Origin of the sequence: Burkholderia sp. BCC1638, assembly GCF_902833195.1 — a bacterium.
In the GTDB taxonomy this organism is placed as follows: domain Bacteria; phylum Pseudomonadota; class Gammaproteobacteria; order Burkholderiales; family Burkholderiaceae; genus Burkholderia; species Burkholderia diffusa.
This window is the reverse complement of the sequence record NZ_CADFEC010000002.1, coordinates 56,656-112,766: the sequence shown is the minus strand read 5'-3', so window position 1 is coordinate 112,766 and position 56,111 is coordinate 56,656. Positions and strand designations below refer to the sequence as shown.

At 67.8% G+C, this 56,111-nt stretch carries 54 protein-coding genes (2 of these 54 only partly in view); 43 read left to right on the top strand and 11 right to left on the bottom strand.

The annotated features are described in order from the left end of the window. From HWX22_RS02335 to HWX22_RS02295, 9 genes are all read left to right on the top strand, one after another. Positions 1-2,094: the 3' portion of a 3-hydroxyacyl-CoA dehydrogenase NAD-binding domain-containing protein gene (locus HWX22_RS02335; protein WP_175914984.1), read on the top strand. The gene continues 48 nt to the left of window position 1, outside the view; 2,094 of the gene's 2,142 nt are visible here — the last part of the coding sequence; its start codon lies off the left edge, out of view; it ends in the stop codon at positions 2,092-2,094. Between the two features lie 29 nt (positions 2,095-2,123). Next, positions 2,124-3,320 carry an acyl-CoA dehydrogenase family protein gene (locus HWX22_RS02330; RefSeq protein ID WP_175909276.1) on the top strand — a complete coding sequence of 399 codons (1,197 nt, stop codon included), beginning with the start codon at positions 2,124-2,126 and terminating at the stop codon, positions 3,318-3,320. 14 nt (positions 3,321-3,334) lie between these two features. Continuing rightward, complete coding sequence (locus HWX22_RS02325) at positions 3,335-4,480, top strand: acyl-CoA dehydrogenase family protein (protein ID WP_175914983.1); 1,146 nt, start codon at positions 3,335-3,337, stop codon at positions 4,478-4,480. Positions 4,481-4,510: 30 nt separating this feature from the next. Next, on the top strand, positions 4,511-5,716 hold the full coding sequence (locus HWX22_RS02320) for a CaiB/BaiF CoA-transferase family protein (RefSeq protein WP_175914982.1): 1,206 nt from the start codon (positions 4,511-4,513) through the stop codon (positions 5,714-5,716). A gap of 102 nt (positions 5,717-5,818) precedes the next feature. Further along, on the top strand, positions 5,819-6,124 hold the full coding sequence (locus HWX22_RS02315; RefSeq protein WP_175909282.1) for a DUF485 domain-containing protein: 306 nt from the start codon (positions 5,819-5,821) through the stop codon (positions 6,122-6,124). An 11-nt stretch (positions 6,125-6,135) separates the two neighbouring features. After that, a complete protein-coding gene (actP, locus tag HWX22_RS02310) occupies positions 6,136-7,827 on the top strand; it encodes a cation/acetate symporter ActP (RefSeq protein ID WP_175914981.1) in 1,692 nt (563 codons plus the stop codon). A 353-nt stretch (positions 7,828-8,180) separates the two neighbouring features. Next, positions 8,181-9,470: a dicarboxylate/amino acid:cation symporter gene (locus tag HWX22_RS02305; RefSeq protein ID WP_059526276.1), complete on the top strand. Its 1,290-nt coding sequence runs from the start codon at positions 8,181-8,183 to the stop codon at positions 9,468-9,470. 4 nt (positions 9,471-9,474) lie between these two features. Continuing rightward, entirely contained in the window at positions 9,475-11,484 is a 2,010-nt protein-coding gene (locus tag HWX22_RS02300) for an ATP-binding protein (RefSeq protein ID WP_175914980.1), read from the top strand. 68 nt (positions 11,485-11,552) lie between these two features. Further along, positions 11,553-12,908: a sigma-54 dependent transcriptional regulator gene (locus HWX22_RS02295; RefSeq protein WP_059465914.1), complete on the top strand. Its 1,356-nt coding sequence runs from the start codon at positions 11,553-11,555 to the stop codon at positions 12,906-12,908. Positions 12,909-13,005: 97 nt separating this feature from the next. Here the strand turns inward: HWX22_RS02295 and HWX22_RS02290 are convergent, their stop codons facing one another. Beyond that, positions 13,006-13,542, bottom strand: coding sequence for a TlpA disulfide reductase family protein (locus HWX22_RS02290; RefSeq protein WP_059819835.1), 537 nt, complete (start codon positions 13,540-13,542; stop codon positions 13,006-13,008). A gap of 164 nt (positions 13,543-13,706) precedes the next feature. Between HWX22_RS02290 and HWX22_RS02285 the strand changes: the two genes are divergently transcribed. Then, a complete protein-coding gene (locus HWX22_RS02285; RefSeq protein WP_175914979.1) occupies positions 13,707-14,279 on the top strand; it encodes a hypothetical protein in 573 nt (190 codons plus the stop codon). 333 nt (positions 14,280-14,612) lie between these two features. Here the strand turns inward: HWX22_RS02285 and HWX22_RS02280 are convergent, their stop codons facing one another. Continuing rightward, complete coding sequence (locus HWX22_RS02280) at positions 14,613-16,247, bottom strand: YifB family Mg chelatase-like AAA ATPase (protein WP_175914978.1); 1,635 nt, start codon at positions 16,245-16,247, stop codon at positions 14,613-14,615. A 239-nt stretch (positions 16,248-16,486) separates the two neighbouring features. Further along, positions 16,487-16,738, bottom strand: a complete 252-nt coding sequence (locus tag HWX22_RS02275; RefSeq protein WP_059526259.1) for an accessory factor UbiK family protein — start codon at positions 16,736-16,738, stop codon at positions 16,487-16,489. A gap of 354 nt (positions 16,739-17,092) precedes the next feature. Here HWX22_RS02275 and HWX22_RS02270 point away from each other — a divergent pair, with 354 nt between their 5' ends. The 7 genes from HWX22_RS02270 (at position 17,093) to ptsP (ending at position 24,516) form a co-directional block, all read left to right on the top strand. Further along, positions 17,093-17,431 (top strand): P-II family nitrogen regulator, encoded by a 339-nt coding sequence (locus tag HWX22_RS02270; protein WP_006398175.1) that lies wholly within the window; start codon positions 17,093-17,095, stop codon positions 17,429-17,431. Positions 17,432-17,464: 33 nt separating this feature from the next. Then, complete coding sequence (locus HWX22_RS02265; RefSeq protein WP_175914977.1) at positions 17,465-18,982, top strand: ammonium transporter; 1,518 nt, start codon at positions 17,465-17,467, stop codon at positions 18,980-18,982. Between the two features lie 242 nt (positions 18,983-19,224). Further along, positions 19,225-20,514 (top strand): glutamate--cysteine ligase, encoded by a 1,290-nt coding sequence (gshA, locus tag HWX22_RS02260; protein ID WP_059451518.1) that lies wholly within the window; start codon positions 19,225-19,227, stop codon positions 20,512-20,514. 25 nt (positions 20,515-20,539) lie between these two features. Beyond that, complete coding sequence (gene gshB / locus HWX22_RS02255) at positions 20,540-21,496, top strand: glutathione synthase (protein WP_175909295.1); 957 nt, start codon at positions 20,540-20,542, stop codon at positions 21,494-21,496. Between the two features lie 231 nt (positions 21,497-21,727). Beyond that, positions 21,728-22,198, top strand: a complete 471-nt coding sequence (locus HWX22_RS02250; RefSeq protein ID WP_059526247.1) for a PTS fructose transporter subunit IIA — start codon at positions 21,728-21,730, stop codon at positions 22,196-22,198. Positions 22,199-22,272: 74 nt separating this feature from the next. Beyond that, complete coding sequence (locus HWX22_RS02245; protein WP_006477716.1) at positions 22,273-22,542, top strand: HPr family phosphocarrier protein; 270 nt, start codon at positions 22,273-22,275, stop codon at positions 22,540-22,542. Between the two features lie 201 nt (positions 22,543-22,743). Beyond that, complete coding sequence (ptsP, locus tag HWX22_RS02240; protein ID WP_059526298.1) at positions 22,744-24,516, top strand: phosphoenolpyruvate--protein phosphotransferase; 1,773 nt, start codon at positions 22,744-22,746, stop codon at positions 24,514-24,516. Positions 24,517-24,599: 83 nt separating this feature from the next. Here ptsP and moeB read toward each other — a convergent pair whose 3' ends face one another. From moeB to gpmA, 3 genes are all read right to left on the bottom strand, one after another. Continuing rightward, positions 24,600-25,352, bottom strand: coding sequence for a molybdopterin-synthase adenylyltransferase MoeB (gene moeB / locus HWX22_RS02235; protein WP_175914976.1), 753 nt, complete (start codon positions 25,350-25,352; stop codon positions 24,600-24,602). Positions 25,353-25,464: 112 nt separating this feature from the next. After that, positions 25,465-27,006, bottom strand: coding sequence for a S41 family peptidase (locus tag HWX22_RS02230; protein WP_059526241.1), 1,542 nt, complete (start codon positions 27,004-27,006; stop codon positions 25,465-25,467). Positions 27,007-27,256: 250 nt separating this feature from the next. Then, entirely contained in the window at positions 27,257-28,003 is a 747-nt protein-coding gene (gene gpmA / locus HWX22_RS02225) for a 2,3-diphosphoglycerate-dependent phosphoglycerate mutase (protein ID WP_059526237.1), read from the bottom strand. A gap of 136 nt (positions 28,004-28,139) precedes the next feature. Between gpmA and HWX22_RS02220 the strand changes: the two genes are divergently transcribed. The 5 genes from HWX22_RS02220 to HWX22_RS02200 all read left to right on the top strand — a co-directional run bounded on the left by HWX22_RS02220 (position 28,140) and on the right by HWX22_RS02200 (position 31,061). Continuing rightward, positions 28,140-28,562, top strand: coding sequence for a rhodanese-like domain-containing protein (locus tag HWX22_RS02220; protein ID WP_050014781.1), 423 nt, complete (start codon positions 28,140-28,142; stop codon positions 28,560-28,562). Continuing rightward, the gene (grxC, locus tag HWX22_RS02215) at positions 28,559-28,819 is read left to right on the top strand and encodes a glutaredoxin 3 (RefSeq protein WP_011658009.1); all 261 of its coding nucleotides are present in this window, start codon (positions 28,559-28,561) and stop codon (positions 28,817-28,819) included. Before HWX22_RS02220 ends, grxC begins: the two co-directional genes overlap by 4 nt. A 107-nt stretch (positions 28,820-28,926) precedes the next feature. After that, complete coding sequence (gene secB / locus HWX22_RS02210) at positions 28,927-29,406, top strand: protein-export chaperone SecB (protein WP_034179115.1); 480 nt, start codon at positions 28,927-28,929, stop codon at positions 29,404-29,406. 26 nt (positions 29,407-29,432) lie between these two features. Beyond that, complete coding sequence (locus HWX22_RS02205) at positions 29,433-30,431, top strand: NAD(P)H-dependent glycerol-3-phosphate dehydrogenase (RefSeq protein ID WP_059526231.1); 999 nt, start codon at positions 29,433-29,435, stop codon at positions 30,429-30,431. Positions 30,432-30,536: 105 nt separating this feature from the next. Next, positions 30,537-31,061, top strand: a complete 525-nt coding sequence (locus HWX22_RS02200; protein ID WP_175909299.1) for an O-acetyl-ADP-ribose deacetylase — start codon at positions 30,537-30,539, stop codon at positions 31,059-31,061. Between the two features lie 32 nt (positions 31,062-31,093). On the opposite strand, the gene trmL is transcribed toward HWX22_RS02200, so the two are convergent. Continuing rightward, complete coding sequence (trmL, locus tag HWX22_RS02195; protein WP_059691434.1) at positions 31,094-31,564, bottom strand: tRNA (uridine(34)/cytosine(34)/5-carboxymethylaminomethyluridine(34)-2'-O)-methyltransferase TrmL; 471 nt, start codon at positions 31,562-31,564, stop codon at positions 31,094-31,096. A 107-nt stretch (positions 31,565-31,671) separates the two neighbouring features. After that, on the bottom strand, positions 31,672-32,484 hold the full coding sequence (locus HWX22_RS02190; RefSeq protein ID WP_175909301.1) for a phosphoribosyltransferase family protein: 813 nt from the start codon (positions 32,482-32,484) through the stop codon (positions 31,672-31,674). 83 nt (positions 32,485-32,567) lie between these two features. Between HWX22_RS02190 and HWX22_RS02185 the strand changes: the two genes are divergently transcribed. The 8 genes from HWX22_RS02185 to HWX22_RS02150 all read left to right on the top strand — a co-directional run bounded on the left by HWX22_RS02185 (position 32,568) and on the right by HWX22_RS02150 (position 39,612). Further along, the gene (locus tag HWX22_RS02185) at positions 32,568-33,533 is read left to right on the top strand and encodes a methyltransferase domain-containing protein (protein ID WP_059526219.1); all 966 of its coding nucleotides are present in this window, start codon (positions 32,568-32,570) and stop codon (positions 33,531-33,533) included. A gap of 195 nt (positions 33,534-33,728) precedes the next feature. Then, positions 33,729-34,253, top strand: coding sequence for a DUF2244 domain-containing protein (locus HWX22_RS02180; RefSeq protein ID WP_059599867.1), 525 nt, complete (start codon positions 33,729-33,731; stop codon positions 34,251-34,253). A 56-nt stretch (positions 34,254-34,309) separates the two neighbouring features. Further along, complete coding sequence (coxB, locus tag HWX22_RS02175; protein WP_059819827.1) at positions 34,310-35,893, top strand: cytochrome c oxidase subunit II; 1,584 nt, start codon at positions 34,310-34,312, stop codon at positions 35,891-35,893. 43 nt (positions 35,894-35,936) lie between these two features. Next, positions 35,937-37,544, top strand: coding sequence for a cytochrome c oxidase subunit I (gene ctaD / locus HWX22_RS02170; RefSeq protein WP_175909304.1), 1,608 nt, complete (start codon positions 35,937-35,939; stop codon positions 37,542-37,544). 69 nt (positions 37,545-37,613) lie between these two features. Continuing rightward, positions 37,614-37,754, top strand: a complete 141-nt coding sequence (locus HWX22_RS02165) for a cytochrome oxidase small assembly protein (protein ID WP_006752059.1) — start codon at positions 37,614-37,616, stop codon at positions 37,752-37,754. 35 nt (positions 37,755-37,789) lie between these two features. After that, positions 37,790-38,398, top strand: coding sequence for a cytochrome c oxidase assembly protein (locus tag HWX22_RS02160; RefSeq protein WP_059507798.1), 609 nt, complete (start codon positions 37,790-37,792; stop codon positions 38,396-38,398). A gap of 16 nt (positions 38,399-38,414) precedes the next feature. Beyond that, positions 38,415-38,615, top strand: coding sequence for a DUF2970 domain-containing protein (locus tag HWX22_RS02155; protein WP_175914975.1), 201 nt, complete (start codon positions 38,415-38,417; stop codon positions 38,613-38,615). A gap of 139 nt (positions 38,616-38,754) precedes the next feature. After that, positions 38,755-39,612, top strand: a complete 858-nt coding sequence (locus HWX22_RS02150) for a cytochrome c oxidase subunit 3 (RefSeq protein ID WP_059819826.1) — start codon at positions 38,755-38,757, stop codon at positions 39,610-39,612. A gap of 199 nt (positions 39,613-39,811) precedes the next feature. Here HWX22_RS02150 and HWX22_RS02145 read toward each other — a convergent pair whose 3' ends face one another. Then, positions 39,812-40,021 carry a twin transmembrane helix small protein gene (locus HWX22_RS02145; RefSeq protein WP_044848213.1) on the bottom strand — a complete coding sequence of 70 codons (210 nt, stop codon included), beginning with the start codon at positions 40,019-40,021 and terminating at the stop codon, positions 39,812-39,814. 84 nt (positions 40,022-40,105) lie between these two features. Here HWX22_RS02145 and HWX22_RS02140 point away from each other — a divergent pair, with 84 nt between their 5' ends. The 5 genes from HWX22_RS02140 to HWX22_RS02120 are packed head-to-tail and all read left to right on the top strand — an operon-like array spanning position 40,106 to position 44,188. Further along, entirely contained in the window at positions 40,106-40,816 is a 711-nt protein-coding gene (locus HWX22_RS02140) for an SURF1 family protein (RefSeq protein ID WP_244135181.1), read from the top strand. Between the two features lie 60 nt (positions 40,817-40,876). Then, positions 40,877-41,503: a cytochrome C oxidase subunit I gene (locus HWX22_RS02135; RefSeq protein WP_175914973.1), complete on the top strand. Its 627-nt coding sequence runs from the start codon at positions 40,877-40,879 to the stop codon at positions 41,501-41,503. Positions 41,504-41,528: 25 nt separating this feature from the next. Beyond that, a complete protein-coding gene (locus tag HWX22_RS02130) occupies positions 41,529-42,641 on the top strand; it encodes a COX15/CtaA family protein (protein ID WP_059703318.1) in 1,113 nt (370 codons plus the stop codon). Between the two features lie 8 nt (positions 42,642-42,649). Beyond that, on the top strand, positions 42,650-43,552 hold the full coding sequence (gene cyoE / locus HWX22_RS02125) for a heme o synthase (protein ID WP_006477738.1): 903 nt from the start codon (positions 42,650-42,652) through the stop codon (positions 43,550-43,552). Positions 43,553-43,570: 18 nt separating this feature from the next. Further along, complete coding sequence (locus HWX22_RS02120; RefSeq protein ID WP_059599875.1) at positions 43,571-44,188, top strand: SCO family protein; 618 nt, start codon at positions 43,571-43,573, stop codon at positions 44,186-44,188. A 151-nt stretch (positions 44,189-44,339) separates the two neighbouring features. On the opposite strand, the gene HWX22_RS02115 is transcribed toward HWX22_RS02120, so the two are convergent. Then, the gene (locus tag HWX22_RS02115; RefSeq protein ID WP_044848209.1) at positions 44,340-44,630 is read right to left on the bottom strand and encodes a YciI family protein; all 291 of its coding nucleotides are present in this window, start codon (positions 44,628-44,630) and stop codon (positions 44,340-44,342) included. A 199-nt stretch (positions 44,631-44,829) separates the two neighbouring features. Between HWX22_RS02115 and HWX22_RS02110 the strand changes: the two genes are divergently transcribed. Further along, the gene (locus HWX22_RS02110) at positions 44,830-46,398 is read left to right on the top strand and encodes a methyl-accepting chemotaxis protein (protein ID WP_175909310.1); all 1,569 of its coding nucleotides are present in this window, start codon (positions 44,830-44,832) and stop codon (positions 46,396-46,398) included. A 174-nt stretch (positions 46,399-46,572) separates the two neighbouring features. Continuing rightward, positions 46,573-47,388 carry a MetQ/NlpA family ABC transporter substrate-binding protein gene (locus tag HWX22_RS02105; protein ID WP_059691441.1) on the top strand — a complete coding sequence of 272 codons (816 nt, stop codon included), beginning with the start codon at positions 46,573-46,575 and terminating at the stop codon, positions 47,386-47,388. A 110-nt stretch (positions 47,389-47,498) separates the two neighbouring features. Here HWX22_RS02105 and HWX22_RS02100 read toward each other — a convergent pair whose 3' ends face one another. Beyond that, positions 47,499-47,807 (bottom strand): VF_A0006 family four-cysteine protein, encoded by a 309-nt coding sequence (locus HWX22_RS02100; protein WP_059526188.1) that lies wholly within the window; start codon positions 47,805-47,807, stop codon positions 47,499-47,501. Positions 47,808-48,154: 347 nt separating this feature from the next. On the opposite strand from HWX22_RS02100, the gene HWX22_RS02095 reads away from it, so the two are divergent. The 6 genes from HWX22_RS02095 to HWX22_RS02070 form a co-directional block, all read left to right on the top strand. Then, positions 48,155-49,120 carry an ABC transporter substrate-binding protein gene (locus HWX22_RS02095; RefSeq protein WP_175914972.1) on the top strand — a complete coding sequence of 322 codons (966 nt, stop codon included), beginning with the start codon at positions 48,155-48,157 and terminating at the stop codon, positions 49,118-49,120. A 139-nt stretch (positions 49,121-49,259) separates the two neighbouring features. Then, positions 49,260-50,156: an ABC transporter permease gene (locus HWX22_RS02090; protein WP_059526182.1), complete on the top strand. Its 897-nt coding sequence runs from the start codon at positions 49,260-49,262 to the stop codon at positions 50,154-50,156. Between the two features lies 1 nt (position 50,157). Continuing rightward, a complete protein-coding gene (locus HWX22_RS02085) occupies positions 50,158-50,952 on the top strand; it encodes an ABC transporter ATP-binding protein (protein ID WP_059526179.1) in 795 nt (264 codons plus the stop codon). Between the two features lie 245 nt (positions 50,953-51,197). Beyond that, entirely contained in the window at positions 51,198-51,905 is a 708-nt protein-coding gene (gene imuA, locus HWX22_RS02080) for a translesion DNA synthesis-associated protein ImuA (RefSeq protein WP_175909315.1), read from the top strand. Next, a complete protein-coding gene (locus HWX22_RS02075; protein WP_175909317.1) occupies positions 51,838-53,334 on the top strand; it encodes a DNA polymerase Y family protein in 1,497 nt (498 codons plus the stop codon). The genes imuA and HWX22_RS02075 overlap by 68 nt, the downstream gene beginning before the upstream one ends. 6 nt (positions 53,335-53,340) lie before the next feature. Further along, positions 53,341-56,111, top strand: partial view of an error-prone DNA polymerase gene (locus tag HWX22_RS02070; protein ID WP_175914971.1) — the 5' portion only. 445 nt of this gene lie beyond the right edge of the window; 2,771 of the gene's 3,216 nt are visible here — the first part of the coding sequence; it begins with the start codon at positions 53,341-53,343; the stop codon falls past the right edge of the window.

Below are 56,111 nucleotides of genomic sequence, written 5' to 3'. Positions count from 1 at the left end.
GTCACGCGCGAACGGCGCGACAAGGTGCTCGTCGTCACGATCGACCATCCGCCCGTCAACGCGCTGTCCGCCGACGTGCGGCGCGGTCTCGCCGACGCGCTCGACGCCGCGCAGGCCGACGACGCGATTCGCGCGGTGCTGATCGTCGGCGCCGGCCGCAACTTCATCGCGGGCGCCGACATCCGCGAGTTCGGCAAGCCGCCGGTGCCGCCGTCGCTGCCGGACGTATGCGAGCGGATCGAATCGAGCGCGAAGCCGGTCGTGGTCGCGCTGCACGGCGCGACGCTCGGCGGCGGCCTCGAGGTCGCGCTCGCCGCGCATTACCGGCTCGCCGTGCCCGGCGCGAAGCTCGGCCTGCCCGAAGTCACGCTCGGCCTGCTGCCCGGCGCGGGCGGCACGCAGCGCACGCCGCGCCTGATCGGCGCGAAGGCCGCGCTCGACCTGATGCTGACGGGGCGTCACGCCAGCGCCGACGAAGCGCTCGCGCTCGGCCTCGTCGATCGCGTCGCGCACAGCGACGACACGCTCGCCGAAGGTCTCGCCTATGCGCAGGAACTCGTGTCGCTCGGCGCGCCGGCGCGGCGCACGCGCGATGCGCAGGGGCTCGCCGATCGCGCGGCCGCGCAGGCCGCGATCGACGCGGCGCGCGCCGAGCTGCCGAAGCAGTCGCGCGGCCTGTTCTCGCCGGCGAAGATCGTCGATGCGGTCGAGGCCGCGCTCACGCAGTCGTTCGACGCGGGGATGAAGCTCGAACGCAGCCTGTTCCTGCAATGCATCGACAGCCCGCAGCGCGCGGGCCTTGTGCACGCGTTCTTCGCGGAACGCGAGGCCGCGAAGGCACCCGAGGCGCGGCGCGCGAGCGCGCGTCCGGTCGAGCGGATCGGCGTGGTCGGCGGCGGCACGATGGGCGCGGGCATCGCGGTCGCGGCGCTCGACGCCGGACTGCCCGTGACGATGATCGAACGCGACGAAGCGTCGCTCGCGCGCGGCCGCGCGCATGTCGAGAAGGTGTACGACGGCCTCGTCGCGAAGGGGCGGATGACGCCGGCCGCGCACGCGGCGCGGCTCGCGCGCTTCAAGGGCAGCACGTCGTACGACGCGCTCGCGCAGGCCGACGTGGTGATCGAGGCCGTGTTCGAGGACATGGGCGTGAAGAAGGCGGTGTTCGCCGAACTCGCGCGCGTGTGCAAGCCGGGCGCGGTGCTCGCGACCAACACGTCGTATCTCGACATCGACGAGCTGGCTGCCAGCATCGACCGTTCGGCCGACGTGATCGGCCTGCATTTCTTCTCGCCGGCCAACGTGATGAAGCTGCTCGAGATCGTCGTGCCGGCGCGCGTGAGCGCGGACGTCGTCGCGACCGCGTTCGCGCTGGCGAAACAGATGAAGAAGACGCCGGTGCGCGCCGGCGTGTGCGACGGCTTCATCGGCAACCGGATCCTCGCGGTCTATCGCACCGCCGCCGACTACCTGATGGAAGACGGCGCATCGCCTTACCAGATCGACCGCGCGGTGCGCGAATTCGGTTTTCCGATGGGGCCGTTCCAGGTCGTCGACCTTGCGGGCGGCGACATCGGCTGGGCGACCCGCAAGCGCCGCGCGGCGACGCGCGACCCGCGCGCCCGCTACGTGGAAATTTCCGACCGGCTGTGCGAGCGCGGCTGGTTCGGGCAGAAGACCGCGCGCGGCTATTACCTGTATCCGGACGGCGCGCGCGTCGGCACGCCGGACCCGGAAGTCGAGGCGATCGTCGCCGACGAGCGCGCGAAGAAGGGCATCGCGCCGCGCACGTTCACCGACGACGAGATCATGCGCCGCTACCTCGCCGCGATGATCAACGAAGGCGCGAACGTCGTGCACGAGAGGATCGCGCTGCGCCCGCTCGACGTCGACGCGGTGTTCCTGTACGGCTACGGCTTCCCGCGCTATCGCGGCGGCCCGATGCACTACGCGGACACGGTCGGCCTCGCGAACGTGCTTGCCGACATCCGCGCGTTCGCGAAGGAGGATCCGCTGTTCTGGAAGCCTTCGCCGCTGATCGTCGAGCTGGTCGAGCGCGGCGCGGATTTCGCGAGCCTGAACCATATCGACTGAACGCCCACCGCATTCGCAACGGACTCACGATGGACCTCAATTTCACGCCCGAAGAGGAAGCGTTCCGCACCGAAGTGCAGCGCTTTCTCGCCGCCGAACTGCCCGCGCGCACCGCGCGCAAGGTGAAGAGCGGCCTGCATTTGACGCGCGACGACATGCGCGAATGGCACGCAATCCTGAATGCCCGCGGCTGGCTCGCGAGCCACTGGCCGCGCGAGTATGGCGGCCCCGGCTGGAGCGTCGCGCAGAAATTCCTGTTCGACAACGAATGCGCGCTCGCCGGCGCGCCGCGCATCGTCCCGTTCGGCGTCAACATGCTCGGGCCCGTGCTGATCAGGTACGGCGACGAAGCGCAGAAGCGCCACTGGCTGCCGCGCATTCTCGACGGCACCGACTGGTGGTGCCAGGGCTATTCGGAGCCGGGCGCCGGTTCCGATCTCGCGGCGGTGAAGACGAGCGCGGTGCGCGACGGCAATCACTACGTCGTGAACGGCCAGAAGACGTGGACCACGCTCGGCCACTACGCGAACATGATCTTCTGCCTCGTGCGCACCGCGACCGACGTGCGCAAGCAGGAGGGCATCAGCTTCCTGCTGATCGACATGGCCACGCCGGGTGTCGAAGTGCGCCCGATCATCACGCTCGACGGCGAGCACGAGGTGAACGAAGTGTTCTTCACCGACGTGCGCGTGCCCGTGGAGAACCTGGTCGGCGAAGAGAACCGCGGCTGGACCTACGCGAAATACCTGCTCACGTACGAGCGCACCAACATCGCCGGAATCGGCTTCTCGACGGCCGCGCTCGACCGGCTGCGCGCGGTCGCCGCGAAGGTGACGAAGAATGGCCGGCCGCTCGCGGACGATCCGTTCTTCGCGGCGCGCATCGCGCGCGTCGAGATCGAGCTCGAGAACATGCGCACGACCAACCTGCGCGTGCTGGCTGCGGTCGCGGGCGGCGGCGTGCCGGGCGCGGAAAGCTCGATGCTGAAGATCCGCGGCACGCAGATCCGCCAGGAAATCACCGCGCTGATGCGCCGCGCGATGGGGCCGTACGCGCAGCCGTTCGTCGAGGAGGCGCTCGACGCCGATCACGACGGCGAGCCGGTCGGCCCAGACGGGGCCGCGAGCGCCGCGCAGCAATACTTCAACAACCGCAAGCTGTCGATCTTCGGCGGCTCGAACGAGATCCAGAAGAACATCATCGCGAAGATGATGCTCGGGCTGTAACGAGGGACGCGACGATGGATTTCCAGCACACAGAAGACCGCCGGATGCTGGCGGACACGTTGAACCGCTTCATCGCCGAACAGTATGCGTTCCCGGTGCGCGACCGCATCGCGCAGTCGACCGACGGATTCGATCGCGCGATGTGGCGGCGCTTCGCCGAACTCGGAGCGGTCGGCGCGCTGTTTCCCGAAGCCGACGGCGGCTTCGGCGGCGCGGGTTTCGATATCGCCGTGGTGTTCGAATGCCTCGGGCGCGGGCTCGTCGTCGAGCCGTTCCTCGGCGCGCTGCTCGCGGGCCGCGCGCTGTCGCTCGCCGGCGGCGACGCGCATCGCGAACGGCTTGCCGCGCTGATCGACGGCAGCGCGAGCGCCGCGTTCGCGCACGACGAGCCGGGCTCGCACTACGAACTGACGACCGTGCGCACGCGCGCCGAGCGCGACGGCGACGGCTGGGTGCTGACGGGCGCGAAGGGCGTCGTCGACCAGGCCGCGCAGGCGGCATTCTTCGTCGTCAGCGCGCGCGTGTCCGGTCATGACGACGACGCGGCCGGCATCGGCCTGTTCGTCGTGCCGGCCGACGCGCCGGGCGTGTCGCTGCGCGACTACAGGAAGATCGACGGCGGCCGCGCGGCCGAAGTGCGTTTCGAGCGCGTCGTGTTGCCGGCCGATGCCGCGCTCGGCGCGCCGGATGCTCTGGACGGAGATGCCGGCGCCGCGCTGCTCGAACGCGTGCTCGGCTACGGGCTGCTGGCGCTGTCGGCGGAGGCGCTCGGCGCGATGGACGTCGCGAAGGACGCGACGCTCGAATACCTGCGCACGCGCAAGCAGTTCGGGCTGCCGATCGGCAGCTTCCAGGCGCTGCAGCACCGGATGGCCGACCTGCTGCTCGAAGTCGAGCAGGCGCGCTCGGCGGTGATCAACGCGGCCGCGCAGCTCGATGCGCCGCGCGCGGTGCGCGAGCGCGCGCTCGCGGCGGCGAAATACAGCATCGGCCGGATCGGCACGCTCGTCGCCGAGGAAAGCATCCAGCTGCACGGCGGGATCGGGATGACGTGGGAGCTGCCGCTGTCGCATTACGCGAAGCGGCTCGTGATGATCGATCACCAGCTCGGCGACGAGGATCATCATCTCGCGCGCTACATCGCGCTGTCGAAACAGTAAAGGCATGCGACGCGAATGGAGGAGACAAGGATGACGAACGATCCGCGCGCATTGCCGCTGGCCGGCGTAAAGGTGCTCGATTTCTCGCGCGTGCTCGCGGGCCCGTGGAGCGCGATGGTGCTCGCCGATTTCGGCGCGGACGTGATCAAGGTCGAGCATCCGGTGCGCGGCGACGACACGCGCGACTGGGGACTGCGGATCGGCGAGACCGAGACCACGTATTTCAACAGCGTGAACCGCAGCAAGCGGTCGATCTGCGTCGACCTGCAGACGGAGGACGGGCAGCGCATCGCGCGCGAGCTGGCCGCGCAGGCCGACGTGCTGATCCACAACTTCAAGTTCGGCGGTGCGGAGAAACTCGGCCTCGGCTACGACGCGCTGGCCGAACTGAATCCGCGGCTCGTGCATTGCGCGATTTCCGGCTATGACCGCTCGGGCCCGGAGGCCGCGCGGCCCGGCTACGACCTCGTCGTGCAGGGCGAGGCCGGGCTGATGGCGCTGAACGGCGAGGCCGGCCAGCCGCCGCTGAAGTTCGGCGTCGCGGCGGTCGACCTGTTCACCGGCATGTATTCGGCGCAGGCGATCCTCGCCGCGCTGTACGAGCGCCACGCGACGGGGCGCGGACGGCGCATCGAGATGGCGCTGTTCGACTGCGGGCTGATGATCACCGCGTACTACGGGCTCGACGCGCTGCTGATGGGCGAGGATCCGCCGCGCTACGGCAACGCGCATCCGTCGATCGTGCCGTACGGCGTGTTCGATGCGGCCGACGGTCCGCTCGTGATCACGGTCGGTAACAACACGCAGTTCGCACGTTTCTGCGATGCGATCGAGCGGCCCGATCTCGCCGCGGACGACCGCTACAGGACCAACCTCGGCCGCTCCGAAAACCGCGCCGCGCTGCTGCCGGAGATTCGCGGCGAACTCGCGCGGCGGCCGCGCGCGATGCTGCTCGCGGCACTCGCCGATGCGGGCATTCCGTGCGGTGAAGTGCTCGGGCTGCACGACGCGCTGACGTCGGAGCGCGCGACCCGCGCGGGGCTCGTCACGCGGCAGCCGCATCCGGTCGCGGGCGGCGTCGACGTGCTCGCGCCGCCGTATCGCTTCGACGGCGCGCGCCTGCCGGTGCGCGGTGCGCCGCCGGTGCTCGGCGCCGATACGGACGACGTGCTCGGTCGCTGGCTCGGGCTGTCGCCGGACGATCTGGCGCGGCTGCGTGCGGATCGCGTCGTGTAGCGCGTTTCATGTATTGCCGCCGCGGCGCGGGCGGAGCAGTCGACGCGCGCCGACCATCCATAAGACACGCCTCGCGAACGACGAGGGGACATCGGAGACACCATGGAGCATTCCGTCATCGAATCGGTCACGGCGCGCCGTGACTACCAGCAGCTCGTGCGTGCGCGACGCCGCTTCAGCTTCACGCTGACGGCGCTGATGATCGCCACCTACTACGGCTTCATCCTGCTGGTCGCGCTCGCGCCGCGCGTGCTGGCCACGCCGCTGTACCGCGGCGCGACGACCACGGTCGGGATCGTCGCGGGCGTCGCGATCATCCTGGTCGCGATCGGCCTGACCGCGTGCTACGTGCTGCGCGCGAACCGTGCGTTCGACCGCCGCGTCGACGCGATCCTGCAACGTTCGTGACGGAGGCCGACATGCGACGCATCTCGCGCGCGCTCGGCGCGCTGGCCGTTCTCGTTTTCTCCACCCCCGCCGCGCGCGCGAGCGCCGTCGCGGGGCCGATGCCCGACAAGGTCGAACTGAACCCGGTCGCGATCGCGATGTTCTTCGCGTTCGTGTTCGCGACGCTCGCGCTCACGCGCTGGGCCGCGCGCCGCACGCGCTCGACACGCGACTTCTACACGGCCGGCGGCGGCATCACCGGGCTGCAGAACGGGCTCGCGATCGCGGGCGACTACATGTCGGCCGCGTCGTTCCTCGGGCTGTCGGGGATGGTGTTCATGTTCGGCTTCGACGGGTTGATCTACTCGATCGGCTTCCTGGTCGGCTGGCCGTTCGTGATGTTCCTGATCGCCGAGCCGCTGCGCAACCTCGGCAAGTTCACGTTCGTCGACGTCGTCGCGTACCGCTTCGCGCAGCGGCCGATCCGGCTGCTGACGTCCGCGAACGCGCTGACGATCGTCGTGCTGTACCTGGTCGTGCAGATGGTTGGCGCGGGCAAGCTGATCCAGTTGCTGTTCGGGCTGTCGTACGGCACGGCCGAGCTGATCGTCGGCGTGCTGATGGTCGTGTACGTGTTCTTCGGCGGGATGACCGCGACCACCTGGGTGCAGGTGATCAAGGCCGTGCTGCTGCTGTGCGGCGCGACGCTGCTCGCGTTGCTCGCGCTCGGCGAATTCGGCTTCAGCGTCGACGAGATGTTCCGCCGCGCGGTGGCCGTGCATCCGGGCGCGCTGTCGATCATGGGGCCCGGAAAGCTGATCCGCGATCCGGCCAACGCGCTGTCGCTCGGCATCGCGCTGATGTTCGGCACGGCCGGCTTCCCGCACATCCTGATGCGCTTCTTCACGGTGCCGAACGCGAAGGAGGCGCGCAAGTCGGTGCTCTACGCGACCGGCTTCATCGGCTACTTCTACCTGCTCACGTTCGTGATCGGCTTCTCGGCGATCGTGCTGCTCGCGCAGCATCCGGAATTCTTCCGGCTCGGCGCGAACGGCACCTTCAACCTGACGCACGACCTGCTCGGCGGCTCGAATATGGTCGCCGTGAAGCTCGCGCAGGCGGTCGGCGGCAACTGGTTCTACGGCTTCATCGCGGCCGTCACGTTCGCGACGATCCTCGCGGTGGTCGCCGGGCTGACGCTCGCCGGCGCGACCACGATCTCGCACGACCTGTATGCGCAGATGTGGGCGCGCGGCAAGCCCGACGAGCGGCTGGAGATGCGCATCTCGCGCGCGGCGACGATCGGGCTGTCCGCGATCGCGATCGCGCTGTCGATCCTGTTCGAGCACGTGAACGTCGCGTTCATGGTCGGCCTCGTCGCGGCGGTGGCCGCCAGCGCGAATTTCCCGGTGCTCGCGATGTCGATCTTCTGGCGCGGGATGACGACGCGCGGCGCGGTGCTCGGCGGCGGCCTGGGCCTCGCGTCGGCGGTGGCGCTCACGGTGCTGTCGAAGTCGGTGTGGGTCGACGTGCTGCATCACGCGCATGCGCCGGTGTTCCTCGACAACCCGGCGCTCGTGTCGGTGCCGCTCGCGTTCGTCGGGATCGTCGTCGGCTCGCTCGCGGACCGCGGCGAGCGCGCGCGGCGCGAGCGCGAAGCCTTCGCGCGGCAGGAGTTCTACGCGCAGACGGGCGTGCTGGCCGGTGAGGCCGTGCAGCATTGATTCGTCGGATGAAACGATCCCTCCGTCCGGATCGCCGGACGGATATTTTCAGGAAATCCGGAATCCCGGATTTCCTTGCCTGCCGCATTATGAGAAATACAATGAAAACAATGGCTTGAGGGGTTCCGGAAACCTGGCATCGACCTTGCGATATGAAAAGCACGGCCATCCCCCCGGCCTGACTATTAAACCAAGGAGACAATCGATGACCACTGCCTTCCACTCCCTCCGGACGTTCTGAGGCATCGCTTGTTGCGGCACGGCAGCCGCGCGGGCGAATGGCCCTTCCCCTGACATTCGTCCGCGCGCGTGACGCCGTTTCCACCGGCTCATCTACTTCAGCAGGAACCATCGTGAAGAAGAAACCCTTCTACAAAGTGCTCTACGTGCAGGTGATCTTCGCCATCATCGTCGGCGTGATCCTCGGCCACTTCTACCCGGCGCTCGCCACCGACATGAAACCGCTCGGCGACGGCTTCATCAAGCTGATCAAGATGGTGATCGGACCGATCATCTTCTGTACGGTCGTCACCGGCATCGCCGGCATGGAGGACATGAAGAAGGTCGGCCGCGTCGGCGGCAAGGCGTTGCTGTACTTCGAGATCGTGTCGACCTTCGCGCTGCTGCTCGGCCTCGCGGCCACGCACATCCTGCGTCCGGGCGTCGGCTTCAACATCGATCCGGCGACGCTGAACGGCAAGGAAGTCGCATCGTACGCGGCGAAGGCGCACGGGCAGTCGACGGTCGACTTCCTGATGCACATCATCCCGAACACGATGGTCGATGCGTTCGCGCAGGGCGAAATCCTGCAGATCCTGCTGATCGCGCTGCTGTTCGGCAGCGTGCTCGCGCACCTCGGCGAGCGCGGCAAGGTCGTGACCGACTTCATCGACGGCCTCACGCGCGTGCTGTTCGGCATCGTGCACATCGTCACGAAGCTGGCGCCGATCGGCGCGTTCGGCGCGATGGCGTTCACGATCGGCAAGTACGGCGTCGGCTCGCTGGTGCCGCTGCTCAAGCTGATCGGCACGTTCTACCTGACCTCGGTCGTGTTCGTGCTGGTCGTGCTCGGCGCGATCGCACGCGCCACGGGCTTCTCGATCATCCGCTTCGTGTCGTACATCAAGGAAGAGCTGCTGATCGTGCTCGGCACGAGCTCGTCGGAAGCGGCGCTGCCGCAGCTGATGGAAAAGCTGGAGAAGGCCGGCTGCTCGCGCTCGGTGGTTGGCCTCGTCGTGCCGACCGGCTACTCGTTCAACCTCGACGGCACCAACATCTACATGACGATGGCCGTGCTGTTCATCGCGCAGGCGACCAACATCGAACTGACGTGGATGCAGCAGCTCACGCTGCTCGCGGTCGCGATGCTGACGTCGAAGGGCGCGAGCGGCGTCACGGGCGCGGGCTTCATCACGCTGGCCGCGACGCTCGCCGTCGTGCCGACGATCCCGCTGTCGGGCATGGTGCTGATCCTCGGCATCGACCGCTTCATGAGCGAATGTCGCGCGCTGACCAACATCATCGGCAACGGCGTCGCGACCGTCGTCGTGTCGGCCTGGGAAAAGGAACTCGACCGCAACAAGCTGCGCCAGGCGCTGAAGGGCGGCGGCGAGGTCACGACGACCGAGACGGCCGGCGTCTGACGTCATGAAGGAGCAGGCGGCGGCACCGCCCGCGGGCGGCGCGCCGCGCGGCGGCCCGGGCGGCGATGCGGAGCCCTATGACACAATAGGCGATCCGCATCGCCAGGAAGTCACGTCCGTGAAGCGCCGCCTGCTCATCCTCGTCGTGCTTGCCGCCGCGCTCGCGGCGGCGTGCGCGCTGACGTGGACCGTCACGTGGCGGCGCGGCGTCGCCGAGCTGCAGCGCAACGCCGCGGTGCGCGTCGACCGCACCACCAACGCGCTCAAGAGCACGCTCGACCGCTACGAGTCGCTGCCTTATCTGCTCGGCAGCCACCCGTACGTGCTGGACCTGCTCGCCGAGCCGAAGCGCGCCGATTTCACCGCGCGCGCGAACCGTTATCTCGAAGACCTCAACGAACACGCCCATGCGACCGTCACCTACGTGATCGGTGCGGACGGCCTGTGCGTCGCCGCCAGCAACTGGCGCGCGCCCGACAGCTTCGTCGGGACCGGATACCAGTTTCGTCCGTATTTCATCGATGCGATGGGCGGCCAGGTCGGCCGCTTCTTCGGGATCGGCACGATCTCGCGCGATCCCGGCTACTACATCTCGCAGCCGGTGTGGCGCGACGGCAGGATCGCGGGCGTCGTCGTCGTGAAGCTCAATCTCGAATGGTTCCAGGGCGCCGACGCGTCCGAGCCGCTCGTCGTCGCGGACGATCACGGCGTGGTGTTCCTGTCGTCCGTGCCCGCGTGGAAATATCACACGCTGCATCCGTTGACGGGGCCCGTCGCCGCGTCGATCTACGAGACGCGCCAGTACGCGCAGCAGCCCGTCACGCCGCTGCCGCTGCGCGTCGAGCAGGTGCTCGACGCCGACGCGGAGATCGTGCGCCTCGGTCCCGGCCTGCGCGCGCCGCGCTTCCTCGCGAGCAAGCGGCGGATCGGCGAACCTGACTGGCTGCTGGTGACGCTCGCGCCGATCGCGCCCATCGACGCCGACGCGCGCAACGCGACGATCGTCACCGGCTTCGGCTTCGTGTCGGTCGCGCTGCTCGCGTTCTACTGGCGCATGCGCCGCGCACGCGTGCGCGAGATGATCCGCGGCCGCGCATTGCTGCAGCAGGCGTATGCGGAGCTGAACCGGCGCGTCGAGGAGCGCACGGCCGACCTGTCGGAGGCGAACGAGCAATTGCAGAAGGAGGTCGGCGACCGGATCCGCGCGGAACAGGAATTGCGCGCCGCGCACGACGAACTGATCCAGGCGAGCAAGCTCGCCGCGCTCGGCCAGATGGCGGCCGGCATCACGCATGAACTGAACCAGCCGCTTGCGGCGCTGCGCAGCTTCTCGGACAACACGCGCGTGCTGCTCGATCGCGGCGAGCAGGCGGCCGCGCGCGAGAACCTCGAGGCGATCGCCGCGCTGACCGAACGGATGGGCAAGATCACCAATCAGCTGAAGCTGTTCGTCGGCCGCGCGAAGCCGCGCAACGAACGGGCGCTCGTCGTGCGCGCGCTGCGCAGCGTGCTGTCGCTGCTCGGCGACCGGTTGCGCGGCGTCGCACTCACGCTGACGCTGCAGGATGCGACCGTGTCGCCCGCGCAGGATGCCCCGCTCGACCTCGCGTGCGACTATCCGGAACTCGTCGCCCGCTGCGAGGACCTGCGCCTCGAACAGGTGCTGATCAACCTGATCGGCAACGCGCTCGACGCGGTCGCGGGCGTCGCGGCACCGGCGATCGAAGTGACGATCGCGGTGTCGGTCGCGACGCTCGCGATCGAGGTGCGCGACAACGGCTCCGGCATCGCGCCCGACTTGCTGCCGCGCCTGTTCGAACCGTTCTTCACGACCAAGGAAATGGGGCGCGGGCTCGGACTGGGCCTCGCGATCTCGTCGTCGATCGCGAGCGATGCGGGCGGTGCGCTGACCGCGCGCAATGCACCGTCCGGCGGCGCGCTGTTCGTCTTGACGCTGCGGCGCGCGCGCACGCATCATCCGGACTCGGTGTCCGAACCGGCGGGCTCGCACTAGTGCCGACCGGCATCAACGAGGGCCGCGCGCACCAGCGCCGCGCGGCCTGTCAGGAGCAAGTGACCAAGATGGCCAACCGGCTGCAAGTGATCTATATCGAAGACGATGCGCTCGTTCGCCGGGCGAGCGTGCAGAGCCTCCAGCTCGCGGGGTTCGACGTCGTCGGGTTCGAATCGGCCGAGGCGGCCGACAAGGCGATCGTCGCGGAAACCGCCGGCGCGATCGTCAGCGACATCCGGCTGCCCGGCGCGAGCGGGCTCGACCTGCTCGCGCAGTGCCGCGAGCGCGTGCCCGACGTGCCGGTGATCCTCGTCACCGGCCACGGCGACATCTCGATGGCCGTGCAGGCGATGCGCGACGGCGCGTACGACTTCATCGAGAAGCCGTTCGCGGCCGAGCGGCTGATCGAGACCGTGCGCCGCGCGCTCGAGCGGCGCGAGCTGGTGCTCGAGAACCATGCGCTGCGGCGCGAGCTGGCCGGGCAGAACATCGTCGCGCCGCGCATCATCGGCCGCAGCCCGGCGATCGAACAGGTGCGCAAGCTGATTGCGAACGTCGCGCCCACCGACGCATCGGTGCTGATCAACGGCGACACGGGCGCCGGCAAGGAGCTGATCGCGCGCAGCCTGCACGAGCTGTCGCCGCGTCGCGACAAGCCGTTCATCGCGGTGAACTGCGGCGCGCTGCCCGAGCCGATGTTCGAGTCCGAGATGTTCGGCTACGAGCCCGGCGCGTTCACCGGTGCCGCGAAGCGCCGCGTCGGCAAGCTCGAATACGCATCCGGCGGCACGCTGTTCCTCGACGAAATCGAAAGCATGCCGCTCGCGCTGCAGGTGAAGCTCTTGCGCGTGCTGCAGGACGGCGTGCTCGAACGGCTCGGCTCGAACCAGCCGATCCGCGTGAACTGCCGCGTCGTCGCGGCCGCGAAGGGCGACATGAGCGAACTCGTCGCGGCCGGCACGTTCCGGCGCGACCTGCTGTATCGGCTCAACGTCGTGACGATCGCGCTGCCGCCGCTCGCCGAGCGCCGCGAGGACATCGTGCCGCTGTTCGAGCACTTCATGCTCGACGCGGCCGTGCGCTACGGGCGGCCGGCTCCCGTGCTGACCGACCGGCAACGCGCGAGCCTGATGCAGCGCGACTGGCCCGGCAACGTGCGCGAGCTGCGCAACGCGGCCGACCGCTTCGTGCTCGGCGTCGCCGACATGCCGCAGGAAGCCGGCGCGGGCGGCGACGATGCGGAGAGCGACCAGACGCTGAAGGAGCGCATCGAGCAATTCGAGCGCGCGGTGATCGCCGAGGCGCTGAATCAGACGGGCGGCGCGGTCGCCGCGACGGCCGACCGGCTGCATGTCGGCAAGGCGACGCTGTACGAGAAGATGAAGCGCTACGGGCTGTCGGCGAAAGGCGAAACCGAGCGCTGAAAAAGAGACGGACCGCGGAACCGGGCTGGCCGGTCGGGCGGTCCGTGGTGCGGAGCAGGGCGCGATGGGCGGCCCTGCGAGTCTTGTCGTGCGGCGCTCAGGCCGCGTTGCCGTCGAGTGCCTTCTTGAGCAGCGCGTCGAGTTCCGCGAACTGCGGGGCGCCGACGTAGCGCTTCAGGATCTTGCCGTCCTTGTCGACGACGAAGGTCGTCGGCGTGAGCTGCACGTTGCCGAACTGCTTCGCGACGCTGCCGTCGTCGAGCGCGACCTTGAACGGCAGCTGACGCGTCTGCGCGTAGTTCGCGACGTACATCGGCGGATCGTAGTTCATCGCGACCGCGACGAATTCCAGCCCCTGGCCCTTGAAGCGATTGTAGGTATCGACCATCTGCGGCATTTCCTGCATGCAGGTCGCGCAGCTCGTCGCCCAGAAATTCACGAGGTAGACCTTGCCCTTCAGGTCGCCGGCCGTCGACACCTTCTGGCCCGACAGCAGCGTGAACGTGGCGTCCGGCACGGTGGACTTGCCGTTGAACGCGAAGAATCCGGCAACGGCGATGGCCGCGACGACGACGGCCGCGACGATATAGCGGACGGGGCTGGTGCGGCGCTGGGCGGGAGGCGTGGTGTTCATCTGCGGTGCTCTCGGAGTCGGTCGATGACGCGGATCGATGCAAAGGACGTCGAAATTCGGCGCTCATTTTAGCGCGAATGCGGCGCGTGCACCGGCGGCCGCCACGCATACCGGGCGCCGGCTTCGGCGGATAATGGGCGTTTTTGCCTGTCCCCATCACTGCCATGCCGAAGGAAGTTCTCCATTCGTTGCGCCCCCTTTTTCGTCCGCTGCGACACTTCGCCGCGCTCGCATGCGTGAGCGCGGCGCTGGCCGCGTGCTCGCCATCGTATGACTGGCGCACGCTGCACAACGACGCCGGCTACACGATCGACCTGCCGGCGAAGCCGACCGTCGAGGATCAGCCGGTGGCGGTCGGCGGCGCGCCGATGCCGATGCGGATGCAGGCCGCGCACGTCGACGGCGCGGTGTTCGCGGTCGGCACGCTGACGCTGCCCGACGACCGCGACGATACGCGCCGCGCGGCGCTCGAGTTCCTGCGGTCCGGGTTGTCGCGCAATCTCGAAGGCGTGCCGCAGACGGCCTCGGTGCCGGTGCCGCTCGCGTCCGGCGGCGCGGTGAACGGGCTCGAACTGCGCGTCGCGGGCGCGGCCAGCGGCGGCGACCATTCGCACAAGACGATCGTCGCGCGGCTCGTGGCGCGGGGCCGGCACGCGTACCAGGCCGTCGCGATCGCCGACCGGCCGCTCGCGCAGGAGCAGCTCGACCAGTTTTTCGGTTCGTTCAAACTCGACTGACAGCGGCCGGCGAGGGCGCTTGGACGCTTCGTGACAATTGAAAGTTCATTCGCAGCTTTCGACGCTAATCGCCGGATTTTGCGGGGATTTTTCGACTATCCACAGTGCATGTGGATAACTTTGTTGAAAAGTTGAGCGAATCTCCCGCAAAGCCGCGCCGGACGGCCTTTCGGCGCATTTCACAGCTCACGCTCGCTTTGAGAAAAATCAATAAAAACAAAGAGATACGAATTTTGCGATGAAAGGGCGCCCATGCAGGGTGATCCGGGGCCGGGTTCGTGAAATTGTGCATAAGTCAAGTCTTGACAGCCGTATTTTGTCCTCCGAAGGCGCTCACAGCGCCGTGAGCGCACGCCGGTAGCGGATCGCTTCGGCGATCTGCGCGGCCGTCGGCAATGGGTCGCCGGCCAGATCGGCGATCGTGCGCGCGACCTTCAGCACCCGGAAATACGCGCGCGCCGACCAGCCGAAGCGCTCGCCGGCCTCGCGCAACAGCCGCTCGCCGTCGTCGGTCGGCCGGCACAGGTCGTCGGTTTCTCGGCCGCTCAGCATGTGATTGGTCTTGCCCTGCCGGTCGCGTTGCAGCGCACGCGCCTGGGCGACCCGTGCGGCGACCGCCGCGCTCGGCTCGCCCGGTGCCGTCGCGCGCGACGCGAGTTCGGCCGGCGACAGCGCGGGCAGGTCGATCTGGATGTCGATCCGGTCGAGCAGCGGGCCCGACAGCTTGCGCAGGTAGCGCGCGGCGGCATCGGGCGTGCAGCGGCAACGCCCGGACGGATCGCCGTGCCAGCCGCACGGGCACGGGTTCATCGCGGCGATCAGCTGGCACGCGGCGGGGAAGTCGGCCTGCTGCGCCGCGCGCGAGATCGTGATGCGGCCCGCTTCGAGCGGCTCGCGCAGCATTTCCAGCACGTGCCGGTCGAATTCGGGCAGTTCGTCGAGAAACAGCACGCCGAGGTGCGCGAGCGTGATCTCGCCCGGCTGAGGCGGGTTGCGGCCGCCGACCAGCGCGGCGGCGCTCGACGAATGGTGCGGCGAGCGGAACGGGCGCCGCCGCCATTGCGAGGGCGAGAAGCCGATGCGGCTCGCGGAAAGGAGTGCTGCCGACGTCAGCGCCTCGTCGTCGGTCAGCGGCGGCAGGAGGCCGGGCAGACGCGCGGCGAGCATCGACTTGCCGGCGCCGGGCGGCCCGATCATCAGCATGTGGTGCCCGCCCGCGGCAGCGACTTCGAGCGCGCGCCGGGCGCCGCGCTGGCCGACGACGTCCGCGAGATCGGGCGCGGCGGGCGCCGGCACGCCGTCGAGGCAGGGCGCCGCGACCGGCGTGAGCCGGGCATCCGGCGTGCCGGCCAGATGCGCGCACAGCGCGGGGAGGTCGGGCGCGCCGAACACGGTGACGCCCGGCACCAGCGCCGCCTCGGCCGCGCTGTCGAGCGGCAGGTACAGCTCGGGCGGGCGCGACCGGGCTGACACGCCGGATATCGCGATGCAATCGACGCCGGAATGGCCGCTGGAATCGAAACCGGAACCGGGACCGGAATCGAGGTCCGCTGCGACATGACCCGCGCGCCAGTCGCGCGCAGCGCCGCACGCCATCGCGAACGCACCGCGCATCGGCCGCAGCGCGCCGGTCAGCGACAGTTCGCCCGCGAATTCGCGGCCGGCCAGCGCATCAGCCGGGAGCTGGCCGTTCGCGGCGAGGATGCCGAGCGCGATCGGCAGGTCGAAGCGGCCTGATTCCTTCGGCAGGTCGGCCGGCGCGAGATTGACGGTGATACGCCTGACGGGGAAGTCGAATCCGCAGTTCTGCAGCGCGGCGCGCACGCGCTCGCGGCTTTCGCGGACTTCGAGATCAGGCAGACCGACGATCGAGAACGACGGCAGCCCGTTGGCAAGATGAACTTCGACGGTGACGTCCGGCGCGCGGCCGGCCGCCGGCGCGCGACTGCGCACCACGGCGAGCGACATGGCGAGGCTCCTGTAGATGAATCGGACGGGCTACGGCCGTTCGGGGCCGCATGCCGCGGGAATCGGAGGAATCGGTGCGCGCTGCCGGCGTGGCGCGGGAAAGAACGAGGAACGACGAACTGCGAAGAGCGAGGAACAGCGAAGAACGACGGAACGGCTAGCCGACTGGCTGATTTCCGGGTGACAGGCGCGGGCCGCACGAGGCGGCCCGCGCCCGGACCAGTCGGTCGGGTGGGGCGTCAGGCCTGGGACGCTGCGAGCTTCTGCTCGAGTTCCGCGACGCGCTTCTCGAGTTCCTCGAGGCGCACGCGAGTGCGGGCGAGCACATGTGCCTGCGTGTCGAACTCCTCGCGCGTGACGAGATCGAGCTTCGAGAAGCCTTGCGACAACATGGCCTTCACGTTGCGCTCGACATCCTTGGCCGGCGAGTTTTTCAGCAGATCGCTGACGCGCGACTGCAGGTCGTTGAAAACATCGCTGGGTTGCTTCATGAGATTTCCTTCCTTGCACAAAAAATGTGCATATTCAGTTGCATACGTGCCCATGATGCACGCATGACCGGAAATGGTGCGCCCGCGGCGCGATTTCCGGGCACGGCGCCCGCATGGGTGAATGGCCCGGTAAGCCGGGACGTGCGTGCACTCTAGCAACGATCCTTTCGGCGCGCCAGCAAACCGGGCCATGTTGGCCATTCGGCCGGGCTTCCGCACCTTTCAGCATTAGATGCGACCCTGTTTAAGAGCGGTTCGAGGCGGTCTTCGCACGAACATGGCATGCGAGTTGCTGAGGAGAGACCGTTACACCATTCCAACCAATTCGACGGGACCACCCAGCGAGAGGACTTCATGAAACTGATTACCGCAATCATCAAGCCGTTCAAGCTCGATGAGACGCGCGAAGCGCTCTCCGCGCTCGGCGTCTCGGGCATCACGGTCACTGAGGTGAAAGGGTTCGGGCGCCAGAAGGGGCACACCGAGTTGTACCGGGGCGCCGAATACGTGGTCGATTTCCTGCCGAAGATGAAGATCGAGGCGGCCGTGTCCGACGATCTCGTCGACCAGGCGGTCGAGGCGATCGAGCGGGCCGCCCGCACCGGCAAGATCGGCGACGGGAAGATCTTCGTCACGCCGATCGAGCAAGTGATCCGGATCCGGACCGGGGAGACCGGCGCAGACGCGCTGTAACAGACAAAGACAAGCGACAAGAGGAAACCCGAGATGCGCAAACTTCTGATGTCCCTGCTGATGGCCGGTTCGCTGATCGCGGCCGGTGTCGGCCCCGCGCTCGCCGACGACGCGGCTTCCGCCGCGGCTGCGTCCGCGCCCGCCGCAACGGCGTCCGATGCGTCGGCCGCCGCCGCTCCGGCTGCTTCGGCGCCGGCCGCCACGGACGCATCGGCACCTGCCGCTGCCGCCGCACCCGCTTCGGGCGCCGCCTCCGACGCATCGGCCGCTGCCGCCGCGTCCGCGCCGGCCGCACCCGCCGCGCCGACCGAGCCGTTCTCCGTCGATTCGTCGAAGATCAGTGCCGGCGACACCGCGTGGATGCTGACGTCCACCGCGCTCGTGCTGTTCATGACGATCCCCGGCCTCGCGCTGTTCTACGCGGGCATGGTCCGCAAGAAGAACGTGCTCGCTACCGTGATGCAGAGCTTCGCGATCACCGCGGTGATCACGGTGCTGTGGACGGTGGTCGGCTACAGCCTCGCGTTCACGCCGGGCAACGGCTTCATCGGCGGGCTGTCGCGCGCGTTCCTGCACGGCATGACCTACGTGAAGGGCGACAAGGCGACCACGCTGACCGTCAGCCACCTGGCGACGACGATTCCGGAATCGGTCTACTTCGTCTACCAGATGACGTTCGCGATCATCACGCCGGCCCTGATCTGCGGCGCGTTCGCCGACCGGATGAAGTTCTCGGCGATGCTCGTGTTCATGACGCTCTGGTCGCTGATCGTCTATGTGCCGATCGCGCACATGGTGTGGGAGCCGACCGGCTGGCTGTCGGCCGACGGCGTGCTCGACTTCGCGGGCGGCACCGTCGTGCACATCAACGCCGGTATCGCGGGCCTCGTGTCGTGCCTGATGCTCGGCAAGCGCGTCGGCTTCGGTCGTGAGTCGATGGCGCCGCACAACCTCGTGCTGACGATGATCGGCGGCTCGATGTTGTGGGTGGGCTGGTTCGGTTTCAACGCGGGTTCCGCGGTCGCGGCCGACGGCCGTGCCGGCTTCGCGATGCTGACGACGCAAGTCGCGACGGCGTGCGCGGCGCTCGGCTGGATGTTTGCCGAATGGATCTCGCACGGCAAGCCGTCGGTGCTCGGCATCGTGTCGGGCGCGGTCGCGGGCCTCGTCGCGATCACCCCGGCCGCCGGCTTCGTCGGCGTGACGGGTGCGCTCGTGATCGGTATCGCGGCAGGCGTCGTGTGCTTCTGGTCGGCGACGTGGCTCAAGTCGAAGCTCGGCTACGACGATTCGCTCGACGCGTTCGGCGTGCACGGCATTGGCGGGATTCTCGGTGCGCTGCTGACGGGTGTGTTCGCGGTCAAGGACATCGGCGGCGCCGACGGCAGCCTGCTGCTGCAAGCCAAGGGCGTGCTGATCACGCTGGTGTACAGCGGCGTGCTGAGCTTCGTGCTGCTGAAGCTGATCGACCTGACGATCGGCCTGCGCGTGACCGAAGAGGAAGAGCGCGAAGGCCTCGACGTGGTGCTGCACGGCGAGCACGTCGAATAAGTCGTACGGATGACGGCGGGCCGCCGCGCAGACGGCGCCCGCCCCGAATGAGCGCAGCGACTTCGGCCCGCCCGCCCGGCGGGCTTTTTTTCTCCTGTCGCGTGCTGCCGTAGCGCATAACCCTTCACGCTATCGGGTCAATAGCCGAAAACTTCCTCCAAACCCTTGCGAAGCCGGGAACAATCCCCAAATGGGCGGAGCAATTGCTCTACAATCTTCATTCTCCCGCTCGCGAGTGATTCATGGTTCCCCACCTCGTTACCGCGTTGAACGGTCCGCTGCTCGAGCTCGAGCAGAAGATCCTCGACGCGACGCCTGCGATCGAACGCTGGTTCAGGCTCGAATGGCAGGAACACACCCCGCCGTTCTATTGTTCGGTGGACCTGCGCAACGCCGGTTTCAAGCTGGCGCCCGTCGACGCGAACCTGTTCCCCGGCGCGTTCAATAATCTGCCGTCCGAAGTGCTGCCGCTCGCCGTCCAGGCCGCGATGGCCGCGATCGAGAAGATCTGCCCGGACGCGAAGAATCTGCTCGTGATTCCCGAGCTGCCGACCCGCAACGCGTTCTACCTGGAAAACGTCGCGCGGCTCGCGACGATCATGCGCCAGGCCGGCCTGAACGTGCGCTTCGGCTCGCTCGACCCGAGCATCACCGACATGACGCCGATCACGCTGGCCGACGGCCAGAAGATCGTGCTCGAACCGCTCGAGCGTTCGCAGCGCCGTCTCGGTCTGAAGAATTTCGATCCGTGCTCGATCCTGCTGAACAACGACCTGTCGGCCGGGATTCCCGCCGTGCTGGAAAACCTGCACGAGCAGTACCTCCTGCCGCCGCTGCACGCGGGCTGGGCCGTGCGCCGCAAGTCGACGCACTTCTCGTGCTACGACGACGTCGCGAAGAAGTTCGCGAAGATGGTCGGCGTCGATCCGTGGATGGTGAATCCGTATTTCGCGCACGTCGAAGGCGTCGACTGGCAGGGCCATGAAGGCGAGCAGGCGCTCGCCGACGCGATCGACGGCGTGCTGAAGAAGATCGCGCGCAAGTATCGCGAATACGGAATCAGCGAAAAGCCGTACGTCGTCGTGAAGGCCGACGCGGGCACCGCCGGGCGCGGCGTGATGACCGTGCACGACGCGGCCGAGATCGGCCGCATGTCGAAGGCCGAGCGCGCGCAGATGGCCGAATCGAAGGCCGGCCTCGCGGTGCGCGACGTGATCGTGCAGGAAGGCGTCTATACGTTCGAGCGCGTCGGCGACGAAGTCGCGGAGCCGGTCGTGTACATGATCGACCGCTACGTGGTCGGCGGTTTCTACCGCACGCACGGCGGCCGCGAGCGCGACCAGAACCTGAACGCGCCCGGCATGCACTACGTGCCGCTCGGCTTCGAGCACACCGCGCTGCCGGATGCCGGCGCGAAGCCGGGCGCCGCGCCGCCGAACCGTTTCTACATGTACGGCGTCGTCGCGCGCCTGTCGCTGATCGCGTCGTCGATCGAACTGGAAAAGACCGATCCCGAAGCCATCCAGGTGTAACGGCTTCGCTACGTACAGGACCCGCATGGACATTCTCTTTATCGCCGACCCGCTCGAGCGCTTCAAGATCTACAAGGATTCGACCTACGCGATGATGGCGGAGGCCGCGCGGCGCGGGCATGCGGTCTACGCGTGCCAACCGCACCAGCTCGCGTGGACGGGCTCGGGCGTCGAGGCGGACGTGCAGCGCGTGACGATCGTCGGCGACACGGCCGACCTGCATCGCCATCCGTGGTACGAGACGGGCGCGCACGAATCGCGTCAGCTGACGTCGTTCGGCGCGGTGCTGATGCGCAAGGATCCGCCGTTCGACATGGAGTATGTGACGGCCACCTGGATGCTCGAGCTTGCCGAACGCGCGGGCGCACGCGTGTTCAACAAGCCCCAGTCGATCCGCGATCATTCGGAGAAGCTGGCGATCGGCGAGTTTCCGCAGTTCGTCGCGCCGACGCTCGTCACGCGCGACGCCGCGCGCTTGCGTGCGTTCCACGCCGAGCATGGCGACGTGATCGTGAAGCCGCTCGACGGCATGGGCGGGATGGGCGTGTTCCGCGTGAAGGCCGACGGGATGAATCTCGGCGCGATCATCGAGATGCTCGGCCACGACGGCACGCGCTCGCTGATGATCCAGAAGTTCATCCCCGAGATCACGGCGGGCGACAAACGCATTCTGCTGATCGCGGGCGAGCCGGTGCCGTATTCGCTCGCGCGGATTCCGCAAGGCAGCGAAGTGCGCGGCAATCTCGCCGCGGGCGGGCTCGGCGTCGCGCAGCCGCTGACGCCGCGCGACCGCGAGATCGCCGAGACGCTCGGGCCGGTGCTCGCCGCGCGCGGGCTGCTGCTGGTCGGGCTCGACGCGATCGGCGACTGGCTGACCGAGGTGAACGTGACGAGCCCGACGTGCTTCCGCGAAATCATGGAGCAGACGGGTTTCGACGTCGCCGCGATGTTCATCGACGCGCTGGAGCGGGCGGCCGCGTAGCCCGCTTTCCGCGCAAGCCCGGCGGCGGCCGCGCAGGTCCCCCGTCGCCGGAGCGGTTCGACCGGCCTGCTACAATGCCCGCTTGCCCGGTGCCGCGACCAGCGCGCCGAAGGCCCGGCGGTCGGGCCGAAACCGTTGCAAGGCTGAACATGAAACGATTCCCTCACTCGCTACGCTCGTTGCCCCGCTGCGGGGCGTCGGCCCGCCAGGGGCGGCCGGGGGCAGTCTGACATGGCCGGGATTCTGATCATCGCGCACGCACCGCTCGCCACCGCGCTGCGGGACTGCATCGCGCACATCTACGGCGGCGTGCCCGCGCGCATCGGCTGCATCGACGTGCTGGCGGACAGCGATCCCACTCAGGTGATGGCGTTCGCGCACGCGGAGCTCGCGCGGCTCAGGGAAGAAAATGGCGTCGTCGTGTTGACCGACATGTACGGCGCGACGCCCGCGAACATCGCGGGCCAACTCGCGAAGCTCGACAACGTGCGCGTGCTGGCGGGCGTGAACCTGCCGATGCTGGTGCGGGCCGTCTGCTACCGGACCGTGCCGCTCGACAAGCTCGTCGACAAGGCGCTGTCCGGCGGCGCGAAGGGTGTCCACGAAGTCGCGGCCGGCACACCGCCGCCGCCGACCGAAGTCGGCTGCGGCCAGTGCGCGCCGATTCCGCCCGAGCCGCAACCGCGCACCGAATCGCACTAACTGCCCCGTTTTCCGTTTTAGACCGACCCGCCGACGCACGTCGCCGGCGGCCGCGACCGACCCGACCGAGAACCATGCTTCAACAAGAAACCACCATCGTCAACAAATTGGGGCTCCATGCACGCGCATCGGCCAAGCTTACGCAACTGGCCGGCAACTTCCAGTCGGAAGTCTGGATGACGCGCAACGGACGCAAGATCAACGCAAAAAGCATCATGGGCGTGATGATGCTCGCGGCGGGCATCGGCAGCACCGTGACGATCGAGACCGAAGGTCCCGACGAGCGCGAGGCGATGGATGCGCTGCTCAAGCTGATCGCGGACAAGTTCGGCGAAGGTCAGTGATCCCCGCGCGGGATCGTTGTCGTTTCGAAGCAGAATGCCGCGTTTGTCGCGGCATTTTTTTCGTCCGCGGCATTGATGCGGAAATGGCAATGCTGCGCTGCACGCTGTCAGCATGGAGGTACGGAATTTATAATCGCTAACCGGGGTCATAAGCGCATCGCAGCAGTGTGCCGCGGCTTTACATGTACAGAGGAGGTGCGCGTGTCCTTCACGCTGCATGGCATTCCCGTCTCACGTGGTATCGCGATCGGGCGAGCGTACCTGATCGCGCCGGCGGCGCTCGACGTCGCCCATTACCTGGTCGAGGCGAACCAGATCGACGCCGAGGTCGCGCGTTTCAGCACGGCGCGCGAGGTCGTGCATCACGAGCTCGAGGCGCTGCGCGCCGACCTGACCGACGACACCCCGACCGAAGTGGCCGCGTTCATCGACGTCCACGCGATGATCCTGAGCGACGCGATGCTCGTGCAGGAAACCATCGACCTGATCCGCACGCGACGCTACAACGTCGAATGGGCGCTGACCGAGCAGCTCGAGCTGCTCACGCGCCACTTCGACGACATCGAGGATGAATACTTGCGCGAGCGCAAGGCCGACATCGAGCAGGTGGTCGAGCGCGTGCTGAAAGCGCTCGCCGGTGCGCCGTCGGCGTCGCAGGCGCTCGATGGCGCCGCCGCGCAAGGCCAGAGCGAGATGATCGTCGTCGCGCACGACATCGCGCCGGCCGACATGATGCAGTTCAAGTCGCAGTCGTTCCAGGCGTTCGTCACCGATCTCGGCGGCCGCACGTCGCACACGGCGATCGTCGCGCGCAGCCTCGGCATTCCCGCCGCGGTCGGCGTCCAGCATGCGAGCGCGCTGATTCGGCAGGACGACCTGATCATCGTCGACGGCGACCAGGGGATCGTGATCGTCGATCCCGCGCCGATCGTCCTCGAGGAATATTCGTACCGTCAGTCCGAAAAGCTGCTCGAGCAACGCAAGCTGCAGCGGCTGAAGTTCTCGCCGACGCAAACCCTGTGCGGCACGAAGATCGAGCTGTACGCGAACATCGAGCTGCCCGACGACGCGAAGGCGGCGGTCGAGGCCGGCGCGGTCGGCGTCGGGCTGTTCCGCTCCGAGTTCCTGTTCATGCATCAGAAGGAGATGCCCGAGGAGGAGGAGCAGTTCGCCGCGTACAAGCGCGCGGTCGAGTGGATGAAGGGCATGCCGGTGACGATCCGCACGATCGACGTCGGCGCGGACAAGCCGCTCGAGGCGCTCGACGAAGGCTACGAGACGGCGCCGAACCCGGCGCTCGGCCTGCGTGCGATCCGCTGGAGCCTGTCCGAGCCGCAGATGTTTCTCACGCAGCTGCGCGCGATCCTGCGCGCGTCCGCGTTCGGACAGGTGAAGATCCTGATCCCGATGCTCGCGCACGCGCAGGAGATCGACCAGACGCTCGATCTGATCCGCGAGGCGAAGCGCCAGCTCGACGACGCGGGGCTCGCGTACGATCCGAACGTGCGCATCGGCGCGATGATCGAGATTCCGGCCGCGGCGATCGCGCTGCCGCTGTTCCTGAAGCGCTTCGATTTCCTGTCGATCGGCACGAACGACCTGATCCAGTACACGCTCGCGATCGACCGCGCGGACAATGCGGTCGCGCACCTGTACGACCCGCTGCATCCGGCGGTGCTGCACCTGATCGCCTATACGCTGCGCGAAGCGAAGCGGGCCGGTGTGTCGGTGTCGGTGTGCGGGGAGATGGCGGGCGATCCGGCGCTCACGCGCCTGTTGCTCGGGATGGGGCTCACCGAATTCTCGATGCATCCGAGCCAGTTGCTGGTCGTGAAGCAGGAGATTCTGCGTGCGCATCTGAAGGCGCTCGAGAAGCCCACGGCCGACGTGCTGGCCGCATTCGAGCCGGAGGAAGTGCAGGCGGCGCTCAAGCGCCTGTCGGTCGCGGAGCCGCGCGCCGACGCGGCCGCCTAGGCGGCGTGGGCCGCGTCGCGGAACCGTCACGAAGGTTGCGAAACGTCATGCATGCGCCATTCGGCGCATGCATCCTGCGCGCGTCAGCGCCGGCCCTGGCACACGGGGCAGTCGGCCTGGCGCGCGATCTTCATCGTCGTCCATTCCATCCGCAGCGAATCGAGCATCATCAGCCGGCCGTTGAGCGTCGTGCCGATCGCACCGATCACGCGTAGCGCTTCGGCGGCCTGCATCGCACCGATGATGCCGACCGTCGGCGCGAACACGCCCATCGTCGCGCACGCGACTTCCTCGAACGGCTGGTCTTCCGGAAACACGCACGCGTAGCAGGGCGCGGCCGGGTCGCGGAAATCGAACGTGCTGATCTGGCCGTCGAAGCGCAGCGCGGCGCCCGACACGAGCGGCACGCCGTGTGCGACGCACGCGCGGTTGATCGCATGGCGCGTCGCGAAGTTGTCGGTGCAGTCGAGCACGACGGTGGCCCGCGGCACATGTTCATCGAGCCACGCATCGTCGACGCGCGCCGCGACCGCATGCACGGTCACTTCCGGGTTCAGCCGCGCGAGCGCGTCGCGCCCCGATTCGACCTTGCTGCGGCCGACCGATGCGGTCGCGTGGAGGATCTGCCGCTGCAGGTTCGTGAGGTCGACCGTGTCGGCGTCGACGAGCGTGATCGTGCCGACTCCGGACGCCGCGAGATACATCGCGGCCGGCGAGCCGAGACCGCCGGCGCCGACGACGATCGCATGCGCGTCGAGAAAGCGCTGCTGCGCTTCGATGCCGATTTCGTCGACGAGGATGTGGCGGGAGTAGCGGAGGAGTTGATCGTCGTTCATGGGGAAGTCGTGAGCGGGGCGGAAGCGCCGGCGTATCGATTCATTCTAGGCGCACATGAAAAACGGGCCATCGCGGTCTTCCCGCGATGGCCCGTCGGATGCCGGCCGGCGCTTACTGCGGTGCCGACGCGGGCTTCGGTGCGGCCGCCTTCGCGCCCGACGCCTTCGTGGTGGACGCGGCCTTGGCTGCAGGGCTCTTCGTCGTGCTCTCGGCGAGCAGCGACTTCGATTCCTGCACCGGCTTGCCCTCGAGCTTGTTGAGCGCCTGCTGCATCATGAAGTCGTCGGTGCTGCCGAACTCGATCGGCTTGCGATCGCGGTCCTTCTGGCGCTGCTCCGGCGTCTTCTTGTCGTTCTGCTCCTCGAGGACGCGCAGCTGGTCCATCCGGCGCTGCTCGCGTTCTTCCTGTTCCTTCTTCTCGTTCGGATCCTGCGTGTTCGCGAGGTGGTTCGTGTAGTCGACCTCGCGCGTCACGAGCACGTCGTCCGGATCGCCGTCCGCGTACTGATCGACCGGCACGTCGGGCGTGATGCCCTTGTTCTGGATCGAACGGCCACTCGGCGTGTAGTAGTAGGCCGTCGTCAGGCGCAGCGCGGTGTCGGCCGTCATCGGACGGACCGTCTGCACCGAGCCCTTGCCGAACGTCGTCTTGCCCATGATCTGCGCGCGCTTCGAATCCTGCAGCGCGCCGGCGACGATTTCCGACGCGGACGCCGAATACGCGTTCGTCAGAACGACCATCGGCACGGTCTTGAAGACCGGCGGCAGGCTCTTCAGCGGATCGCCGTCGAAGGACGGCAGGCGGTAGTTGTCGTAGGTGTCGCGGTAGACCTGCTTCGAATCCGGGATCTGGCCGTTGGTCGACACGACGACGGAGTCGGGCGGCAGGAACGCGCCGGCGACGCCGACCGCGCTTTGCAGCAGGCCGCCGCCGTTGTTGCGCAGGTCGAGGATCAGGCCCTTCAGATTCGGCTGCTGGCGAGCGATGTCCTGCAGCTTCGCGGCGAGATCGGGCGTCGTGCGTTCCTGGAAGCTCGTGATCCGGATGTATGCGTAGCCCGGGTCGAGCAGCTTCATCTTCACGCTCTGGACCCTGATGATCGCGCGCGTGACCGTGATCGGGAACGTGCGATCGTCGCTCTTGCGGAAGATCGTCAGCGTGACCTTGGTGCCCGGCTCGCCGCGCATCTGCTTGACGGCCTTGTCGAGCGTCATGCCGCGCACGGGCTTGTCGTTGATGCGGGTGATCAGGTCGCCCGGACGGATGCCGGCGCGGAACGCGGGGGTATCTTCGATCGGGGAGATCACCTTGACGAGACCGTCTTCCTGCGAGATCTCGATGCCGAGACCGGCGAAGCGACCCTTGGTCTGCTCCTGCAGTTCGTCATAGTCGGTCTTGTCGAGGAACGACGAATGCGGGTCGAGGCTCGACACCATGCCCTTGATCGCTGCCGTCAGCAGCTTCTTGTCGTCGACCGGTTCGACGTACTCGCGCTTGATCTGGCCGAACACTTCCGCGAACAGGCGGAGCTGGTCGAGGGGAAGCGGCGCCGTGGCGGTCTGCTCGGCCGACGCCGAAACCTGCAGCGTGGCGAATACGCCCGTGGCGAGGCCCGCGGCAATCAGGCCGATGTTCTTCAATTTCATTCGCATAGAGAGTCTGGTGCGGTCGGGAAGCGCGTGGCGGTAGCGGGGATGTAGCGGACAAGTATAACTGTTCGTCCGATTGCCCAGTGGAACGGTGCGAATTGGCCCCGGAGCCCTGGTTCCCGGCGGGGTGCCGCCGGACGCGCAGCGGATTCGAAAGCGGATTCGACCGCACCGGGGCCGCGAAGGTTCGCGCCGCACGCCGGGTTGGGCCGGGCAGGCCGCGCGCGCGGCGGCGTGCCCGGCATCGCGGGTATCAGCCCGCCTTGCCCTGTTTCGCGACGGCAGCCTGTGCTTTCGCGATCGCGTCCTGGTCGCCCAGGTAGTAGTGCTGGATCGGCTTCAGGTTCTCGTCGAGTTCATACACGAGCGGCACGCCGTTCGGGATGTTCAGGCCGACGATGTCGCTGTCCGAGATGCCGTCGAGGTACTTGATCAGCGCGCGCAGCGAGTTGCCGTGCGCGGCGATCAGCACCTGCTTGCCCGCACGGACGGCCGGCGCGATCGATTCGTTCCACAGCGGCAGCACGCGCGCGACCGTGTCCTTCAGGCATTCGGTGAGCGGCAGCTGTTCGCGCGGCACCTTCGCGTAGCGCGGGTCGGCGAACGGCGCGCGTTCGTCGGTCGGTTCGAGCGCCGGCGGCGGCGTGTCGTAGCTGCGGCGCCACACGAGCACCTGGTCGTCGCCGAACTTGGCGGCCGTTTCCGCCTTGTTCAGGCCCGACAGCGCACCGTAGTGGCGTTCGTTCAGGCGCCACGAGTGGACGACCGGCAGATACATCAGGTCCATCTTGTCCTGCACGTGCCACAACGTGCGGATCGCGCGCTTGAGTACCGACGTGTACGCGATGTCGAACGTGTAGCCTGCCTCCTTGAGCAATTCGCCGGCCTGGTAGGCCTCGTTGCGACCCTGTTCGGTCAGGTCGACGTCGACCCAGCCGGTGAAGCGGTTTTCCTTGTTCCACGTCGATTCGCCGTGGCGGATGAGAACGAGTTTGTACATGGATCTTGCGGTCGGTAGTGATAGGGAAGCGGGGCGCGTCGTGCGGTACCCGGTCCGGGCCCGCCATCGCGCAAGACGGTTATTTTATAATGGCAGGATTGTCCTTTTCCGATTTCTCTTTTTCCGGCGGCATTCCGTGACGTTCTTTACCAATTACACGAACCTGGCCCTTATCGCGATCCTGCTGGTTTCCGGCGGCCTGCTCGCATGGCCGGCCCTGCGCCGCGGCCGTGGCGGCCTGTCGGCCGCGGAGGCGACGCAGCTCATCAATCGCCGCAACGCGGTCGTGATCGACCTGCGTACCGCGTCCGACTTCGCCGCCGGCCATCTGCCGTCGGCGCGTCAGGTCGCCGCCGGCGAGATCGGCGCGAAGATCGCGCAGGTCGCGAAAAACAAGAGCACCCCCGTGCTGCTCGTCTGCCAGAATGGCCAGCAGTCGCAGAAGGCGGCGCGCGAGGTCGAGGCGGCGGGCTATGCCGAGGTGCACGTGCTCGAGGGCGGCGTTGCCGCCTGGCAGCAGGCCGGGATGCCGGTCGTCAAACAAGGAGTGGCGAAGTGAGCAAGGTTTTGATGTACAGCACACAGGTGTGTCCGTATTGCATCCAGGCCGAGCGCCTGCTGAAGCTGCGCGGCGTCGAGCAGATCGAAAAGGTGCTGATCGACCGCGATCCGGCCCGCCGTGACGAAATGATGACGCGCACGGGCCGTCGCACGGTGCCGCAGATCTACATCGGCGAGACGCACGTCGGCGGTTACGACGATCTGTCGAAGCTCGACCGCGAAGGCGGCCTCTTGCCGCTTCTGCAAGCGGCCTGATTAGGGCAGAATGGCCGCCGGTCGCGCCGCGGCTCGAGCGCGCAGGATTCAACCGAGGCGGCCGGCGTGAAGCCGGGCCGCCCCGTCACCACTTTTAGGGAAACACCATGTCCGACGTCGAAAACCAACCGTTCTTCAACATCCAGCGCGTCTACCTGAAGGATATGTCGCTCGAGCAGCCGAATTCGCCGGCGATCTTCCTCGAGCAGGACATGCCGTCGGTTGAAGTCGAAGTCGACGTCAAGGCCGACCGCCTCGCGGAAAGCGTGTTCGAGGTTGTCGTGTCGGGTACCGTCACCGCGAAGGTGAAGGACAAGGTCGCGTTCCTGATCGAAGCGAAGCAGGCCGGCATTTTCGACATTCGCAACATTCCCGACGAACAGCTCGACCCGCTCGTCGGCATCGCCTGCCCGACGATCCTGTTCCCGTACCTGCGCTCGAACATCGCCGACGCGATCACGCGTGCGGGCTTCCCGCCGATCCACCTGGCGGAAATCAACTTCCAGGCGCTGTACGAGCAGCGTCTCGCGCAGCTTCAGCAGCAGGCCGGTGCGGCAGGCGCGCCGAACGGCACGACGCTGAACTGACGTTTCACTCCGGACCGGTGCTGGGTATGAAAGTAGCCGTTCTCGGCGCCGGTGCCTGGGGCACCGCGCTCGCGGGCCATCTGGCCGCGCGGCACGATACGCTTCTCTGGGCGCGCGACGCCGCGCTGATCGCCGGGCTGCAGGCCCGGCACGAAAATTCCCGCTATCTGGACGGCATCGCGCTGCCCGATGCGCTGCGCTACGACGCCGATCTCGGCGCCGCGCTCGCGCACGGCGCCGCGGACGACGCGCTGTGCGTGATCGCCGCGCCCGTGGCCGGGCTGCGCACGCTGTTCGGCGCGATGCGCGACGCAGGCTGCGTGCCTGCGCACATCGTGTGGGTCTGCAAGGGTTTCGAGGCCGACACGCACCTGCTGCCGCACCAGGTGATCGCGGCCGAGTTGCCGGAGCAGCACAGCAACGGCGTGCTGTCGGGGCCGAGCTTCGCTCGCGAGGTCGGGCTCGCGCTGCCCGTCGCGCTGACGGTCGCAAGCACCTCCGCCGAGTGCCGCGAGCGCACGCTCGCCGCGTTCCATCACGGCGCGATGCGGATCTATACGGGTGACGACGTGGTCGGCGTCGAGGTCGGCGGTGCGGTGAAGAACGTGCTGGCGATCGCGACCGGCATCTCCGACGGCCTCGGGCTCGGGCTGAACGCGCGCGCCGCGCTGGTCACGCGCGGCCTCGCCGAAATGTCGAGGCTCGGCGTCGCGCTCGGCGGCCGTGCGGAAACCTTCACGGGCCTCACGGGCCTCGGCGACCTGATCCTCACCGCGACGGGCGACCTGTCGCGCAATCGCACGGTCGGCCTGCAACTGGCGGCCGGCCGCTCGCTGAACGACATCCTCGGCGCGCTCGGCCATGTGGCCGAAGGCGTGCGCTGCGCGCAGGCCGTGCTCGCGCTCGCGCGCGCGCAAGCGATCGAAATGCCGATCACCGAAGCCGTGTGCGGCGTGCTGTTCGACGGCGTCGCACCGCGCGATGCGGTCAGCGGCCTGCTGCGGCGCGACGCGCGCGCCGAATAACACTGACGAATCACACCGATTTTTGCGGTCGGGCGCGCCCGCGCAAAGCGGGCGGCGCCAAAGCGCACTACGCTTGAACAGTCTCCGGCGTTTCGGGAGGGTGTCATGCTGCAGATCGGTTCCACCACGTTCGACGCGCAACGCGTCGACATCACGACGCTCGACGTCGACGCGATCGTCAACGCCGCGAACGGTTCGCTGCTCGGCGGTGGCGGGGTCGACGGCGCGATTCATCGCGCGGCCGGCCCGGGCCTCCTGGCCGAGTGCCGCACGCTCGGCGGCTGCGAGACCGGCGATGCGAAGCTCACGCGCGGCCACGCGTTGCCGGCGAGGTACGTGATTCATGCGGTCGGCCCGGTGTGGCATGGCGGGGGGCGCGGCGAGTCCGAACTTCTCGCCGCATGCTACCGGCGCGCGATCGAGCTGGCCGAGGAAGTGGCGGCGACCTCGATCGCATTCCCGGCGATCAGCTGCGGCGTGTACCGCTATCCGGCCGAGGAGGCCGCCGACATCGCCGTCGGCACGGTCGCCGAAATGCTGCCGCAGGCGCCGAACCTCGCACGCGTGGTATTCGCGTGTTTTTCATCCGATATCTACGACCTGTATCGCGCGCGGCTCGCGCGCAGCTAACGTTGCGCGATGCGGTTCGGGCCGGGCGCGCGTCAGGCGCCGCCTTCGAAACCGGCCTGGCGCCACGCCTCGAACACGACCACGGCCACCGTATTCGACAGATTCAGGCTGCGGTTGCCTGGCCGCATCGGCAGGCGCACGCGCTGTTCGTTCGGGAAGCGTTCGAGCAATTCGGCCGGCAGGCCGCGCGTCTCGGAGCCGAACACGAACCAGTCGCCGGGCACGAACGCATGGTCGTGAAAGCGGCCCGAGCCGCGGGTCGTGAATGCGAACATCCGCGCGGGATCGGGTGCTTCGGTAGCGACGAACGCGTCCCAGTCGCGGTGCACGCGCATTTCCGCGTACTCGTGATAGTCGAGGCCCGCGCGGCGCATCTTCGCGTCGTCGAGCGGAAAGCCGAGCGGCTCGATCAGATGCAGGCGCGCGCCGGTATTGGCGCACAGGCGGATCACGTTGCCGGTGTTCGGCGGAATTTCTGGGGCGACGAGGACGACGTTGAACATGGTTGGGTCTGGCTGGGCCGGCCGGGGCGGAGCAGCGTGCATTCCGTCCCGGTCGGCCGGTTCGTGACGGCCGTCGCCGCGTGCGGGCGGCCGGCCTCTCTAACTAATTAACCCCTGGCGGTGCGCAGCGCAACCAGATTCGTCACGCGCGCGGCACCCGCCGCCTTCAATGCATTCGCGGCTGCCGCGAGCGTCGCACCGGACGTCATCACGTCGTCGACGAGCGCCACGTGGCGGCCGGTGAGGTCGCCCGCCGCCGCGAACGCTGCCTGCACGTTGTCGCGCCGCGCACGCCGGTCGAGCCGCGACTGCGGCGCGGTTTCGGTCACGCGTGCAAGCAGCGCCGCGTCGGCGCGCACGCCGAGCCGGCGCGCGAGCGGCTGCGCGATCGCCCACGCCTGGTTGTAGCCGCGCGCGACGAGCCGTCCGCGCGACAGCGGCACCGGTGCGATCACGTCGAAGCGGCCGGCGGCGCGCATCGCGTCCGTGTCGTCGACCCGCTGCGCGAGCCGGGCCGCGAATTCCGCACCCAGCGCGAGCCGCGCATGAAACTTCAGGCCGCGCGCGAGCCCGTCGAGCGGGGCGCGGTAATCGGCGAGCGCGAGCGTCGCATCGAACGGCGGCGGAGTCGCGCGGCATGCGTCGCACCGGTACGCGGACGCGGAACCGGCGCCATCATGCCGGCCGCGCGCTCGGCGCGGCCGCGGCTGCCCAGCACCCAGCGGCACCGCGCAGACGTCGCAGCGCAGCCGCGCTTCGTTCCAGTACGCGGCGTCGCAGGCGCTGCACATCACCGTATGTGACAAATTGCCGCACAGTGCACACCGATTCGGCAACGCGAGTGCGACGACGCGCACGGCTAGCGTACGAACCTGCGACAAAACGACGCGCATTGGGCGCGGGGCGAAACGGCGATCCATCGCGAACACTCCTGGCGGCCCCGTCTCGCTGAAGGCAGCGAGGCGAGCGAGTATACTTCGGGCTCTTCGCCAGTGTGCCTGACATGTCCCCAGCTTCGACTTCAACCGGCCGTCCGGCCAATGACGCCCGGCGTTTGCGGCGGATCTTCGATCGCCGCGCCGCCGCGTTCGACGCGGTCGCGTTCCTGCCGCGCGAGATCGCGCAGCGGATGAACGAGCGCCTCGAATACATCAAGGTGAGCCCCGCGGCCGTGCTCGACGCGGGCTGCGGTCCGGGCGACGACCTGCCGGCGCTGCGCGCGCGCTTTCCCGAAGCCCCGGTGTTCGGTGTCGACCTGTCCGGCGCGATGCTCGCGCGGGCGGGCCAGCGCGAGGTCGAGCAGACGAGCTGGCGCCGCTGGCTGCCCGCGTCGCTCGGCCGGGCGCTGGGCCAGCGCGGCCCGCGCGTCGCGCAGGCCGACTTCTCGATGCTGCCGTTCGCGGCCGGCGCGTTCGACCTGATCTGGTCGAATCTCGCGCTGCACTGGCATTCGCGTCCCGATACGGTGTTCCCCGAATGGCAGCGCGTGCTGCGCGTGAACGGCCTGCTGATGTTCAGCACGCTCGGCCCCGACACGCTGCGCGAACTGCGCGCGGCCTGCGCGGACGCCGAAGCGGCGCTCGGCATCGCGCCGCCCGCCGCGCGCGTCGTCGATTTCGTCGACATGCACGACCTCGGCGACATGCTCGTCGAGAGCGGCTTCGAGATTCCGGTGATGGACCAGGAAGTGCTGACCGTCACGTACAAGACCGCCGATTCCCTGCTGGCCGACGTGCGTCGCTGGGGCGCCTATCCGTTCGACCGCGCGGTGCCGCAGCATGCGGCGCGGCGCTTTCGCGCGGCGCTCGGCGACGCGCTGGAAGCGCGCCGGCGTGCGGACGGTACGATTCCGCTGACGTTCGAAGTGATCTACGGCCACGCGTGGAAGGCTGTGCCGCGCACGACCGCCGAGGGGCATGGGATCGTGCGCATCGAAGATATCGGAAAGGGGCGTCCGAAGAATCGTTGAAGCGGTAAAGAGGGGTTTTGTTATGTCCGAAATTAGCGGCGCAAAGCGGGGTCGAATTGACGCGAAAAACGGCCGGGAAGCTTGTGGCGCTTGGCTCGCGGGCCGATAGCCGCTTGCTTGTGGATGCCATTGAACCCGCCTATAATGCGTCAGCTTGTCGTCCCGGGGTCCCCGCAATACGGGCCGGCGAGCCCGATGCAGGCATGCATCGCATGCCATTCGCGTGAGGCGGCGATGGAAGCAGCGAGGGTTTTGGCGGAGACGACGAACGGTGAGCCGGTCCTCGAAGACTGGCTCATGAAACGCAACTGTTCGGTGTCGCCGCGCCAGTTCGTGCTGTTTTACGCGTCGCTCGCGGGCTTCTCGCTGGTGATCGCGGCATTGCTGATGTGGCGGGGGGCCTGGCTCGTCATGCCCTTCACAGGAATTGAATTGCTGGCGGTAGGCGTCGCGTTTGCGGTCTACGCCCGTCATGCGGTCGATTACGAGCGCATCAGGCTGTTTCCGCACCGGCTCGTGATCGAGCGGATGGATGCGGAGCGGTTCACGCAGATCGAATTCAACCCGCGCTGGGTGCGGGTCGAGCCGGGTGCGACGCCACGCGATCCGATTCGACTGGTATCGCGCGGGCAGACCGTCGTAATTGGGCAGCATCTCGCGCAGCACAAGCGTGCGCAGTTCGCCGACGAACTGCGCGTGTCGCTCAGGCGCTGCGGCTGACGAGGCGCGGGCATCGGCCGGAACGGGCCGACGGCTTGCGACGGGGGAGGGTTTGAATGGAAATTTTGGGTAAGGATGCTATGAAAACAATCAAGCGAGCCCTCACGGGCGTGCTGGCATGCAGCGGATTGCTCTTTGCCGGCGCTGCTCTGGCGGTCGGTGATAGCCCGGGCGGCCCCCGCGTCAACGAGATCAACTTTCAGCCGCCGGTCACGAAGATCGCCGAGGAGCTCTACGATCTCCACACGATGATGCTGATCCTGTGTACGGTGATCTTCGTCGGCGTGTTCGGCGTGATGTTCTATTCGATCTTCGCGCACCGCAAATCCAAGGGCCATAAGGCCGCCAATTTCCATGAAAGCACGACCGTCGAAATCATCTGGACGATCGTGCCGTTCATCATCGTCGTGCTGATGGCGCTGCCGGCCACGAAGGCCGTCGTCGCGATGAAGGACACGACCAACGCCGATCTCACGATCAAGGTCACCGGCTACCAGTGGAAGTGGGGCTACGACTACGTGAAGGGCCCGGGCGAGGGCATCAGCTTCCTGTCGACGCTCAGCACCCCGCGTGACGAAGTGATGGGCAAGAAGCCGATCACCGAGACGTACCTGCAGGAAGTCGACAATCCGCTCGTCGTGCCGGTCAACAAGAAGATCCGCATCATCACGACCGCGAACGACGTCGTTCACTCGTGGTACGTGCCCGCGTTCGGCGTGAAGCAGGATGCGATCCCCGGCTTCGTGCGCGATACGTGGTTCAAGGCCGACAAGGTCGGCACGTTCCGCGGCTTCTGTACCGAACTGTGCGGCAAGGAACACGCGTTCATGCCGGTCGTGGTCGTTGTGCTGTCGGACGACGACTACGCGAAGTGGGTGACCGCGCAGAAGGCCAAGCTGGCCAGCGCTTCGGTCGATCCGAACAAGGTTTACACGATGGCCGAACTCGTCGCGCACGGCGAGGAAGTCTACAAGGCGAACTGCGCGGCCTGCCACCAGGTGAACGGCAAGGGCCTCGGCGCCTTCCCGGCGATGGACGGCAGCCAGATCGTGAATGGCCCGATCGCCGGTCACGTCGAGCGCGTGCTGCACGGCAAGGGCGCAATGCCGTCGTGGGCATCGCTGTCGGACCTCGACATCGCGTCGGTCATCACGTACGAGCGCAATTCGTGGGGCAACCACAAGAACGACCTGCTGCAGCCGAAGCAAGTGGCTGACGCGCGCAACGGCAAGATGCCGGAAGACGCGGCAGGCGCGGCGGCTCCGGCCGAAGCGGCCTCGGCACCGGCGCAAGCCGCGTCGGGCGCGGAACCGGCGGCAGCATCGGCTGCGCTGTCGACGATCTACTTCGAGACCGGCAAGAGCGTGCTGCCGGCCGACGCGAAAGCGGCGATCGCCGCAGCGGCCGACTATGCGAAGGCACATCCGGACGCGAAGCTCGCGCTGTCGGGTTTCACCGACAAGTCGGGCTCGGCCGACGCGAACGCTGAACTCGCCAAGCATCGTGCACAGGCCGTGCGCGACGCGCTGAAGGCAGCAGGCGTGGCGGAAGACCACATTATTCTCAAAAAGCCGGAAACGATCACGGGCGGGGCTGACGCCAAGGAAGCCCGGCGGGTCGAGATCGGGCCGGCGGCTTGACGTGTCGCTGAGTTAGTCGACGTATTCGCATTAGGAGATTCTCATGTCTAGCATCGGGCACGACGTAGCCGCGGACCACGCGCACGACGACCACGCGCACGAAGCCCCGCACGGCTGGCGTCGCTGGCTGTTCGCCACCAACCACAAGGACATCGGTACGCTGTACCTGCTGTTCTCGTTCATCATGTTCCTGTCGGGCGGCGTGATGGCACTCGGCATCCGTGCCGAGCTGTTCGAGCCGGGCCTGCAGATCATGCGTCCGGAGTTCTTCAACGAACTCACGACGATGCACGGCCTGATCATGGTGTTCGGCGCGATCATGCCGGCGTTCGTCGGCTTCGCGAACTGGATGATTCCGTTGCAGATCGGCGCGTCCGACATGGCGTTCGCGCGGATGAACAACTTCAGCTTCTGGCTGCTGCCGGTCGCGGCCGTGCTGCTGGTCGGTTCGTTCTTCGCGCCGGGCGGCGCGACGGCCGCCGGCTGGACGCTGTACGCACCGCTGTCGACGCAGATGGGCCCGGGCATGGACTTCGCGATCTTCGCGGTCCACATCATGGGCGCTTCGTCGATCATGGGCGGGATCAACATCGTCGTGACGATCCTGAACATGCGCGCACCGGGCATGACGCTGATGAAGATGCCGATGTTCGCATGGACCTGGCTGATCACCGCGTACCTGCTGATCGCTGTGATGCCGGTTCTGGCAGGCGCGATCACGATGGTGCTGTTCGACCGCCACTTCGGCACGTCGTTCTTCAACGCGGCAGGCGGCGGCGACCCGGTGATGTATCAGCACATCTTCTGGTTCTTCGGCCACCCCGAGGTGTACATCATGATTCTGCCGGCGTTCGGGATCGTGTCGCAGGTGATCCCGGCGTTCGCACGCAAGACGCTGTTCGGCTATAGCTCGATGGTGTACGCGACGGCTTCGATCGCGATCCTGTCGTTCATGGTCTGGGCGCACCACATGTTCGCAACGGGCATGCCGGTCACCGGTCAGCTGTTCTTCATGTACGCGACGATGCTGATCGCGGTGCCGACGGGCGTGAAGGTGTTCAACTGGCTCGCGACGATGTGGCGCGGCTCGATGACGTTCGAAACCCCGATGCTGTTCGCGATCGGCTTCCTGTTCGTGTTCACGTTCGGCGGTCTGACGGGCCTGATGCTGGCGATGGCGCCGCTCGACATCCAGTACCACGGCACCTACTTCGTGGTGGCGCACTTCCACTACGTGCTCGTGGCCGGGTCGCTGTTCGCGCTGTTCTCGGGCTGGTACTACTGGGCGCCGAAGTGGACGGGCTGGATGTACAACGAGACGCGCGGCAAGATCCACTTCTGGTCGTCGATGATCTTCTTCAACCTGACGTTCTTCCCGATGCACTTCGTCGGTCTCGCGGGCATGCCGCGCCGCTATGCGGACTACCCGGCGCAGTTCACGGACTTCAACCAGGTGGCGACGATCGGTGCATTCGGCTTCGGCCTCGCGCAGGTGTACTTCCTGTTCGCGGTCGCGCTGCCGGCCTACCGTGGCGGCGGCGAGCTGGAAAAGGCGTCGGACAAGCCGTGGGATGGCGCGACGGGCCTCGAGTGGACGGTGCCGAGCCCGGCTCCCTTCCACACGTTCGAGCAACCGCCGCACGTCGAATAAGTTTCACCCAGCGTTCCGCCGTTGCCTGCCGCGCAGGCAGGCGCGGCGGGCGCGGAACCGAAGTTTCAGATGAACCGGAATCCACAAGAAAGACGAACGCCCGAGCAGATTCGCGCGGGCAACAAGCGGCTCGGCCTCACCCTGCTCGTCATCGCCGCCGTTTTTTTTGTGGGTGTCGTGATCAAGCAGTGGTGGCTGTCCACTCACTGATGCAGCAACTGACGCAGTAGCGAGGAAGTAGTCGTATGTCGAAGCCGGAAGAGGGCGCCGTCGATCGCGCGTTCAATCGTTCGATGCTGATGAAGCTCTTCGTCGTGGCCGGGCTGATGTTCGGCTTCGGCTTCGCGCTGATTCCGATGTATCGCGCGATTTGCCAGATCACCGGCATCAACAACCTGGTGCAGCGCGATGTCAGCGAACGCGAGGCGAAGAACACGCAGGTCGACTACAGCCGCACGGTGTCGGTCGAGTTCGATGCGAATGCGCGCGGCCCGCTCGGGTTCAAGCCGGAGCACAACAGCCTCGACGTGCATCCGGGCGAACTGACGACGATCGTGTACGACGTGACCAACGGGCAGGGCCGGCCGATGGTGGCGCAGGCGATTCCGAGCTACGCGCCGAAGCAGGCAACGGAATTCTTCAAGAAGATCGAGTGTTTTTGCTTCACGCAACAGACGCTGGCCGCGAACGAGTCGCGCAAGATGCCGGTGGTGTTCGTGATCGATCCGAAGCTGCCGAAGGACGTGAAGACGATCACGCTGTCGTATACGTTCTTCGAGCTGAACACGCCGGCCGCGCCGGCGCCGGCACCGCGCAAGACGGCGGCGCAGGGCGCGGCGAAGCCGGACGCATGACGATGGAGACGGGGCGGTGACAGAGACCAAGCGGAGCGGGGCGTTCGGCCAGGCGTTGCGAGCGGTGTTGTGGTCGTTCTTCGGGGTGCGCAAGCGGCGCGACCTGGAGGCCGATGCGACGCAGCTCAATCCGCTGCACGTGCTGATCGTCGCGTTGATCGCGGCCGGTGTGTTCATCGGCGTGCTGATCCTGATCGTGCGCGCGGTCGTGGGCTGAGGCCCGCGGCCACGAAAGAATGCAGCGCGTGGCGCCCGGGCGCCGCGTGCGGGAAAGAGCGGCGGCGGCACGCGCCGTGCAAGAAATAAAGCCGGAGCGGTTTCCGGTACACAAATTGGACTGAAGTGGAGAATCAAGCATGAGCGGTCAAAACCAGACCCCGTACTATTTCGTGCCGCATCCGTCGCAGCATCCGATCAGCGCGGCCATCGGCCTGCTGGTCATGCTCGCGTCGGTGGCGCTGTGGATCAACGGTCACGACTGGGCTCCGTACACGGCGCTGCTTGGCCTGCTGTGGTTGCTCTTCACGCTGTATCACTGGTTCGGCGACGCGATCGCCGAGTCGGAAGGCGGTCATTACGGCAAGAACGTCGACAAGTCGTACCGCTGGAGCATGAGCTGGTTCATCTTCTCCGAAGTCATGTTCTTCGGCGCATTCTTCGGCGCGCTGTTCTATGCGCGTGAAATCGCGCTGCACCAGCTCGGCAGCCTCGACTACAAGCTGATCTGGCCGGACTTCTCCGCCGTGTGGCCGAACGAAGGCCCCGCTGCTCTCGCCGGTCACTTCAAGACGATGGGCCCGTGGCCGATCCCGACGCTGAACACCGCATTCCTGCTGGCGTCGGGCGCGACGCTGACGGTGTCGCACCACGCGCTGCGCGACGATCACCGCAACAAGGCGATCGCCTGGCTGGCCGCGACGCTCGTGCTCGGTGTCTGCTTCCTGTTCATGCAGGGCTTCGAGTACTACCACGCGTACAACGAACTGAACCTGACGCTGAACTCGGGCGTGTACGGCTCGACGTTCTTCCTGCTGACGGGCTTCCACGGCTTCCACGTGTTCCTTGGCGGCACGATGCTCGCGGTGGTGCTGGTGCGGATGATCCGCGGCCACTTCAAGCCGGATCACCACTTCGCATTCGAAGGCGCCGCGTGGTACTGGCACTTCGTCGACGTCGTCTGGCTCGGCCTGTACGTCGTCGTCTACTGGCTGTAAATGCAGGAACGGCCCGCGCAGCGATGCGCGGGCCGTTTTCATTGGCGGGGACGGGGCAGCGGCTGGTTGCCTGCGCTCAACGCCAACCCGGCGCCGCCGCGACTCCGTCAGGCGGCGCTTTTGCTTGGTGGTGCCGTTGTGCGGCGAAATGTCACAGCGGTCGCGGCGGTCACGGCGACCGCCGGCACGAACGAATGCATCAACGCCCGATCGGCAGGCCGGTCGAATGGATCCAGCCCATCCAGTTCGCGAACAGGATGAACAGGAACAGCGAGATCGACAGCCCGACGCGGGTGGCAAGCGACCACACCATGCGTTTCGTATGGCCGCGGTCTTGCATCATGAAGTAGAGCGCCGAGCCCATGCTGGCGACGATGAGGACGAAGGCGATGGGAACGAGGATGTGCATGACGCGAACCGAACGACGGCAATTCGAAAGGAAGAGGATAATTATCGCACTTCGCTTTCGCGAATGCGTCTCGCGGGTGGCCCGATGAAGATCCGCTGGCTGCCTGCACTGCTGATTCTCGTCGTCGTCGCGGTCACGATTCGCCTCGGGTTCTGGCAGCGCGACCGCGCGCACCAGAAGGAAGCGCTGCAGGCGAGCATCGTGCGCTACGAGCACGCGGCGCCCGTCGACGTCGGCGCGCAGCCGATTCCGCTCGCGTCGATCGAGTTCCACCGCGTGCGGGCACGGGGCCGCTTCCTGCCGGAGCTGGCGGTGTTTCTCGACAATCGGCCGTATAACGACCAGCCGGGTTTTTACGTCGTGATGCCGTTTAAACTCTCGGGCGGCGGTGTCGTGCTGGTGAACCGCGGCTGGCTGCCGCGCAACATCGCCGATCGCACGGCGATCGAGCCGTTTTCGACGCCGGACGGCGACATCGAGATCGAAGGCATCGCGCGCGCCGATGCGTCGCGCGCGTTCGAGCTTGGCGAAGGCGGCTCGGCCGCGCACCAGAAGATCCGGCAAAACCTGGACGTCGCCGCGTATGCGAAGGAAACGGGGCTGCCGCTGCAGCCGTTCGTGATCCAGCAGACGAGCGACGACGGCGACAAGCTCGTGCGCGACTGGCCGGCGGCGACGACCGGCGTCGAGCGCAATTACGGTTACATGTTTCAGTGGTGGGCCATGGCGGCGGCCGCGCTCGGTTTCGGCCTGTACGCCGCGCGGCGTGCGGCGAAGAAGTCGGCCGGCGCGTGAGCGCCATGCCAGGACGCGGCGCAAGCGCCGCGGGTTCGTTTCGAGAGGTCTGATTTGTCCATGCAATCTTCCCGTCAGGGTCCGGCCGCAGCGCCGATCTCGCCCGCGGCCCGCAAGCGCGGCCGCTGGATGCTCGTGCTGCTGGGTCTCGTGTGCGCGGCGCCGATCATCGCGTCGTACTTCACCTATTACGTGATCAAGCCGAAAGGCGGTTCGACCAACTACGGCACGCTGATCGAGCCGCAGCGGCCGCTTCCGGCCGACCTGCAGGTGACCGACGAAACCGGCAAGACGGTGCCGCTGTCGTCGCTGCGCGGCGTGTGGCTGTTCGTGATGACCGACCGCAGCGCGTGCGACGACGCCTGCGCGCAAAAACTCTACTTCATGCGCCAGATCCGCGTCACGCAGGCGGGCGAGCGGCACCGGATCACGATGGTGTGGCTGCGCAGCGATGCGGGCGCGGTACCGCAGAAGGTGCTGGAGGCCTACCCGGACACGCGCCGGCTGGTCGCCGATCCTGCCGCGGTCGCCGCGTGGCTGCCGGCAGAAGCCGGCACCAAAGACAGCGATCACATCTACATGGTCGATCCGAACGGCAACCTGATGATGCGTTTCCCGAAGAACCCGAACCCCAGCAAGATCAAGACGGACGTCACGAAGCTGCTGAAGTGGTCGAGCATCGGCTAAGGCGAGACGGCGAGGCAACCATTCGATGTCGTATCTACTGCAACTCGGCCTGATCGGCCTCTGCATCGCGCTGCTGCCGCTGTCGTACGTGTGGGTGAAGGCCGACGACGACAAGTTCCGCAAGCTGGTGTGGATCACCACGTTCCTGACCCTCGACCTGGTGATGTTCGGCGGCTTCACGCGGCTGACCGATTCGGGCCTCGGCTGCCCGGACTGGCCCGGCTGCTACGGCACGTCGTCGCCGTTCATCGCACATGCTGCGATCACGGCCGCGCACCAGGCAATGCCGACCGGCCCCGTCAGCATGACGAAGGCGTGGATCGAGATGATCCACCGCTACTTCGCGATGGCGATCGGCGTGCTGATCATCGCGCAGGTCGTGATTGCGTGGTCCGCGCGGCTGCGCCGCCGCCCGCTGCACGTGTCGCCGTGGTGGCCGACGAGCCTCTTGCTGCTGATCGTCGTGCAGGGCGTGTTCGGCGCGTGGACGGTCACGATGAAGCTGCAGCCGGTGATCGTTACGACCCACTTGCTGCTCGGCCTCACGCTGCTCGGCACGCTCGGCTGGCTCGCGGCGCGGCAGACGCCGCTGCCGTCGCATGACCCGGAGGCCGGCCGCTACCGCGCGGCCGCGCTCGCGGCGCTGGTACTGCTGGTCGTGCAGATCGCGCTCGGCGGCTGGGTGAGCACCAACTACGCGGTGCTTGCTTGTACCGACTTCCCCACGTGCAATGGCCAGTGGATTCCGCCGATGAACTTCGAGCAGGGCTTCCATCTGTGGCGCGCGCTCGGCATGACGAAGGACGGCGACGCGATCACGCAGGACGCGCTGGTCGCGATCCACTGGACCCACCGCACGTTCGCGTTCGTCGTCGTCGCGTACCTGGTCGCGTTCGCGCTGAAGATGCGCCGCTTCGAGTCGTTGCGCCGGCCCGCGAACGGCGTGCTGCTGGTGGTCCTGCTGCAGTTCCTGACGGGCCTGACCAACATCGTGCTGCAGTGGCCGCTGCCGGTTGCCGTCGCGCACAACGGCGGCGCCGCGATCCTGCTGCTGCTCGTCGTCATGTTAAACTTTCGCATCCTTTCAAGCCGCCCCGGCCGTGTCGTGCAGCCCGCGCGCGACGCCGCCCCGGCGTGACCGTCCCCATGCAAAGCACCCTTTCCCAATCGCCCGGTAGCCGGTTCTCGCAGTACATGGCGCTGACGAAGCCGCGTGTCACGCAGCTCGCGGTGTTCTGTGCGGTGATCGGCATGTTTCTCGCGACGCCGGGCATGGTGCCGTGGCATGTGCTGATCGGCGGCACCGTCGGCATCTGGCTGCTGGCCGGCGCGGCGTTCGCGATCAACTGCCTCGTCGAACAGAAGATCGACGCGATGATGCGGCGCACCGCATGGCGTCCGTCCGCGCGCGGCGAGATCACGACTCCGCAGATCCTGCTGTTCTCGGCCGTGCTCGGCAGCGTCGGCGCATGGACGCTCTATACGTTCACGAATCCGCTGACGATGTGGCTGACGATCGCGACGTTCGTCGGCTACGCGGTGATCTACACGCTGCTGCTCAAGCCGATGACGCCGCAGAACATCGTGATCGGCGGCGCATCGGGCGCGATGCCGCCGGCGCTCGGCTGGGCCGCGGTCACCGGCGCGGTGCCCGGCGATGCATGGATCCTCGTGCTGATCATCTTCGTGTGGACGCCGCCGCATTTCTGGGTGCTCGCGCTGTATCGCCGCAAGGATTACGAAAACGCGGGCCTGCCGATGCTGCCCGTCACGCACGGCGAGAAATTCACGCGGCTGCACATCCTGCTGTATACGGTGATCCTGTTCGCGGTCACGCTGATGCCGTTCATCTCCGGGATGAGCGGGGCCGTCTACCTGACGAGCGCGGTGCTGCTCGGCGCGGTGTTCCTCGCGTATGCATGGAAGATCCACCGCGACTATTCGGACGAACTCGCCCGCAAGGCTTTCCGTTACTCGATCGTCTACCTGTCGCTGCTGTTCGCCGCGCTGCTCGTCGATCACTATGCACGCCCGCTGCTTGGCGTGTAACCGCACGGTTTGAACGCAATGCTCCATTCATGGTTCGGGCGCCGCGCGCGCCAAGGCTGGATGCTCGCGTGCGCATTCGCGGCAGCCACGCTGCTCGCCGGCTGCGACAACGCGCCGAAATTCCAGAATCTCGACATCACCGGCAACACGCAGTTCGGCAGCGATTTCTCGCTGCCCGACACGACGGGCAAGGTGCGCACGCTCGCCGACTTCAAGGGCCGTGCGGTCGTGATGTTCTTCGGCTATACGCACTGTCCGGATGTTTGCCCGACGACGATGGCCGAACTGTCCGAGGCACTGAAGCAGCTCGGGCCCGATGCCGCGAAACGCGTGCAGGTGCTGTTCGTCACCGTCGATCCGGAGCGCGACACGCCCGCGCTGCTCGGCCAGTACGTGCCCGCGTTCGATCCGTCGTTCATCGGCCTGCGGCCGGCCGACGAAGCGGCGCTCAAGAAGGTCACGAAGGATTTCCGCGTGTACTACGCGAAGGTGCCCGGCAAGACGCCCGGCAGCTACACGATGGATCACACCGCCGCGAGCTACGTGTTCGACCGCGACGGCAAGCTGCGCCTGTTCGTGCGTGACGGCCAGGGCCCCGGCCCGTGGGTCCACGACCTGAAGCTGCTGGTCGACTGAGCGGCGCGCGCCGCATGTTCGCCCGGGCGTTCGCCCGGCGAAACGCGTGACGGCCGCGACGCGCCGTCACGCATTCTTCCCGTTTCCCCTCGATCTGCATTCGCCGCCTCGCGAGGCGGCGTGCGTGCGCGTATTCGCGCGCCGGCGCGCGTTACGGCAGTGCCGGCACGTTGAAGCCCTGCGCGGCACGCGTGATCCGGAATTCCGTCACGCGGTACGTCGCGAGCCCTTCGGTCACGAACGGATCGGTCTCGAGGATCGCGTCCAGTTCGTCGCGGTCGATGCGGGCCGCGAGGATCACGCCGCCTTCGCGCGGCACCTTCGGCCCCGCCGCGATGAAGATGCCGCGCTCGAACAGCGGCTGCAGATACGCACGGTGGCGTTCGAGCGCATCGTCGATGCGCTCGAGCGACGCGTTGTAGTGGATGTCGATGACGTACATGGATGGCCCTGGAATGTCGCCGGCGCGTCGTGTGCCGGTCAGCCGGTCTTTTTAGCACAGCGGCCGTCGCGTGTCGTGCCGGCCGTCGCGCGTGTATTCAAGTTGTAAGTCTCGCTGCCGTAAATACGGGGGCAACCGTTTGCGCGCGACCGGCCGTTCGCGCGTATGCGGGAATCGACTTCGACAACGAGGCACGCAGATGAGCAGAATGAGTTTGAATCGCAAGCTGTGGCTCGCGCTTGCGCTGGTATGGATCGGCTTGCTCGGCGTCGGCGCATGGAGCGCATACGAGACGCGCGCGACGATGCTCGCCGAACGCAAGGCCGGTATCGCCAATCTGGTCGACTCGGCGGCCGGCATCGTCAACGCATATCACGCGCTCGCGCAGAGCGGCACGCTGCCCGAGGCCGACGCGAAGCGCGACGCGCTCGCGAGCCTGGCCGCGATGCGCTACGGCGAGTCGGGCTATGTGTTCGTGATGGATTCGAAACCCGTCGTGCTGATGCACCCGACGCTGCCGAAGCTGGTCGGCACGCAGGTCGGCGACTATCTCGACCCGGACGGCAAGCCGCTGTTCGTCACGATCCTGAACGCGGCGAAGGCGACCGGCAGCGGCTTCGCCGAGTATCGCGGGCGGTTGCCGCACAGCGAGACCGCGGTGCCGAAGATCAGCTACGTCACGCGCTTCGCGCCGTGGGACTGGAACATCTCGAGCGGCGTGTTCCTCAAGGACATCGATACCGTCTATTACCGGACGCTGTTCGGCCACCTCGCGGTCGTGTTCGTGATCGGTTTCGTGATCAGCGCGGCGATGCTCGTGATCATTCGCAACGTTCGCGGCAGCCTCGGCGGCGAGCCGGACGAAGCGGCCGCGCTGGCAACGCGCATCGCGCAGGGCGACCTCACGCGGCCGGTGCCGGTGCGTGCGGGCGACGACACGAGCATGATGGCGGCGATGCGCGACATGCAGGCGCGCCTGCAGGCGACGATCGGCGGAATCCGCCAGTCGGCCGAGTCGATTGCGTCGGCGAGCCGCGAGATCGCGTCCGGCAACGACGACTTGTCGCAGCGCACCGAGGAGCAGGCCGCATCGCTCGAGGAAACGGCCGCGAGCATGGAGCAGCTGACCGCGACGGTGAAGCAGAACGCCGACAACGCGCGGCAGGCGAGCGGGCTCGCGAACAACGCATCGGAGATCGCGCGGGCGGGCAACGACGTCGTCAGTCGCGTGATCGGCACGATGGGCGAGATCGACGACAGCTCGCGCAAGATCGCCGACATCATCGGCGTGATCGAGGGCATCGCGTTCCAGACCAACATCCTCGCGCTGAACGCGGCGGTCGAGGCCGCGCGGGCCGGCGAGCAGGGGCGCGGCTTCGCGGTGGTCGCGGGCGAGGTGCGATCGCTCGCGCAGCGCAGCGCGACGGCGGCGAAGGAGATCCGCGAGCTGATCGTCGATTCGGTCGAGCGCGTGCGCAACGGTTCGACGCTGGTCGGCCAGGCCGGCACGACGATGGGCGAGATCCTGCAGGCGGTCGCGCGCGTGACCGACATCATGGGCGAGATCGCGGCGGCGTCCGAAGAGCAGGCGAGCGGCATCACGCAGGTCGGGCGCGCGGTCACGCAGATGGATCAGGTCACGCAGCAGAACGCGGCGCTCGTCGAGGAGGCCACCGCGGCCGCGGCGTCGCTGCAGGAGCAGGCCGGGCGGCTGCGCGACGCGATCGGCGCGTTCCGGGTCGCCGACGCCGGTGCCCGCGTACACTGAACGCAACTAACGGCCGAGCCGCGCATCGTCTGCCGGCACTGCCGCGGTGCATACCCATATGAGCGGGATGTATTTCACTTCCGGCCGATCCTGTGACACCATTTGCCCCTTCCTGCGAGTTCGGGGATACCCGTATCGCGCCCCATTTTTAGTTAGCAAGCAAGCGAGAAACAGATGAAGCGTCGCAGTCTCCTGAAGGTATTTTCCGTGCTGGCCACCGGTGCCGCGCTGACGCTGTCGGCGGGCGCGCACGCCGAGGACAAGGTCATCAAGGTCGGCACGGTCGCCGGCCCGGATGCGGAAGTGTGGCAGCTCGTGCAGAAGGTCGCGAAGGAGAAGGAAGGCCTGAACGTGAAGGTCATCGAGTTCAACGACTACGTGCAGCCGAACGCGGCGCTCGATGCGGGCGACCTCGACGCGAACAGCTTCCAGCACCAGCCGTACCTCGACAGCCAGGTGAAGCAGCGCGGCTACAAGATCGTCAGCGCGGGCCTGACCTATATCTCGCCGATCGGCGTGTACTCGAAGAAGTTCAAGGCGCTGAAGGACCTGCCGCAAGGCGCGAAGCTCGCGGTACCGAACGATCCGTCGAACGAGAACCGCGCGCTGCTGCTGCTGCAGACGCAAGGCGTGATCAAGCTGAAGGCCGGCGCCGGCACGGGCGGCAACAACGCGACGGTGCTCGACATCGCCGAGAACCCGAAGAAGCTGAAGATCTCCGAGCTCGACGCCGCGCAACTGCCGCGCGTGCTGTCGGATGTCGACGCCGCCGTGATCAACACGAACTACGCGCTCGCCGCGAACCTGCAGCCGACCAAGGACGCGATCGCGCTCGAATCGCTGACGAGCCCGTATGCGAACCTGATCGCCGTGCGCGCGAAGGACAAGGATCAGCCGTGGGTGAAGAAGCTGGTGAAGGCGTACCAGTCGGCGGAAGTACGGGAATTCATCAAGAAGCAGTTCAAGGGCTCGATGGTCGCGTCGTTCTGAACGTCGCACACCGGTCGGACCGCTGAAACGAAAGGGCCTGCATCGCGCAGGCCCTTTTTCGTTGGCGCCGCCGGCAGACCATGGCGCGGCGCCCGGCGTTCAGTGCCGGCTCACATCTCGCCGCGCCGCGAGCAGATCGCCATGATCTGCTGGATTGCGTAGTTGTCGCGCACGCCCGGCAACGACTGCACGACGCACTCGTGAAAGCGCCGCTCGCGCGGCAGCAGCATCGCGTTGTTGCGGTACAGCGCGTCGCACGAGCGCTGGATCAGTTGCGCGGCCGCGCCGTTGCGGCTCTCGCGCAGCGCGCCCAGCATGCAGTCGTCGTATTGCGCGCTGCCGTCGGTCAGCGCGAATGCCGCGCCTGGCAGCACCAGCGCGACGGCCGCGCACGCGATCGCGTGGAGTCCCCGTTTCATGCACCCTCCGATGGTGTGGATTGGGTCGGCGGACAGCATAACGTAAAGCTGTGAACGCGGCTGACGCGTTGCGCCGGGACCGGCGCGGAGCGCCGCCGGCCGGGCTTCCCGAGCGTTTCGCGGCGGTGCGGCGGCCGCGTGTGCCGCCCAGTCGGCCGAAAGCGAGGAGTCAGGCGGTGGTCTGCGGAAATGGTATCCTCGTGCGTTCGCCGCCGCGCGCTTTCCCGGGGCCCGCGCGGGGCCGCTGCCGCCCGCGCCGTCATCCGGTTGCGCGCGCATCGGCACCTGCATGACGGCGGCGGGAATCCATCATCCAGAACCGACACAAATACGGGGGAGACTCACCCATGAAGCGTTTCAAGACTTTCGCGATCCGTTCGATCACGGCCGGTGTCGCCGCATTCGCGCTGGCAGGCGCCGCGCACGCCCAGACGGTCAAGGTGCTGTCGATCGTCGACCATCCGGCGCTCGATGCGATCCGCGACGGCGTGCGCGCCGAACTGAAGGCGGAAGGCTACGGCGACGACAAGCTCAAGTGGGAATACCAGAGCGCGCAGGGCAACACGGGCACGGCCGCGCAGATCGCGCGCAAGTTCGTCGGCGACCAGCCCGACGTGATCGTCGCGATCGCGACGCCGGCCGCGCAGGCGGTGGTTGCATCGACGAAGAGCGTGCCGGTCGTCTATTCGGGCGTGACCGATCCGGTCGCGGCGCAGCTCGTGAAGGGCTGGGGCGCGTCGGGCACCAACGTGACTGGCGTCTCCGACAAGCTGCCGCTCGACCGTCAGGTCGCGCTGATCAAGCGCGTCGTGCCGAAGGCGAAGACGGTCGGCATGGTCTACAACCCGGGCGAGGCGAACTCGGTCGTGGTCGTGAAGGAGCTCAAGGAGCTTCTCGCGAAGCAGGGGATGACGCTGAAGGAAGCGGCCGCGCCGCGCACCGTCGACATCGGCCCGGCCGCGAAGAGCCTGATCGGCAAGGTCGACGTGATCTACACGAACACCGACAACAACGTCGTGTCCGCGTACGAAGCGCTCGTGAAGGTCGCGAACGAAGCGAAGATCCCGCTCGTCGCCGGCGACACCGACAGCGTGAAGCGCGGCGGCATCGCGGCGCTCGGCATCAACTACGGCGACCTCGGCCGGCAGACCGGCAAGGTCGTCGCGCGCATCCTGAAGGGCGAGAAGCCGGGCGCGATCGCGTCGGAGACGAGCAGCAACCTCGAATTGTTCGCGAACACGGGCGCGGCCGCGAAGCAGGGCGTGACGCTGTCGCCGGATCTGCTCAAGGACGCGAAGACGGTCATCAAGTAAGCCGCGGCCCGACCGCCGCGCTTGCAGGCCCGATCCGGGCCTGAACGAAACCGCCGGGCGGGCGGCTCCCACCCGGGGCCGCCCGTCCGCTTCGCCCGGCCGTACACGTCCGGCCGGGAAGCAACAGGATTTCCCCATCATGTCTCTGTTCTCGTTTCTGGGCGCGCTGGAGATCGGCCTGATCTTCAGTCTCGTCGCCCTCGGGGTGCTGATTTCATTCCGCATCCTCAACTTCCCCGACCTGACCGTCGACGGCAGCTTTCCGCTCGGCGGCGCCGTCGCCGCGACGCTGATTTCCGCTGGCCACGACCCGTTCACGTCGACGGTGATCGCGATCGTCGCGGGCGCGCTGGCCGGCTTCGTCACCGGCTGGCTCAACGTGCGCCTGAAGATCATGGACCTGCTCGCCAGCATCCTGATGATGATCGCGCTCTACTCGGTGAACCTGCGGATCATGGGCCGGCCGAACGTGCCGCTCATCACCGAGCCGACGATCTTTACCGTGCTGCAGCCCGACTGGATGCCCGACTACGTGCTGCGCCCGGCGCTGCTCGCGATCGTCGTCGTGGTCGCGAAGCTCGGCCTCGACTGGTTCTTCTCGTCGCAGCTCGGCCTCGCGATGCGCGCGACCGGCGCGAACCCGCGGATGGCGCGCGCGCAGGGCATCGCGACGGGCCGCGCGACGCTCGCCGGGATGGCGCTGTCGAACGCGCTCGTCGCGCTCGCCGGTGCGCTGTTCGCGCAGACGCAGGGCGGCGCCGACATCTCGATGGGGATCGGCACGATCGTGATCGGGCTGGCCGCGGTGATCATCGGCGAAACGCTGCTGCCCGCGCGCCGGCTCGTGCTGACGACGCTCGCCGTCGTGCTCGGCGCGATCGTCTACCGCTTCTTCATCGCGCTTGCTCTGAACAGCGAATTCATCGGCCTGAAGGCGCAGGACCTGAACCTCGTGACGGCCGCGCTCGTCACGATCGCGCTGGTGCTGCCGGCGACGCGCAAGAAGCTGTTCGCGCGCAAGAACGGAGGGGCCTGACATGCTGTCCGCACACGACCTGAAACTCACGTTCAACCCCGGCACGCCGATCGAGACGCGCGCGTTGCGCGGGCTGTCGCTCGAGATTCCCGACGGCCAGTTCGTCGCGGTGATCGGCTCGAACGGCGCTGGCAAGTCGACTTTCCTCAACGCGATCAGCGGCGACCAGCGCGTCGATGCGGGACGCATCGCGATCGACGGCACGGACGTGACGCGCCAGCCGGCGTGGGACCGCGCGCACCTCGTCGCGCGCGTGTTCCAGGATCCGATGGCCGGCACCTGCGAGGCGCTGACGATCGAGGAAAACATGGCGCTCGCGATGGCGCGCGGCGCCCGGCGTGGCTTTCGCGCGGCGCTTGACCGGCCGTCGCGCGAGCTGTTCCGCGACAAGCTGCGTCTGCTGAACCTCGGGCTGGAAAACCGGCTGACCGATCGGATCGGGTTGCTGTCAGGCGGTCAGCGGCAGGCGGTGAGCCTGTTGATGGCGTCGCTGCGGCCGTCGCGGATCCTGCTGCTCGACGAGCACACGGCCGCGCTCGACCCGAAGACGGCCGCGTTCGTGCTGGAGCTGACCGCGCGCATCGTCGCCGAGAGCAAGCTGACGACGATGATGGTCACGCACAGCATGCGCCAGGCGCTCGACTACGGCGACCGCACGGTGATGCTGCACCAGGGGCAGGTCGTGCTCGACGTGTCGGGCGACCAGCGCCGCGGGCTCGACGTGCCGGACCTGCTGCAGATGTTCGAGAAGGTGCGGCACGAGCAGCTCGACGACGACGCGTTGCTGCTCGGCTGACGCGCGGCGGGCGGGCCGGCGCGGTGCGGGGTGCCGCATCGTGCCGGTTCGCCCGGCGGTTGGCGTGTCGGCCCGGCGATTCGGACGACACGATCCGGCCCGCCCGCTCCGGTGCGGCGTAACATGAACGATCGCGCTGGATTTCCCGTCGTTTTTCCTCTGACGAAAAACCGGTTTCGCCTCAGTACTGTGCGACGCACGCGCATTGCCATATACTGTATATCCATACAGTTGTGGGTGGCGTCATGCTCGCATCCTCCATTTCTCCCGAATCCCTTCATCCATCCCTTTGGCGCGGCTCGCAGCTCGCGCGCGGCGGTGCGCGCACGATCGATACGGGTTTCGCGCCGCTGTCGGCCGAGCTGCCGGGCGGCGGCTGGCCGGTCGGCGGCCTCGTCGAGTTGCTGGCCGCGCAGCCGGGCTGCGGCGAGATGCGGCTGCTCGCGCCCGCGCTCGCGCGCACCGTCAGTGCGCGGCGTCCGCTCGCGCTCGTCGCGCCGCCTCAGTCGCCGCATGCGACGGCGCTCGCCGGTCTCGGCGTGCCGGCCGACGCACTGCTGTGGCTGCGCGCCGGCAGCCGCACGGATGCCTTGTGGGCCGCCGAGCAGGCGCTCAGGACGGGCTGCTGCGGTGCGCTGCTGCTCTGGCAGGACGCGCGGCCCGATGCGCTGCGGCGCCTGCATCTCGCGGCCGCGCGCACCGGCGACACGCTGTTCGTGATGCTGCGCCCGCTGTCGGCCGCGCGGCAGCCGTCGCCGGCCGTGCTGCGCGTCGCGCTGCATCCGGTGCCGGGCGGCGTGTCGCTCGACATCGTCAAGCGCCGCGGGCCCGCGCGCAGCGAGCCGCTTGCGCTCGATTTGCCGTCGCCCATCGTGGAGAGCCGCTATGCGCGTCTTGCTCGGCATCCATCTGCCGCGCCTGCCGCTCGACGTGTGCGTCCCGCCGCCGTCTGACGGCGCGGCGGACGACGCAGACGACGCAGGCTGTGCGGTGCTCGAGCAAGGTGTCGTGCTGATTGCCGATGCGCCCGCGCGCCGGCAGGGCGTGCGCGCGGGCATGAAGCGCGGCGGCGTGCTGACGCTCGCGCCCGACACACGGCTCGTCGAGCGCGATCCCGCCCGCGAGGCCGATGCGCTGCGCGCGGTCGCGCTCGCATTGCTGCGCTTCTCGCCGTGCGTCGCACTCGACGACGAAGCGACGCTGATCGTCGACGTCGGCCCGAGCCTGCGCCTGTTCGGCGGCCTGCCGTCGCTGTGCCGCCAGGTGCGCGCGACGCTCGCGGCGCTCGGCTATGCGGCGCGCCTGTCCGCCGCGCCGACCGGGCGCGGCGCGTGGCTGCTCGCGCGCATGTCGGCGCGTGCGCGCATCCGGCGCCGCGTGGCCGGGCCGGCTTCGCTCGTCCGTACGCTCGATCGTCTGCCGTGCGCGCTGCTGCCCGACGCGCGCGCGTATGCGGGCTGGTTCGACGGCCTCGGCTGCCGCACGCTCGCCGATCTGCGCGGCCTGCCGCGCGCGGGGCTGCAGCGCCGCTGCGGTCCGGCGCTGCTCGCCGCGCTCGATCGCGCGTACGGCGATGCGGTCGAGCCGCTTGCGTGGATGGCGGTGCCGCCCGTGTTCGACGTGCGGCTCGAATTGCCGGAGCGCGTCGAATACGCGGAAGCCGTGCTGTTCGCCGCGCGGCGGCTCGTCGTGCAGCTCTGCGGGTGGCTGGCCGCGCGGCAGCTGTCGCTGGCCGCGATGACGTTCGATCTCGAGCACGAGCGCGGCCGTCAGGCCGTGCCGCCGACACCGCTCGAACTCGCGTTCGCCGCGCCCGTGCGCGACGAGACGCACTTCATGCGGCTGCTCGGCGAGCGGCTCGCGCGCGTCGAATTGCCGGCCGCGGTGATCGCGGTGCGGCTGAAGGCCACGCGCGTCGAATCGGTCGCGCCGCCGGCCGACGATCTTTTTCCCGAGCCGGGCGGCACGCGCGAGACGCGTGCGCGGCTGTTCGAACTGCTGGTCGCGCGGCTCGGCGCGGAGAACGTGCTGCGCGCGGCACCCGTCGCCGATCACCGTCCGGAGGCCGCGAACCGCTGGCTGCCGCTCGATGCGCAAGCGGGCAAGCCGGCCGGCGGGCCGCCCGCCGTGCCGCCGCGTCCCGCGTGGCTGCTGGCCGAGCCGCAGCCGCTCCTGATGCGCGAGAACCGGCCGGTGTTCCATACGCCGCTCAGGATGATGTCGTCGGCCGAGCGGATCGAAGCCGGGTGGTTCGACGGGCAACTGGCCGCACGCGATTACTACGTCGCGCAAGACGAGGTCGGTGCGTGCTACTGGGTGTTCCTGGAGCGCTCGGGAAGCCAGGCCGAGCCGCGCTGGTTCCTGCACGGCTTGTTCGGGTGAGTCGAAATGAGTGCGGAATTCAGCTGGCTGCCCGATTACGCGGAGTTGTTCTGCCGATCGAACTTTTCGTTCCTGCATGGCGCGTCGCATGCGGACGAACTGGTCGAGCGCGCGGCCGAACTCGGCTATCGCGGGATCGCGATCACCGACGAATGCTCGCTGGCCGGCGCGCCGCGCATGCATGTCGCGGCGCAGGCGCAAGGGCTCCCGCTCGTCATCGGTTCGTATTTCGAAGTCACGCCGGATGAAGTCGCACCGGGTCACGATCCGGGCCCCGGCGCGTTCGGCCTCGTGCTGCTCGCGCAGAACCGCGAGGGTTACGGCAATCTTGCCGAGCTGATCTCGTGGCGGCGGATGGCCGCGCCGAAGGGCACCTATACGTTGACGTCGCGGATGCTGTCGGCCCCGCCCGCGGCGTTTGCGCACCTGCGCGGCATGCCCGACTGCTTCGCGATCCTCGTGCCCGCGTATCCGGTGCGCGCGGACGTGCTCGATGCGCAGGTCGCATGGTTTCGCGCGACCTTCGGCGAACGCGCGCGGCTCGGACTCGTGCAGCTGCAGCGCGCGCTCGATGGCGCGCAGCGCGAAGAGATTCGCGCGGCCGGCGAGCGGCGCGGCGTGCGTATCGTCGCACTCGGCGACGTGACGATGCACCGGCGCTCGTGCAAGGCATTGCAGGACGTGATGACGGCGATCCGGGTCGGGATGCCGGTTGCCGAATGCGGGTATGCGCTGGCGCCGAATGCGGAGCAGCACCTGCGTTTGCGGCAGCGGATCGGACAGTTGTACGCGCCGGACGAGATCGCGGAGACCTGCGCGATTCTCGACGCGTGCGATTTCGACCTCGGCTCGCTGCGCTACGAGTATCCCGACGAGATCGTGCCGCAGGGGCTGACGCCGACGCGCTATCTGGAACAGGAAACCTTCGCGGGGGCGGCGGGGCGTTATCCGCGAGGCATTCCGGAGAAGGTCGAGAAGCAGATCCGCCATGAACTCGACCTGATCGCGAGGCTGAGCTACGAACCGTTCTTTCTGACCGTCTACGACATCGTCAAATACGCGCGCAGCCAGAACATCCTGTGCCAGGGCCGCGGCTCGGCCGCGAACTCGGTCGTCTGCTACTGCCTCGGCATCACCGAGGTCGATCCCGACCAGAGCACGATGCTGTTCGAGCGCTTCATCAGCGAGGAGCGCGGCGAGCCGCCGGACATCGACGTCGACTTCGAGCATCAGCGCCGGGAAGAGGTCATTCAGCATATCTACGAAAAATACGGCAAGGATCGCGCGGCACTCGCGGCGGCGGTCTCGACGTATCGTCCGCGCGGCGTGCTGCGCGAAACCGGCAAGGCGCTCGGCGTCGATCCGATGCTGGTCGACCGCGTCGCGAAGGGGCATCGCTGGTTCGACGGCAGCCGCGACCTGCTGCAGCAATTCGCGACGACCGGGCTCGATCCGGCCACGCCGATCATTCGCGCATGGGCCGAACTCGCGGGGCGCTTGCTCAACTTTCCGCGCCACCTGTCGCAGCATTCGGGCGGCTTCGTGATCAGCCGCGGCAAGCTCACGCGGCTCGTGCCGGTCGAGAACGCGGCGATGGACGGGCGGCGCGTGATCCAGTGGGACAAGGACGATCTCGAGGCGCTCGGGCTGATGAAGGTCGACGTGCTCGCGCTCGGCATGCTGTCGGCGCTGCATCGCGCCTTCGACATGCGCACCGCGTGGCGCGGGCCGCGGGAGGACGGCCAGCCGTTCACGCTGAAGCACATTCCGCAGGATGACGAAGCAACTTACGACATGATCTGCCGGGCGGATACGGTCGGCGTATTCCAGATCGAATCGCGTGCGCAGATGTCGATGCTGCCGAGGCTGAGGCCGCGCAACTATTACGATCTCGTCGTCCAGGTGTCGATCGTGCGGCCCGGGCCGATCCAGGGCGGCGCCGTGCATCCGTATCTGAAGCGGCGCAGGATCGTGGCCGGCGAGGAGGAGGGCGAGGTCACGTATCCGAGCGAGGCGCTCAAGGAAGTGCTCGTTCGCACGCTCGGCGTGCCGATCTTCCAGGAGCAGGTGATGCAGATCGCGATCGTCGCGGCGGGCTTCACGCCCGGCGAGGCCGACGAACTGCGTCGCGCGATGGCCGCGTGGAAGCGCAAGGGCAACCTCGAGAAGTATCACGACAAGATCATCGACGGCATGCTCGAACGCGGCTACACGCGCGAATTCGCCGAGCAGATCTTCGAGCAGATCAAGGGCTTCGGCGAATACGGCTTTCCCGAGAGCCACGCGGCCAGCTTCGCGAAACTCGCGTACGCGAGCAGCTGGCTCAAATGCCACGAGCCCGCGATCTTCGTCGCGTCGCTGCTGAACAGCCAGCCGATGGGCTTCTACGCACCCGCGCAGCTCGTGCAGGATGCGAAGCGCCACGGCGTGAAGGTCTTTCCGGCCGACGTCACGCGAAGCGGCTGGGAAGCGTCGCTCGAAGCGCTGCCCGGCCAGCCGCCGCCGCACGGCCAGCCCGCGGTGCGGCTCGGCCTGTCGCTCGTGCGCGGCCTCGGCGAGGCTGCCGCGCGGCGCATCGAGGCCGCGCGCGCGGCCGGCCCGTTCGAGAACGTCGACGCGCTCGCGCGCCGCGCGCAGCTCGAACGGCGCGATCTCGAAGCGCTCGCCGCCGCGAACGCGCTCGCGACGCTCGCCGGCCATCGGCGCGATGCACTGTGGCAGGCCGTCGCCGCGGCACCGGAGCGCGACCTGCTCGCCGCCGCGCCGATCGACGAAAC

Excerpts from the sequence above, each read along its gene's own strand:
- HWX22_RS02330 (WP_175909276.1), top strand. The coding sequence starts at position 2,124 with ATGGACCTCAATTTCACGCCCGAAGAGGAAGCGTTCCGCACCGAAGTG.
- HWX22_RS02325 (WP_175914983.1), top strand. The coding sequence starts at position 3,335 with ATGGATTTCCAGCACACAGAAGACCGCCGGATGCTGGCGGACACGTTG.
- HWX22_RS02320 (WP_175914982.1), top strand. The coding sequence starts at position 4,511 with ATGACGAACGATCCGCGCGCATTGCCGCTGGCCGGCGTAAAGGTGCTC.
- HWX22_RS02315 (WP_175909282.1), top strand. The coding sequence starts at position 5,819 with ATGGAGCATTCCGTCATCGAATCGGTCACGGCGCGCCGTGACTACCAG.
- actP (WP_175914981.1), top strand. The coding sequence starts at position 6,136 with ATGCGACGCATCTCGCGCGCGCTCGGCGCGCTGGCCGTTCTCGTTTTC.
- HWX22_RS02300 (WP_175914980.1), top strand. The coding sequence starts at position 9,475 with ATGAAGGAGCAGGCGGCGGCACCGCCCGCGGGCGGCGCGCCGCGCGGC.
- HWX22_RS02295 (WP_059465914.1), top strand. The coding sequence starts at position 11,553 with ATGGCCAACCGGCTGCAAGTGATCTATATCGAAGACGATGCGCTCGTT.
- HWX22_RS02290 (WP_059819835.1), bottom strand. The coding sequence starts at position 13,542 with ATGAACACCACGCCTCCCGCCCAGCGCCGCACCAGCCCCGTCCGCTAT.
- HWX22_RS02285 (WP_175914979.1), top strand. The coding sequence starts at position 13,707 with ATGCCGAAGGAAGTTCTCCATTCGTTGCGCCCCCTTTTTCGTCCGCTG.
- HWX22_RS02280 (WP_175914978.1), bottom strand. The coding sequence starts at position 16,247 with ATGTCGCTCGCCGTGGTGCGCAGTCGCGCGCCGGCGGCCGGCCGCGCG.
- HWX22_RS02275 (WP_059526259.1), bottom strand. The coding sequence starts at position 16,738 with ATGAAGCAACCCAGCGATGTTTTCAACGACCTGCAGTCGCGCGTCAGC.
- HWX22_RS02270 (WP_006398175.1), top strand. The coding sequence starts at position 17,093 with ATGAAACTGATTACCGCAATCATCAAGCCGTTCAAGCTCGATGAGACG.
- HWX22_RS02265 (WP_175914977.1), top strand. The coding sequence starts at position 17,465 with ATGCGCAAACTTCTGATGTCCCTGCTGATGGCCGGTTCGCTGATCGCG.
- gshA (WP_059451518.1), top strand. The coding sequence starts at position 19,225 with ATGGTTCCCCACCTCGTTACCGCGTTGAACGGTCCGCTGCTCGAGCTC.
- gshB (WP_175909295.1), top strand. The coding sequence starts at position 20,540 with ATGGACATTCTCTTTATCGCCGACCCGCTCGAGCGCTTCAAGATCTAC.
- HWX22_RS02250 (WP_059526247.1), top strand. The coding sequence starts at position 21,728 with ATGGCCGGGATTCTGATCATCGCGCACGCACCGCTCGCCACCGCGCTG.
- HWX22_RS02245 (WP_006477716.1), top strand. The coding sequence starts at position 22,273 with ATGCTTCAACAAGAAACCACCATCGTCAACAAATTGGGGCTCCATGCA.
- moeB (WP_175914976.1), bottom strand. The coding sequence starts at position 25,352 with ATGAACGACGATCAACTCCTCCGCTACTCCCGCCACATCCTCGTCGAC.
- HWX22_RS02230 (WP_059526241.1), bottom strand. The coding sequence starts at position 27,006 with ATGCGAATGAAATTGAAGAACATCGGCCTGATTGCCGCGGGCCTCGCC.
- gpmA (WP_059526237.1), bottom strand. The coding sequence starts at position 28,003 with ATGTACAAACTCGTTCTCATCCGCCACGGCGAATCGACGTGGAACAAG.
- secB (WP_034179115.1), top strand. The coding sequence starts at position 28,927 with ATGTCCGACGTCGAAAACCAACCGTTCTTCAACATCCAGCGCGTCTAC.
- HWX22_RS02205 (WP_059526231.1), top strand. The coding sequence starts at position 29,433 with ATGAAAGTAGCCGTTCTCGGCGCCGGTGCCTGGGGCACCGCGCTCGCG.
- HWX22_RS02200 (WP_175909299.1), top strand. The coding sequence starts at position 30,537 with ATGCTGCAGATCGGTTCCACCACGTTCGACGCGCAACGCGTCGACATC.
- trmL (WP_059691434.1), bottom strand. The coding sequence starts at position 31,564 with ATGTTCAACGTCGTCCTCGTCGCCCCAGAAATTCCGCCGAACACCGGC.
- HWX22_RS02190 (WP_175909301.1), bottom strand. The coding sequence starts at position 32,484 with ATGGATCGCCGTTTCGCCCCGCGCCCAATGCGCGTCGTTTTGTCGCAG.
- HWX22_RS02185 (WP_059526219.1), top strand. The coding sequence starts at position 32,568 with ATGTCCCCAGCTTCGACTTCAACCGGCCGTCCGGCCAATGACGCCCGG.
- HWX22_RS02180 (WP_059599867.1), top strand. The coding sequence starts at position 33,729 with ATGCAGGCATGCATCGCATGCCATTCGCGTGAGGCGGCGATGGAAGCA.
- coxB (WP_059819827.1), top strand. The coding sequence starts at position 34,310 with ATGGAAATTTTGGGTAAGGATGCTATGAAAACAATCAAGCGAGCCCTC.
- ctaD (WP_175909304.1), top strand. The coding sequence starts at position 35,937 with ATGTCTAGCATCGGGCACGACGTAGCCGCGGACCACGCGCACGACGAC.
- HWX22_RS02165 (WP_006752059.1), top strand. The coding sequence starts at position 37,614 with ATGAACCGGAATCCACAAGAAAGACGAACGCCCGAGCAGATTCGCGCG.
- HWX22_RS02160 (WP_059507798.1), top strand. The coding sequence starts at position 37,790 with ATGTCGAAGCCGGAAGAGGGCGCCGTCGATCGCGCGTTCAATCGTTCG.
- HWX22_RS02150 (WP_059819826.1), top strand. The coding sequence starts at position 38,755 with ATGAGCGGTCAAAACCAGACCCCGTACTATTTCGTGCCGCATCCGTCG.
- HWX22_RS02145 (WP_044848213.1), bottom strand. The coding sequence starts at position 40,021 with ATGCACATCCTCGTTCCCATCGCCTTCGTCCTCATCGTCGCCAGCATG.
- HWX22_RS02140 (WP_244135181.1), top strand. The coding sequence starts at position 40,106 with ATGAAGATCCGCTGGCTGCCTGCACTGCTGATTCTCGTCGTCGTCGCG.
- HWX22_RS02135 (WP_175914973.1), top strand. The coding sequence starts at position 40,877 with ATGCAATCTTCCCGTCAGGGTCCGGCCGCAGCGCCGATCTCGCCCGCG.
- HWX22_RS02130 (WP_059703318.1), top strand. The coding sequence starts at position 41,529 with ATGTCGTATCTACTGCAACTCGGCCTGATCGGCCTCTGCATCGCGCTG.
- cyoE (WP_006477738.1), top strand. The coding sequence starts at position 42,650 with ATGCAAAGCACCCTTTCCCAATCGCCCGGTAGCCGGTTCTCGCAGTAC.
- HWX22_RS02120 (WP_059599875.1), top strand. The coding sequence starts at position 43,571 with ATGCTCCATTCATGGTTCGGGCGCCGCGCGCGCCAAGGCTGGATGCTC.
- HWX22_RS02115 (WP_044848209.1), bottom strand. The coding sequence starts at position 44,630 with ATGTACGTCATCGACATCCACTACAACGCGTCGCTCGAGCGCATCGAC.
- HWX22_RS02110 (WP_175909310.1), top strand. The coding sequence starts at position 44,830 with ATGAGCAGAATGAGTTTGAATCGCAAGCTGTGGCTCGCGCTTGCGCTG.
- HWX22_RS02105 (WP_059691441.1), top strand. The coding sequence starts at position 46,573 with ATGAAGCGTCGCAGTCTCCTGAAGGTATTTTCCGTGCTGGCCACCGGT.
- HWX22_RS02100 (WP_059526188.1), bottom strand. The coding sequence starts at position 47,807 with ATGAAACGGGGACTCCACGCGATCGCGTGCGCGGCCGTCGCGCTGGTG.
- HWX22_RS02095 (WP_175914972.1), top strand. The coding sequence starts at position 48,155 with ATGAAGCGTTTCAAGACTTTCGCGATCCGTTCGATCACGGCCGGTGTC.
- HWX22_RS02090 (WP_059526182.1), top strand. The coding sequence starts at position 49,260 with ATGTCTCTGTTCTCGTTTCTGGGCGCGCTGGAGATCGGCCTGATCTTC.
- HWX22_RS02085 (WP_059526179.1), top strand. The coding sequence starts at position 50,158 with ATGCTGTCCGCACACGACCTGAAACTCACGTTCAACCCCGGCACGCCG.
- imuA (WP_175909315.1), top strand. The coding sequence starts at position 51,198 with ATGCTCGCATCCTCCATTTCTCCCGAATCCCTTCATCCATCCCTTTGG.
- HWX22_RS02075 (WP_175909317.1), top strand. The coding sequence starts at position 51,838 with ATGCGCGTCTTGCTCGGCATCCATCTGCCGCGCCTGCCGCTCGACGTG.